Source organism: Microbacterium sp. CGR1, assembly GCF_051062835.1.
Lineage (GTDB): Bacteria > Actinomycetota > Actinomycetes > Actinomycetales > Microbacteriaceae > Microbacterium.
In genome coordinates this window covers 1,421,371-1,475,548 of sequence record NZ_JAOTPG010000001.1, presented here as the reverse complement: position 1 = coordinate 1,475,548, position 54,178 = coordinate 1,421,371, and the positions used below count along the sequence as shown (strand labels likewise).

General features: G+C 68.2%; 59 protein-coding genes, 2 tRNA genes and 1 riboswitch (2 of these 62 running past the window's edge). Of the genes, 30 read left to right on the top strand and 31 right to left on the bottom strand.

What is annotated here, in order from left to right:
- A protein-coding gene (gene groL, locus OD997_RS07260) for a chaperonin GroEL (RefSeq protein ID WP_042539806.1) crosses the window boundary here: on the top strand, positions 1–350 show its 3' portion. Its footprint begins 1,270 nt before the window's first position; the window shows 350 of its 1,620 coding nt (coding positions 1,271–1,620); the start codon falls outside the window, past its left edge; its stop codon occupies positions 348–350.
- A 71-nt stretch (positions 351–421) separates the two neighbouring features.
- Here the strand turns inward: groL and OD997_RS07255 are convergent, their stop codons facing one another.
- From OD997_RS07255 to OD997_RS07230, 6 genes are all read right to left on the bottom strand, one after another.
- On the bottom strand, positions 422–709 hold the full coding sequence (locus OD997_RS07255) for a WXG100 family type VII secretion target (RefSeq protein WP_056312559.1): 288 nt from the start codon (positions 707–709) through the stop codon (positions 422–424).
- A gap of 121 nt (positions 710–830) precedes the next feature.
- On the bottom strand, positions 831–2,525 hold the full coding sequence (locus tag OD997_RS07250) for a sensor histidine kinase (RefSeq protein WP_434331002.1): 1,695 nt from the start codon (positions 2,523–2,525) through the stop codon (positions 831–833).
- A 56-nt stretch (positions 2,526–2,581) separates the two neighbouring features.
- Complete coding sequence (locus OD997_RS07245) at positions 2,582–3,268, bottom strand: response regulator transcription factor (RefSeq protein ID WP_056420389.1); 687 nt, start codon at positions 3,266–3,268, stop codon at positions 2,582–2,584.
- A gap of 101 nt (positions 3,269–3,369) precedes the next feature.
- Positions 3,370–5,010 (bottom strand): DNA repair helicase XPB, encoded by a 1,641-nt coding sequence (locus tag OD997_RS07240; protein WP_434331001.1) that lies wholly within the window; start codon positions 5,008–5,010, stop codon positions 3,370–3,372.
- 11 nt (positions 5,011–5,021) lie between these two features.
- Positions 5,022–6,737, bottom strand: coding sequence for a helicase-associated domain-containing protein (locus OD997_RS07235; RefSeq protein ID WP_434331000.1), 1,716 nt, complete (start codon positions 6,735–6,737; stop codon positions 5,022–5,024).
- Positions 6,738–6,747: 10 nt separating this feature from the next.
- Entirely contained in the window at positions 6,748–7,023 is a 276-nt protein-coding gene (locus OD997_RS07230; protein WP_434330999.1) for a multidrug ABC transporter ATPase, read from the bottom strand.
- A gap of 139 nt (positions 7,024–7,162) precedes the next feature.
- Here OD997_RS07230 and OD997_RS07225 point away from each other — a divergent pair, with 139 nt between their 5' ends.
- A complete protein-coding gene (locus tag OD997_RS07225) occupies positions 7,163–7,543 on the top strand; it encodes a cold-shock protein (protein WP_434330998.1) in 381 nt (126 codons plus the stop codon).
- Entirely contained in the window at positions 7,527–8,201 is a 675-nt protein-coding gene (locus OD997_RS07220) for a DUF3027 domain-containing protein (protein WP_434330997.1), read from the top strand. The genes OD997_RS07225 and OD997_RS07220 overlap by 17 nt, the downstream gene beginning before the upstream one ends.
- A gap of 77 nt (positions 8,202–8,278) precedes the next feature.
- Here OD997_RS07220 and serC read toward each other — a convergent pair whose 3' ends face one another.
- Positions 8,279–9,391, bottom strand: coding sequence for a phosphoserine transaminase (gene serC, locus OD997_RS07215; RefSeq protein WP_434330996.1), 1,113 nt, complete (start codon positions 9,389–9,391; stop codon positions 8,279–8,281).
- Between the two features lie 99 nt (positions 9,392–9,490).
- Between serC and OD997_RS07210 the strand changes: the two genes are divergently transcribed.
- The 4 genes from OD997_RS07210 to OD997_RS07195 all read left to right on the top strand — a co-directional run bounded on the left by OD997_RS07210 (position 9,491) and on the right by OD997_RS07195 (position 12,221).
- Positions 9,491–10,192, top strand: a complete 702-nt coding sequence (locus OD997_RS07210) for a metal-dependent transcriptional regulator (RefSeq protein WP_434330995.1) — start codon at positions 9,491–9,493, stop codon at positions 10,190–10,192.
- Positions 10,193–10,469: 277 nt separating this feature from the next.
- On the top strand, positions 10,470–11,288 hold the full coding sequence (locus OD997_RS07205; RefSeq protein ID WP_434330994.1) for a M23 family metallopeptidase: 819 nt from the start codon (positions 10,470–10,472) through the stop codon (positions 11,286–11,288).
- Between the two features lie 326 nt (positions 11,289–11,614).
- The gene (locus OD997_RS07200) at positions 11,615–12,112 is read left to right on the top strand and encodes an HNH endonuclease (RefSeq protein ID WP_056514881.1); all 498 of its coding nucleotides are present in this window, start codon (positions 11,615–11,617) and stop codon (positions 12,110–12,112) included.
- 35 nt (positions 12,113–12,147) lie between these two features.
- Positions 12,148–12,221 (top strand) — tRNA-Arg (locus OD997_RS07195).
- 5 nt (positions 12,222–12,226) lie between these two features.
- On the opposite strand, the gene OD997_RS07190 is transcribed toward OD997_RS07195, so the two are convergent.
- From OD997_RS07190 to idi, 8 genes are read right to left on the bottom strand one after another with little or no spacing between them, the layout of a single operon-like run.
- The gene (locus OD997_RS07190; RefSeq protein WP_434330993.1) at positions 12,227–14,413 is read right to left on the bottom strand and encodes an MMPL family transporter; all 2,187 of its coding nucleotides are present in this window, start codon (positions 14,411–14,413) and stop codon (positions 12,227–12,229) included.
- A gap of 44 nt (positions 14,414–14,457) precedes the next feature.
- A complete protein-coding gene (locus tag OD997_RS07185) occupies positions 14,458–15,345 on the bottom strand; it encodes a prenyltransferase (protein WP_434330992.1) in 888 nt (295 codons plus the stop codon).
- On the bottom strand, positions 15,342–15,686 hold the full coding sequence (locus OD997_RS07180; RefSeq protein ID WP_434330991.1) for a lycopene cyclase domain-containing protein: 345 nt from the start codon (positions 15,684–15,686) through the stop codon (positions 15,342–15,344). The genes OD997_RS07185 and OD997_RS07180 overlap by 4 nt, the downstream gene beginning before the upstream one ends.
- Positions 15,683–16,027: a lycopene cyclase domain-containing protein gene (locus OD997_RS07175; protein ID WP_434332353.1), complete on the bottom strand. Its 345-nt coding sequence runs from the start codon at positions 16,025–16,027 to the stop codon at positions 15,683–15,685. The genes OD997_RS07180 and OD997_RS07175 overlap by 4 nt, the downstream gene beginning before the upstream one ends.
- Positions 16,027–17,637 carry a phytoene desaturase family protein gene (crtI, locus tag OD997_RS07170; protein ID WP_434330990.1) on the bottom strand — a complete coding sequence of 537 codons (1,611 nt, stop codon included), beginning with the start codon at positions 17,635–17,637 and terminating at the stop codon, positions 16,027–16,029. The genes OD997_RS07175 and crtI overlap by 1 nt, the downstream gene beginning before the upstream one ends.
- Positions 17,634–18,539: a phytoene/squalene synthase family protein gene (locus tag OD997_RS07165; protein WP_434330989.1), complete on the bottom strand. Its 906-nt coding sequence runs from the start codon at positions 18,537–18,539 to the stop codon at positions 17,634–17,636. Before OD997_RS07165 ends, crtI begins: the two co-directional genes overlap by 4 nt.
- Entirely contained in the window at positions 18,536–19,621 is a 1,086-nt protein-coding gene (locus OD997_RS07160; protein ID WP_434330988.1) for a polyprenyl synthetase family protein, read from the bottom strand. Before OD997_RS07160 ends, OD997_RS07165 begins: the two co-directional genes overlap by 4 nt.
- Complete coding sequence (idi, locus tag OD997_RS07155) at positions 19,618–20,139, bottom strand: isopentenyl-diphosphate Delta-isomerase (RefSeq protein WP_434330987.1); 522 nt, start codon at positions 20,137–20,139, stop codon at positions 19,618–19,620. Before idi ends, OD997_RS07160 begins: the two co-directional genes overlap by 4 nt.
- Positions 20,140–20,215: 76 nt before the next feature.
- On the opposite strand from idi, the gene OD997_RS07150 reads away from it, so the two are divergent.
- Positions 20,216–20,860 carry a MarR family winged helix-turn-helix transcriptional regulator gene (locus OD997_RS07150; protein WP_434330986.1) on the top strand — a complete coding sequence of 215 codons (645 nt, stop codon included), beginning with the start codon at positions 20,216–20,218 and terminating at the stop codon, positions 20,858–20,860.
- Between the two features lie 21 nt (positions 20,861–20,881).
- Here the strand turns inward: OD997_RS07150 and OD997_RS07145 are convergent, their stop codons facing one another.
- The 3 genes from OD997_RS07145 to OD997_RS07135 form a co-directional block, all read right to left on the bottom strand.
- The gene (locus tag OD997_RS07145; RefSeq protein WP_311244469.1) at positions 20,882–21,226 is read right to left on the bottom strand and encodes a histone-like nucleoid-structuring protein Lsr2; all 345 of its coding nucleotides are present in this window, start codon (positions 21,224–21,226) and stop codon (positions 20,882–20,884) included.
- Between the two features lie 61 nt (positions 21,227–21,287).
- Positions 21,288–21,614 (bottom strand): DMT family transporter, encoded by a 327-nt coding sequence (locus tag OD997_RS07140; protein ID WP_434330985.1) that lies wholly within the window; start codon positions 21,612–21,614, stop codon positions 21,288–21,290.
- A gap of 10 nt (positions 21,615–21,624) precedes the next feature.
- A riboswitch (guanidine-III (ykkC-III) riboswitch) is annotated at positions 21,625–21,692 on the bottom strand.
- Between the two features lie 70 nt (positions 21,693–21,762).
- Positions 21,763–22,620: a LuxR C-terminal-related transcriptional regulator gene (locus OD997_RS07135; protein ID WP_434330984.1), complete on the bottom strand. Its 858-nt coding sequence runs from the start codon at positions 22,618–22,620 to the stop codon at positions 21,763–21,765.
- Positions 22,621–22,729: 109 nt separating this feature from the next.
- Here OD997_RS07135 and OD997_RS07130 point away from each other — a divergent pair, with 109 nt between their 5' ends.
- Both OD997_RS07130 and OD997_RS07125 read left to right on the top strand, forming a co-directional pair.
- Positions 22,730–23,077, top strand: a complete 348-nt coding sequence (locus OD997_RS07130) for a DUF485 domain-containing protein (protein WP_056312521.1) — start codon at positions 22,730–22,732, stop codon at positions 23,075–23,077.
- The gene (locus OD997_RS07125; protein WP_434330983.1) at positions 23,074–24,711 is read left to right on the top strand and encodes a solute symporter family protein; all 1,638 of its coding nucleotides are present in this window, start codon (positions 23,074–23,076) and stop codon (positions 24,709–24,711) included. Before OD997_RS07130 ends, OD997_RS07125 begins: the two co-directional genes overlap by 4 nt.
- Before the next feature lie 90 nt (positions 24,712–24,801).
- On the opposite strand, the gene OD997_RS07120 is transcribed toward OD997_RS07125, so the two are convergent.
- Entirely contained in the window at positions 24,802–25,317 is a 516-nt protein-coding gene (locus tag OD997_RS07120; RefSeq protein ID WP_434330982.1) for a methylated-DNA--[protein]-cysteine S-methyltransferase, read from the bottom strand.
- 199 nt (positions 25,318–25,516) lie between these two features.
- Between OD997_RS07120 and OD997_RS07115 the strand changes: the two genes are divergently transcribed.
- On the top strand, positions 25,517–29,236 hold the full coding sequence (locus OD997_RS07115; RefSeq protein WP_434330981.1) for an AAA family ATPase: 3,720 nt from the start codon (positions 25,517–25,519) through the stop codon (positions 29,234–29,236).
- 269 nt (positions 29,237–29,505) lie between these two features.
- Here OD997_RS07115 and mscL read toward each other — a convergent pair whose 3' ends face one another.
- The 3 genes from mscL to OD997_RS07100 are packed head-to-tail and all read right to left on the bottom strand — an operon-like array spanning position 29,506 to position 30,841.
- Positions 29,506–29,928 (bottom strand): large conductance mechanosensitive channel protein MscL, encoded by a 423-nt coding sequence (mscL, locus tag OD997_RS07110; RefSeq protein WP_434330980.1) that lies wholly within the window; start codon positions 29,926–29,928, stop codon positions 29,506–29,508.
- A gap of 26 nt (positions 29,929–29,954) precedes the next feature.
- On the bottom strand, positions 29,955–30,227 hold the full coding sequence (locus tag OD997_RS07105; protein ID WP_210098555.1) for an FmdB family zinc ribbon protein: 273 nt from the start codon (positions 30,225–30,227) through the stop codon (positions 29,955–29,957).
- Positions 30,228–30,244: 17 nt separating this feature from the next.
- A complete protein-coding gene (locus OD997_RS07100; RefSeq protein ID WP_434330979.1) occupies positions 30,245–30,841 on the bottom strand; it encodes a 5-formyltetrahydrofolate cyclo-ligase in 597 nt (198 codons plus the stop codon).
- Positions 30,842–30,881: 40 nt separating this feature from the next.
- Here OD997_RS07100 and galU point away from each other — a divergent pair, with 40 nt between their 5' ends.
- The 4 genes from galU to OD997_RS07080 all read left to right on the top strand — a co-directional run bounded on the left by galU (position 30,882) and on the right by OD997_RS07080 (position 33,471).
- Positions 30,882–31,769 (top strand): UTP--glucose-1-phosphate uridylyltransferase GalU, encoded by an 888-nt coding sequence (galU, locus tag OD997_RS07095; protein WP_434330978.1) that lies wholly within the window; start codon positions 30,882–30,884, stop codon positions 31,767–31,769.
- Positions 31,770–31,811: 42 nt separating this feature from the next.
- Positions 31,812–32,423: a GNAT family N-acetyltransferase gene (locus tag OD997_RS07090; RefSeq protein ID WP_434332352.1), complete on the top strand. Its 612-nt coding sequence runs from the start codon at positions 31,812–31,814 to the stop codon at positions 32,421–32,423.
- A gap of 80 nt (positions 32,424–32,503) precedes the next feature.
- The gene (locus OD997_RS07085) at positions 32,504–33,349 is read left to right on the top strand and encodes a hypothetical protein (RefSeq protein WP_434330977.1); all 846 of its coding nucleotides are present in this window, start codon (positions 32,504–32,506) and stop codon (positions 33,347–33,349) included.
- Between the two features lie 49 nt (positions 33,350–33,398).
- Positions 33,399–33,471 (top strand) — tRNA-Ala (locus OD997_RS07080).
- 174 nt (positions 33,472–33,645) lie between these two features.
- Here the strand turns inward: OD997_RS07080 and pgi are convergent.
- On the bottom strand, positions 33,646–35,325 hold the full coding sequence (pgi, locus tag OD997_RS07075; protein WP_434330976.1) for a glucose-6-phosphate isomerase: 1,680 nt from the start codon (positions 35,323–35,325) through the stop codon (positions 33,646–33,648).
- 72 nt (positions 35,326–35,397) lie between these two features.
- Here pgi and OD997_RS07070 point away from each other — a divergent pair, with 72 nt between their 5' ends.
- On the top strand, positions 35,398–36,423 hold the full coding sequence (locus OD997_RS07070; RefSeq protein ID WP_434330975.1) for a hypothetical protein: 1,026 nt from the start codon (positions 35,398–35,400) through the stop codon (positions 36,421–36,423).
- A gap of 49 nt (positions 36,424–36,472) precedes the next feature.
- On the top strand, positions 36,473–36,805 hold the full coding sequence (locus OD997_RS07065) for a hypothetical protein (RefSeq protein WP_434330974.1): 333 nt from the start codon (positions 36,473–36,475) through the stop codon (positions 36,803–36,805).
- A 1-nt stretch (position 36,806) separates the two neighbouring features.
- Here OD997_RS07065 and OD997_RS07060 read toward each other — a convergent pair whose 3' ends face one another.
- Entirely contained in the window at positions 36,807–37,418 is a 612-nt protein-coding gene (locus tag OD997_RS07060; RefSeq protein WP_434330973.1) for a flavodoxin family protein, read from the bottom strand.
- 78 nt (positions 37,419–37,496) lie between these two features.
- On the opposite strand from OD997_RS07060, the gene OD997_RS07055 reads away from it, so the two are divergent.
- Positions 37,497–37,727, top strand: coding sequence for a hypothetical protein (locus OD997_RS07055; RefSeq protein ID WP_235560012.1), 231 nt, complete (start codon positions 37,497–37,499; stop codon positions 37,725–37,727).
- A 22-nt stretch (positions 37,728–37,749) separates the two neighbouring features.
- Here OD997_RS07055 and OD997_RS07050 read toward each other — a convergent pair whose 3' ends face one another.
- From OD997_RS07050 to OD997_RS07040, 3 genes are read right to left on the bottom strand one after another with little or no spacing between them, the layout of a single operon-like run.
- A complete protein-coding gene (locus OD997_RS07050; RefSeq protein WP_434330972.1) occupies positions 37,750–38,352 on the bottom strand; it encodes a GNAT family N-acetyltransferase in 603 nt (200 codons plus the stop codon).
- A 35-nt stretch (positions 38,353–38,387) separates the two neighbouring features.
- Positions 38,388–38,828, bottom strand: coding sequence for an ImmA/IrrE family metallo-endopeptidase (locus tag OD997_RS07045; RefSeq protein WP_434330971.1), 441 nt, complete (start codon positions 38,826–38,828; stop codon positions 38,388–38,390).
- A 23-nt stretch (positions 38,829–38,851) separates the two neighbouring features.
- Positions 38,852–39,229: a helix-turn-helix domain-containing protein gene (locus tag OD997_RS07040; RefSeq protein ID WP_434330970.1), complete on the bottom strand. Its 378-nt coding sequence runs from the start codon at positions 39,227–39,229 to the stop codon at positions 38,852–38,854.
- Between the two features lie 94 nt (positions 39,230–39,323).
- On the opposite strand from OD997_RS07040, the gene OD997_RS07035 reads away from it, so the two are divergent.
- The 3 genes from OD997_RS07035 to OD997_RS07025 are packed head-to-tail and all read left to right on the top strand — an operon-like array spanning position 39,324 to position 40,965.
- Positions 39,324–39,548 (top strand): hypothetical protein, encoded by a 225-nt coding sequence (locus OD997_RS07035; protein WP_434330969.1) that lies wholly within the window; start codon positions 39,324–39,326, stop codon positions 39,546–39,548.
- 50 nt (positions 39,549–39,598) lie between these two features.
- Entirely contained in the window at positions 39,599–40,528 is a 930-nt protein-coding gene (locus OD997_RS07030) for an aldo/keto reductase (RefSeq protein ID WP_434330968.1), read from the top strand.
- A gap of 38 nt (positions 40,529–40,566) precedes the next feature.
- Positions 40,567–40,965 (top strand): PLDc N-terminal domain-containing protein, encoded by a 399-nt coding sequence (locus OD997_RS07025; RefSeq protein WP_434330967.1) that lies wholly within the window; start codon positions 40,567–40,569, stop codon positions 40,963–40,965.
- Here OD997_RS07025 and OD997_RS07020 read toward each other — a convergent pair.
- Genes OD997_RS07020 through OD997_RS07010 form a run of 3 tightly spaced genes read right to left on the bottom strand, consistent with a single transcriptional unit; the run spans position 40,962 to position 43,213 of the window.
- Positions 40,962–41,948, bottom strand: a complete 987-nt coding sequence (locus tag OD997_RS07020) for an epimerase (RefSeq protein ID WP_434330966.1) — start codon at positions 41,946–41,948, stop codon at positions 40,962–40,964. The two genes, OD997_RS07025 and OD997_RS07020, sit on opposite strands and share 4 nt — an antisense overlap.
- Positions 41,945–42,574 carry a DUF4166 domain-containing protein gene (locus OD997_RS07015; RefSeq protein WP_434330965.1) on the bottom strand — a complete coding sequence of 210 codons (630 nt, stop codon included), beginning with the start codon at positions 42,572–42,574 and terminating at the stop codon, positions 41,945–41,947. The genes OD997_RS07020 and OD997_RS07015 overlap by 4 nt, the downstream gene beginning before the upstream one ends.
- Positions 42,575–42,583: 9 nt before the next feature.
- The gene (locus OD997_RS07010; protein WP_434330964.1) at positions 42,584–43,213 is read right to left on the bottom strand and encodes a TetR/AcrR family transcriptional regulator; all 630 of its coding nucleotides are present in this window, start codon (positions 43,211–43,213) and stop codon (positions 42,584–42,586) included.
- Between the two features lie 110 nt (positions 43,214–43,323).
- On the opposite strand from OD997_RS07010, the gene OD997_RS07005 reads away from it, so the two are divergent.
- Both OD997_RS07005 and OD997_RS07000 read left to right on the top strand, forming a co-directional pair.
- Positions 43,324–44,130, top strand: coding sequence for a sugar phosphate isomerase/epimerase family protein (locus tag OD997_RS07005; RefSeq protein WP_434330963.1), 807 nt, complete (start codon positions 43,324–43,326; stop codon positions 44,128–44,130).
- Positions 44,130–45,269 carry a Gfo/Idh/MocA family protein gene (locus OD997_RS07000; RefSeq protein ID WP_434330962.1) on the top strand — a complete coding sequence of 380 codons (1,140 nt, stop codon included), beginning with the start codon at positions 44,130–44,132 and terminating at the stop codon, positions 45,267–45,269. The genes OD997_RS07005 and OD997_RS07000 overlap by 1 nt, the downstream gene beginning before the upstream one ends.
- Before the next feature lie 31 nt (positions 45,270–45,300).
- Here the strand turns inward: OD997_RS07000 and OD997_RS06995 are convergent, their stop codons facing one another.
- Complete coding sequence (locus tag OD997_RS06995; RefSeq protein ID WP_259162023.1) at positions 45,301–46,497, bottom strand: ROK family transcriptional regulator; 1,197 nt, start codon at positions 46,495–46,497, stop codon at positions 45,301–45,303.
- A gap of 114 nt (positions 46,498–46,611) precedes the next feature.
- On the opposite strand from OD997_RS06995, the gene OD997_RS06990 reads away from it, so the two are divergent.
- From OD997_RS06990 to OD997_RS06960, 7 genes are all read left to right on the top strand, one after another.
- On the top strand, positions 46,612–47,721 hold the full coding sequence (locus tag OD997_RS06990) for a Gfo/Idh/MocA family protein (protein ID WP_434330961.1): 1,110 nt from the start codon (positions 46,612–46,614) through the stop codon (positions 47,719–47,721).
- The gene (locus OD997_RS06985) at positions 47,718–49,247 is read left to right on the top strand and encodes a sugar ABC transporter ATP-binding protein (protein WP_259162019.1); all 1,530 of its coding nucleotides are present in this window, start codon (positions 47,718–47,720) and stop codon (positions 49,245–49,247) included. The genes OD997_RS06990 and OD997_RS06985 overlap by 4 nt, the downstream gene beginning before the upstream one ends.
- A complete protein-coding gene (locus tag OD997_RS06980; RefSeq protein ID WP_434330960.1) occupies positions 49,244–50,326 on the top strand; it encodes an ABC transporter permease in 1,083 nt (360 codons plus the stop codon). Before OD997_RS06985 ends, OD997_RS06980 begins: the two co-directional genes overlap by 4 nt.
- Positions 50,323–51,372 (top strand): ABC transporter permease, encoded by a 1,050-nt coding sequence (locus tag OD997_RS06975; RefSeq protein ID WP_434330959.1) that lies wholly within the window; start codon positions 50,323–50,325, stop codon positions 51,370–51,372. Before OD997_RS06980 ends, OD997_RS06975 begins: the two co-directional genes overlap by 4 nt.
- 2 nt (positions 51,373–51,374) lie before the next feature.
- Positions 51,375–52,583: a substrate-binding domain-containing protein gene (locus OD997_RS06970; protein WP_259162013.1), complete on the top strand. Its 1,209-nt coding sequence runs from the start codon at positions 51,375–51,377 to the stop codon at positions 52,581–52,583.
- Positions 52,584–52,666: 83 nt separating this feature from the next.
- A complete protein-coding gene (locus OD997_RS06965; RefSeq protein WP_434330958.1) occupies positions 52,667–53,518 on the top strand; it encodes a sugar phosphate isomerase/epimerase family protein in 852 nt (283 codons plus the stop codon).
- Positions 53,519–53,546: 28 nt separating this feature from the next.
- Positions 53,547–54,178: the 5' portion of a sugar phosphate isomerase/epimerase family protein gene (locus tag OD997_RS06960; RefSeq protein ID WP_434330957.1), read on the top strand. It continues 394 nt past the right edge of the window; only the first 632 of its 1,026 coding nucleotides appear in the window; its start codon is at positions 53,547–53,549; its stop codon lies beyond the right edge, outside the window.

Below are 54,178 nucleotides of genomic sequence, written 5' to 3'. Positions count from 1 at the left end.
CTCTCGACGCTCTCTCGCTCACGGGCGACGAGGCGACCGGTGCGAACATCGTTCGCGTCGCGATCGAGGCTCCGCTCAAGCAGATCGCGCTCAACGCCGGTCTCGAGCCTGGTGTCGTCGCGAACAAGGTCTCCGAGCTCCCCTCGGGCCAGGGCCTGAACGCGGCAACGGGCGAGTACGTCGACATGTTCGCTGCAGGAATCATCGACCCGGCGAAGGTGACCCGCTCGGCGCTGCAGAACGCAGCCTCGATCGCGGCTCTCTTCCTCACCACCGAGGTCGTCGTGGCTGACAAGCCCGAGAAGGCTGCAGCTCCGATGGGTGACCCGTCGGGTGGCATGGACTTCTGATCCATCAGCACTGACAGAAACGCCCCGACCTCGGTCGGGGCGTTTCTGCGTTCACAGATGGACGAACGAGGTCAGCGGAACAGACTCGCAGAATACTGGTCGGCGTCCGCGTACTGGGTCGCTGCGCTCCCGAGCGAGTGCCCGATCGATTCGAGCACCTGCTCGACATGCAGCTGCGCTCCGCGCCACTCTTCGGCGCACGACTGGAACGCGGTGGATGCTGTGCCGACCCATGACCCCTGCAGCTGATTGAGCTGCGACATGAGGGTCGCCGACTCGGTCTGCAGACGCCCCATGGTTGCCAGCGCTGCGGCCTGAGCGGCACCTACGGCTTCGGTGTCTACGGTGATGACGGACATGGAACTCCTCTCGATTGGTGTTCCGACCATAGGAGGGTGCGCCCTGCGACCTGTGCGCCATTCCAGACGGTTACCGCCTGCTGTGCAAAACGCGCGAATGCGGGCTCTCGTGCAGTGGCTGTCAGAGGTCGAGAGGCTCGAGCGGCTGGGTGTCCTCGAGCAGGTGCGCCGGGGTCGCACGCGAAGGAGCGAGCGGGAAGGTCACAGTGAACGTCGCGCCGCCGCCGGGCGTCTCGGACACCGCGACGCTGCCGTGCAGCGCCTTGACGATCGATGACACGATGGCGAGTCCGAGGCCGGAGCCGCCCGTCTCACGTGCGCGTGAGGTGTCAGCTCGCCAGAACCGCTCGAAGATCTGCTCGCGGATCTGCGGAGGAATGCCTTCGCCGTGATCGACGATCGAGATGCTCCCCGTTCCTCGGACCCGGTCGGCGTCCACGACGAGCTCGAGCGGACTCTCTTCGGGTGAGAAGCGGCGAGCGTTGCCCAGCAGGTTCGTGACGACCTGGCGCACCTTGTTCTCTTCGCCGAGCACGATCGGAGGGGTGCGCACCGGGATGTCTGCGGCCTCGGTGAAGTCGATGGCGGGCACCTCGGCCGACGAGTTGCGGGGCCGCCTGCGCAGACGCGCGAGCGTGCCGCGGGAGAGCCCCCTCGGTACAGGAGCCTGCGGGGACGGAACGACGGGGTTCGAGCGCGTCGTCACATCGATCAGCGGTGCCTCGACGGTGCGGTCGATCACGGTCACGGTGCGCGCCGGCGCGGCCGCTCGCAGATCCAGGGCGGCGTCGCGGGCGATGGGGCGCAGGTCGAGAGCCTCGATCTCGGGCTCGCGCTCCTCGTCGAGTCGGGCGAGCGCCAGGAGATCCTCGACGAGAACGCCCATCCGAATCGCCTCCTTCTCGATGCGCTCCATGGCGCGGGCGGTGTCTTCCTCGCCCTTGATCGCGCCCATCCGATAGAGCTCGGCATAGCCGCGGACGCTGACGAGCGGTGTGCGCAGCTCGTGGCTGGCGTCGCCGATGAAGCGCCGCATGTGCTGCACGGTGCGATCGCGCTGGGCGAGCGACCCGTCGACGCGATCCAGCATGGTGTTGATCGCGCTGTTCAGTCTGCCGACCTCGGTGGTGGGCTCCAGATCTGTCAGACGCTGGGTGAAGTCGCCGGCGGCGATGGACATGGCGGTGGATTCGACCTGTCCGAGCCTGCGGAAGGTGAGAGTGACGAGCCCTCGGGTCAGCAGGGCCGCCAACAGGATCGTGACGAGCGCGACAGTGATGTAGATCCCGAAGTACTGGCCGATGATGCGGTCGGCGTACTCGAGCGGCATCGCGACTATCTGGATGCGCAGCGACCCGTCGCCCTCGCCGGGCACGCGCGCCACGGCCGCGCGGAAGCTCGTGCCCTTCGTGCCGTCGAGCGTGAACGGCGTATCCTCGTTGTTCTGCACCGCGAGCGGCGAATACGTCGAGGGGAACAGAGGCGCCCCGTTGGCGGAGTTGCCCGTCGTCGTCTGCAGCACACCCTCGGCGTCGTAGATCGCGACGAAGAAATCTCGAGGGGAGTCGGTGGGGGTGTAGACGGTCTTGCCGTCCTCCACGGTCACCTCGAAGTAGCGATTCGCGAGGTCGGCCGACACCAGCGCGGGCAGCTGAGAGTCGATGTTGCTGATCAGCGAATTTCGCAGGATCGGGACGGTGCCGATGCCGGCGGCCAGCAGCCCGAGGGCGAGGACGGCGACCGTGACGCCGGTCACCTTCGCGCGCAGGCTGATCGACCGCCACCAGCGGGTGATCGCGTCAGGCTTGTGCGCCATGCGGACCTCCCGGGATGCGGATGCTGTGCGGCGTCAGCGGACGGCGGTGAGCCGGACTACTTGCCGACCTTGAGCATGTAGCCGAAGCCGCGCTTCGTCTGGATCACGGACTCCTCGGTATACGGGTCGATCTTACGGCGGAGGTACGAGATGTAGCTCTCCACGATGCCGGCGTCGCCGTTGAAGTCGTACTCCCAGACGTGGTCGAGGATCTGCGCCTTCGACAGCACGCGGTTCGGATTGAGCATCAGATAGCGCAGCAGCTTGAACTCGGTCGGGCTCAGCTCGATCGATTCCTTGCCCACGTGCACGTCGTGGGTGTCCTGGTCCATCGAGAGCTCACCGGCGCGGATGATCGACTCCTCATCGGCCTGCATCGTGCGCCGCAGGATCGCCTGGGCACGTGCGACGATCTCGTCGAGGCTGAACGGCTTGGTGACGTAGTCATCGCCGCCCGCGTTGAGGCCCTCGATCTTGTCGTCGGTGCCGTCCTTCGCCGTGAGGAACAGGATCGGAGCGGTGAACCCGGCGCCACGCAGGCGCTTGGTCACGCTGAATCCGTTCATGTCGGGGAGCATGACATCGAGGATGATGAGGTCGGGCTCCTCCTCCAGCACCGCCGAGATCGTGGCGGCGCCGTTGGCGACCGTCTTCACCTGGAACCCGGCGAAGCTGAGACCTGTGGAGAGCAGGTCGCGGATGTTGGGTTCGTCATCGACGACCAGGATGCGCGCATCAGTCATGTCCCCATTATGGTGACTTCGGCCATGCGGATGCTGATTATCCTTCGGAGCGCCGGTTTCGCCCACCGCGTACCGGGCCGCCGGAAGTCCCGGCAGACCGGTCAGGCAGCGATGGCGTCGGCATCCATGATCGTGTAGCTGTAGCCCTGCTCGGCCAGGAACCGCTGGCGGTTCTGCGCGTAGTCCTGGTCGATCGTGTCGCGCGCGACCAGCGTGTAGAAGCTCGCGGTGCGGCCGGACTGCTTGGGGCGGAGGAGTCGGCCGAGTCGCTGCGCCTCCTCCTGGCGGGAGCCGAACGAGCCGGACACCTGGATCGCGACGGATGCCTCCGGGAGGTCGATCGAGAAGTTCGCGACCTTCGACACGACGAGCAGCGAGATCTCTCCCTCGCGGAAGGCGCGGTACAACTCCTCGCGCTCGTCGATGGGCGTGGCACCCGTGATCTGCGGCGCGTTCAACGACTGCGACAGCGAGTCGAGCTGGTCGAGGTACTGCCCGATGACGAGGATCCGCTCATCCTTGTGCTTCGCGATGAGCTCGCGCACGGCGTCGATCTTCGCGGGGGCCGATGCGGCGAGGCGGTAGCGCTCGTCGTCGGTCGCGGCGGCGTACTCGAGCCGGTCGTCCGGCGGCAGGTCGACCCGTACCTCGTAGCAGACGGCGGGGGAGATGAAGCCCTGAGCCTCGATCTGCTTCCAGGGCGCATCGAAGCGCTTGGGTCCGATCAGACTGAACACATCGCCCTCGCGGCCGTCCTCGCGGACGAGTGTGGCGGTGAGGCCGATCCGTCGTCGCGCCTGCAGATCAGCGGTCAGCTTGAACACGGGAGCGGGAAGCAGATGCACCTCGTCGTAGACGATGAGGCCCCAGTCGAGAGCATCCAGCAGAGCCAAGTGGGCGTATTCGCCCTTCCGCTTCGCCGTGAGGATCTGGTAGGTCGCGATCGTGACCGGCTTGACCTCCTTGGCCTGCCCGGAGTACTCCCCGATCTCCTCGGGGGTGAGGCTCGTGCGCTTGAGCAGCTCGTCGCGCCACTGGCGTGCCGAGACGGTATTGGTGACGAGGATGAGGGTGGTCGTCTTGGTGGCGGCCATCGCCGCTGCGCCGACGATCGTCTTGCCGGCACCACACGGCAGCACCACGACGCCCGATCCATCCTTCGCGAAGGCGTCGACGGCATCCTGCTGGTACGGGCGGATCGCCCAGCCGTCCTCGGCCAGCTCGATCTCGTGCGGGGTGCCTGGCGTGTAGCCGGCAAGATCCTCGGCCGGCCAGCCGATCTTGAGCAGCTCCTGCTTGATCTGACCGCGCGCCCACGCGTCGACTACGAACGTGTCGGGCGAGGGGTGGCCGATCAACAGCGGCTGGATGCGCTTGTTGTTCGCGACCTGAGCGAGCACTGCGGGATCGCTCGAGCGCAGGATCAGGGTGCCCTCGTCGTCGCGCTCGATCACGAGGCGCCCGTAGCGGTTCACGGTCTCGCGCAGGTCGACGGCGACGGAGGGTGGAACGGGGAAGCGCGACCAGCGGTCGAGCGTCTCGAGCATGTCCTCGGCGGTGTGCCCGGCGGCGCGTGCGTTCCACAGGCCGAGGCGGGTGATGCGGTACGTGTGGATGTGCTCGGGCGCGCGCTCGAGCTCGGCGAAGATCGCCAGCTCGTGGCGGGCGCTCTCGGCATCGGAGTGGGCGACTTCGAGCAGCACGGTGCGATCGCTCTGGACGATCAGAGGGCCATCAGACATAGCTGTCCAGTTTACTGCTCGATCACGGTGGCGGCGCGGATGCTCGACACCGGGAGCGTGCGCTCGACGTCGGCCGCGCGATCACGCCCGCGGAGGCGTCCGCCGCCGAGTCCCGTCGCCTCGAGGATCAGCTCCCGCGTCGATCCGTCCGGCATGCCCACGCTCACACGCAGCACCGCCTTCGCTCGCACGGCGGCCTCGAGCTCGCGGTCCAACCATGCGGCATCGGCGTCAGGGCCCTGATGCGATCGCAGAGCGGCGATGAGTGACGCGTAGTCGGTCGTGTTCTCGGGCGCCGTCTCGACCACGGGGTTGCGCTCGCCGGTGATCGCGGTGCCGTCCTCGGAGACGAGCGTCGCCGGATAGCGCGCATCCGTCAGCGCCCAGTACACGGTGTCGCGTCCGACGCGCGTCGAGAGCGCGGCGACGTGCTTCGTCAGGGCGAGCGGGCGCAGCCCCTGGTCGACCGCCATCGCTTCGATCAGGTGCGGATCGCTGCTCTCGATGCGCGTGCGTCCGGTCTCGGAATCGGTGGACACCCGAACCAGTCCGTGTCGCAGCGACGTCTGCGTGACGAGATACCGCAGCGGCTGGGGGATGCCGGTGAGCGACAGGGACTCGAGGAATTCGAGGATCGACTCTTCGGTCTCTCCGGCGACGAGGGCATGGGCGATCGACTCGGGCGTGAAGCGGTAGGTGGAGGCCTGAGCCGCGGATTCGCGGGCCGCGATCGTGCGCAGCCGGACATCGAGCGCAGGGGCGAGCGGGCCGGGGGAGATCGCGCTCAGATCGTTCTGCAGGAAGATCCGATCGACCTCGCTCGGGAGCAGGTCCGTGAGGGGGGCGGACTCGATGCTCCCACCCTGCCGCAGCGACGCGGCCCATGCGGGTTCGCTGCCGTCGTCGGTGATCAGACCGAGCAGGCGCGCGCGTTCGAGGAGTGCCTCGCCGTGTTCGGCCCAGGTCGGATCCCAGGGGTGTGCCTGCGACCAGGCGGTTGCGGGGAGCCACCCGCCGTCGTCCGTGCGCACCCCGCGGGGAAGAGCGTCGCGGAACCCGGTCACCAGAGTGCTCCATCGATCGGCCACGGACGACTTCAGCCACTCCTCTGCGCGTGCCGTCGTGCGAAGACGCCGGCCGTCGGGCGCGACCAGATCGGAGTCGTCGGCGATGGCGATGAGGGCATCGACGGATTCGGCCGCGACACCGGATTCAGCCAACAGGCGCTTCTCACCGGCGCTGACAGTGCCACCGGTGAGCAGAGCGAAGGGCTTCTCGCGTGCGAGCAGCAGCAGGTCGGCGAGCGCCGCCACGGTCGTGAACGCACGCTCGGCCGCGTGAGCTGTGTCGGCTTCGCTCGACTCGCGCGGTGGGGAGATATCGAGCGGGGCTGGCGCGGCACGGTCGGCGAGCGCCGCGATCACGGGAGCGAAGGGCGCGCCGTCGGGCCGGAGAAGCGCGAGGTTCTTGAGGGCCTCCCGCTGCGGCGTCGTCTCGACAGCGGGTTCGCCGACGGCAGCGGCCGCGGCCAGGGTCGTCGCTTCATCATGCGTGAGCGAGGGAAGGACGCGGGCGAGGGAACCGGGGTCGAGCAGCGCTTCGGCCGCGTCGAAGAAGTCGTTCCACCCGGCATCCGGGCGTACGCGCCGAGCGGAGAAGAGCGAGGCCAGCTGCTCGTCGCTCGCCTCGGACAGCCATTCGGCCAACGGTCGGGCGTGCGTGCTCATACCGGATGCCTCAGGACCGCGATGCCGCGCGACCCTTGCGGATGAAGCTCATGATCAGGAGCGCGATGATCATCACGAAGGCCACGGGCAGGCCCCAGTAGGGGATCGCGGCGATGAAAGGCCAGACGCCCGCACCGAAATCCTTCTGCTCCATGCCTACGGCGGTGCCGATGATGATCGCGAAGAAGCAGATGATGGATGCCGCGGCGAGTCCGAGTGCCGAGAACGCCAGGATGCGATCGATACGGCGAACGGGAACCTCAGGTTCGGGACTCTTGGTACTCATCGGTCTCAGCCTACTCGCTGCGGCGTCCCGTGGTTCCGCACGCTGACCTACGGATTCCACGCCCTGCGACCGGTAGGCTGGAGGTGGGCGCACACGTGCGTCCGATCCAGCTCCACACCGACTCAGCGAGGTTTCTCCCATGCCCACCGGCAAGGTCAGGTTCTACGACGAAGACAAGGGTTTCGGCTTCATCGCCACAGATGACGGCCAGGACGTCTTCCTGCACGCCTCAGCGATGCCGGCAGGCGCGGCTGTGAAGGCGGGGGCACGCGTGGAGTTCGGTGTCGCCGACGGCAAGCGCGGCCTGCAGGCCCTGTCGGTGCGCGTACTCGATGCCCCCCCGAGCCTCGCGAAGGCGAAGCGAAAGCCCGCCGACGACATGGCGATCATCGTCGAGGATCTCGTGAAGCTCCTCGACGGTATGGGCGGCGACCTCCGTCGCGGCCGTTACCCCTCTTCCGCTCAGGGCGGCAAGATCGCGGCAGTCCTGCGCAAGGTAGCCGATGACCTCGAAGCCTGAGGTGGACCAGCGTCTGATCGACGCTCATGATCTCGCACTCGCCGCGCTGCACGAGATCACTCCGGCGTCGACCGTCGGACCTGCTGCCGACTACCTCCCCGAGGAGGACGGGTCGCTGTCGCTGCGCTTCGAGAACCGACTTCCCGGATACCCGGGGTGGTTCTGGACCGTCACGGTCGCGCGCGTCGACGACGAGGAGCCGACGGTGCTGGAGGTCGAGCTGATTCCCGGCGACGGAGCGCTGCTCGCCCCCGAGTGGGTGCCGTGGGCCGAGCGCCTCGCCGAGTACCGCGCGCACCAGGTGGAGCTCGCGGAGCAGGCCGCCGCGGCTGCCGCGGACGATGCGGTCGTGAGCGACGCCGACGACGCGGAGTCCGATGACGATGACGACCTCGACGAAGAACTCGAAGAGGACGAGGATCTCGACGACGACGACGACGACGACGACGACGATGACGATGACGACGACGAGGAGCTCGATGAGGAGGACCTCGCCGCGGAGCCGCGCGTGCTGCACGCGGGCGACCTCGACGGCGTCGACATCGACGAGCTCGACGACTCCGTCGTGGACGACTCCGAGGACGACGAGGACGACGACTCCGAGGACGACGAGGACGACGACTCCGACGAGGACGACGACTCCGACGACGAGGAATGACTCGCGACCGATAGGGACGAGAAGCAGAAGAGGGGCCGCGTGCGAACGCGGCCCCTCTTCTCGTCGATGTCCCGGTGTCAGGCGCCGGTGTGAGCGAGCACGTAGTCGAGCGAACGCGTCAGCTGACGGACGTCCTCGGGCTCGATCGAGACGAAGGTCGCGACGCGGAGCTGGTTGCGGCCGAGCTTGCGGTAGGGCTCGGTGTCGACGATGCCGTTGGCGCGCAGTGTCTTGGCGACGGCTGCGGCGTCGACGCTGTCGTCGAAATCGATCGTGACGACGACGGGGGAGCGGTGCGCGGCATCCGTCACGAACGGGGTGGCGACGGCGGATGCCGCAGCCCAGTCGTAGAGAACGCCGGAGGACTCCGCCGTGCGAGCTGCCGCCCAGGCGAGGCCGCCGTTCGACAGGATCCAGCTGAGCTGGCTGTCGAGCAGGTGGAGGGTCGTGAGCGCCGGCGTGTTCAGTGTCTGGTTGAGACGCGAGTTGTCGACGGCGTTCTTCAGGCTGAGGAACTCGGGGATGTACCGGTCGGAGGCGGCGATGCGCTCGATGCGGTCGATCGCAGCAGGAGACACGGCCGCGAACCAGAGGCCCCCGTCGGATCCGAGGTTCTTCTGGGGCGCGAAGTAGTAGACGTCGGCCTGCGTGGCGTCGAAGTCGATGCCGCCTGCGGCGCTGGTCGCGTCGATGACCGTCAGCGCGCCATCGGCGACGACGCGCTCGATGGGAGCCGCGACACCGGTGGACGTCTCATTGTGCGGCCAGGCGTAGACGTCGACGCCGTCGACGATCTCGGCCGCGGTGCGGGAGCCCGGCTCGGACTTGCGCACGTCGGGTGCCTCGAGCCACGGAGCGGCGGCAGCGGCGGCGAACTTGCCGCCGAACTCGCCGAACACGAGGTTCTGGCTGCGTCGTTCGATCAGCCCGAATGCCGCGGCGTCCCAGAACGCCGTGGATCCGCCGTTGCCGACGATGATCTCGTAGCCCTCGGGAAGGCGGAAGAGGGCGGCCAGCTGCTCGCGGACGCTGCCGACCAGGTTCTTGACCGGAGCCTGTCGGTGCGAAGTGCCGAGCAGAGTCGGCCCTGCGGCGAGCAGCGCATCGAGCTGCTCGGTGCGCACCTTCGAGGGACCGCAGCCGAAGCGGCCGTCAGCGGGCAGGAGGTCACGGGGAATCTCGATCGCCATGCGTCGATTCTACGGCGTGGCCCTCCGCTCGCTTCACCGCGTGACGCCCTGATGTCCGCGCGGGAATGTAGGCTTGCCTAAGAAGACCCGGAGGGCCACATGACGGACTTGATCGACACCACGGAGATGTACCTCCGCACCATCCTCGAACTCGAGGAGGAGAACATCGTGCCGCTGCGTGCACGCATCTCCGAGCGCCTCGGCCACTCGGGCCCCACGGTCTCGCAGACCGTCGGGCGCATGGAGCGCGACGGTCTCGTCGTCGTCTCCGAAGACCGCACGCTCGAACTGACCGACGCCGGTCGGCGCAAGGCCGTCGACGTCATGCGCAAGCACCGACTCGCCGAGCGCCTGCTCTCCGACGTCATCGGTCTCGACTGGGCCTACGTGCACGAAGAGGCCTGCCGCTGGGAGCACGTCATGAGCGAGCAGGTCGAGCGTCGACTCGTCGAACTGCTCGGCCACCCGACCGAGTCGCCGTACGGCAACCCGATCCCCGGGCTCGACCAGCTGGGCGACACCCCTGCCCGGACGTTCGATGAGGGCGTCATCGGTCTCGTGCAGAAGCTGAACGCCGCCGGCGCTCCGATCGAGGGCATGGTCCGCCGCCTCGCCGAGCCCGCCCAGGTCGATCCTGAACTTCTCGAACAGCTTCGTGATGCGGGAGTCGTTCCCGGCGCCAAGGGCGACTACCGCTTCAACGAGGGCTACGTGCTGATCCAGATGGAAGGCAAGGAAGACGGGCTCGAACTTCCCGTCGAACTCGCCTCGCACATCTTCCTCGTGGGCGAGCCGGCCTGACCTCGAGCCAGGATTCCGGGGCGAAGCGACCCCGAGAACCGCGCGATTCCGCCTCTCCGAGGATTGCCAGGTTCACAGGGTGACAGGATCGTTATCTTCCGGTAACCTCGGACAGGTCGTCGAAGAAGCCCGCTGACGACACCCGAGAGGATTCGCCTTCCAGGCTCGTCGCCCTCCCGGTCAGACCGCACAACGTACCCGAGCTACATGGTGCCCCGAGAGCAGAGTGCCGACGAGCCAGCGCTACCCGAGCGTGCAGGCGCAGGAGGATCAGGTTTTGGCAAAAGACATCGAATCGCCCGCGAAGACAACTGAAGATCGAGCAGTCGCCCGCCGCTCCCGCGGCAGGGTCGACGCACGCAAGGTCGTGAAGCCCCTGCGTTCGGTCGCCATCTTCGGGGCCGTCGGTGCTCTCGTCGCCGCCGTCGCTCTTCCTGCATACGCCGCGACGAAGCCCTCCGACGCGACCGCGACCGTCCAGCAGCTCGCCGCCGTCGATGCGCAGTCCCTCGTCGTCGCCTCCGATGCGACGGCCGCTTCGCTCAGCCGTGGCACGTTCACTGCCACGACCCCTGACGAGATCGAGAAGAAGAAGGCAGAAGAGGCCGCCGCCGCGCGTGCCGCCGCTGCCGCCTCCGCGACGACGGCGTCGTCGTCCGGCAGCTTCAACATCGGCAACTACGCTCTCGTGTCGCCGGGTTCGGGCGAGGTCCGCTACCCGCTGCCTCAGGGTTCCTACAGCGTCAGCCGCACGGTCGGCGGAGCGCACCAGGGCGCCGACATGCTGGCCCCGGCCGGAACCCCGATCTATGCGGCAGCCGCGGGTGTCGTCCGCGCCTCTGCCGAGAGCATCGGCGGGTACGGCGTGTGCGTCATGCTCGACAGCGTCGTCGGTGGTCAGCGCGTGCAGACCACTTACGGTCACATGATCTACGGCTCGCGTCAGGTCCAGGCCGGCGAGACCGTCGCCGCAGGCCAGCTCATCGGCTTCGTCGGCAGCACCGGGCGCTCGACCGCGAACCACCTCCACTTCGAGGTTCACGTCAACGGCGGGCTCATGGAGCCGATCGCCTGGCTCGCCGCCAACGCCGGCTGAATCCTCCACTCGTCACCACTTTTCGGACACGCCTTCGGGCGTTCATCCGCCGTTTGGCCTTCGCGCGCTCCCGATGGGTTAGCCTGAACCCGTTGTCGCATAGTCGGGAGAAGCTGATGGAGCGAATACCGAACATCCGAACCATGGATGCCCTCGGCCGTCACGTCCTTCTGCATCGTCTGCAGGGAGGCCACGGTCCTGCCGTGCGCATGAGGCGCTGTCTGTAGACAGCGCCTTTTTGCATCCCCGCGAACGCCTCCGTCCTGTGCGGCTTCGTGTGAGTCGAGAGTGCCGGGAAGCCGTCCCGGCGGATCGAGAGGATGACGATGCGCACACTTGTACTGAACGCAGGATACGAACCGCTCGCGATCGTGTCGTTCAAGAGAGCCCTGGTCCTGGTCATGAACGACAAGGCGACCGTGGTCGAACACATCGAGGACGACCCCGTCTGGGGCAGCCACGGAGTCTACGATCGCCCCGCCGTCATCGTCCTCTCACGCTACGTCCGCATTCCCATCAGCCGACGCGTGCCGGTGACCCGGCGGGGGGTCCTGCGCCGCGACAACCATCGCTGCGGGTACTGCGGCAAGGCGGCCTCGACCATCGACCACGTGATGCCGCGGTCGCGCGGGGGAGCGGACTCCTGGGAGAACCTGGTCGCCTGCTGCCTGCGCTGCAACAACACCAAGAGCGACCGCACGCCGCAGGAGATGCGGTGGGAGCTGCGGTTCGCGCCGCGCCCACCCCACGGAACCGCGTGGACGGTTCGCGGCATCGAACGCAGTGATCCTCGGTGGGAGCCGTACCTGGCACTCGCCGCATGAGCGGGAGGCGAGGGTTCCTCTAGAATGGAAGCCTCGCCCCCGTAGCTCAGCAGGATAGAGCAGCCCTCTCCTAAAGGGCAGGTCGCTGGTTCGAATCCAGTCGAGGGCACACCATCAGTCGCGACCGCGACGCCACAGCTTCGACGGCCACCAGATGACTCGGCCGAGGTCGTAGGCGAGAGCCGGCACCAGCAGCGAGCGCACCACGAACGTGTCGAGAAGCACGCCGAACGCGACGATGAATGCGAGCTGCACCAGGAACAGGATCGGGATCACCGAGAGCGCCGCGAAGGTCGCCGCGAGCACCAGCCCGGCCGACGTGATGACACCACCCGTGATCGACAGTCCGCGCAGCACACCCTCGCGGGTTCCGTGCTCGAGCGATTCCTCCCGCACCCTGGTCATCAGGAAGATGTTGTAGTCGATGCCCAGTGCCACCAGGAACACGAATCCGTAGAGCGGAACCGCCGGGTCGGCGCCCGGGAAGTCGAACACCCCGTTGAAGACCAGTGCCGAGACGCCCATCGCCGTGCCGAACGACAGCACCGTGGTGAGGATCAGCAGCACCGGCGCGAGGATCGAGCGCAGCAGCAGCATCAGGATGAGCATGATGACGACCAGGATCACCGGGATGATCAGGTTGCGGTCATGGATCGAGGCGTCGTTCGTGTCGATCGCCGTCGCCGTGACACCACCGACGAGCGCGTCGAGGTCGTCGAGCTGAGTGCGCAGCTCGCGAACAGTCGCGGCTGCGGCATCGGAGTCGGCGGCATCCGTCAGCGTTCCCTGCAGCAGCACCTCGCCGCCGACGACGGTGGGCTCGGGGGCAGCTGTTCCGGGAGGGCCGACCGCTTTCAGTCCGTCGGCGGTGACAGTCGCCGAACCGCTCGGAGAATCTGCTGCCGTGACCGACACCCCGTCGATGCCGTCGTCGGCGAGCAGCACATCGGCCGCATCCTGCAGCCTGTCCTCCGCGACCACCACGTACACCGGGCTGCCGGAGCCGCCGGGGAAGTGCTCACCGAGCGCGACCTGACCGTCGCGGGCCTCGGACGCGCCGAGCACAAGATCGGACTGCGGCACGCCGACGGCGTTGAGCTGCAGCGCACCCGCGGCTCCCGCGAGCAGCACCAGCGTCGTGACGACCCAGATGAGGCGAGGGCGCTTCGTGATGAGATGAGCGAGCCGTGCCCACAGACCGGTCTTGCGCATGCCGTGCTCTTCGGCCACGACCTCCGGCTCGAACTTCGGCCGCCGGGGCCAGAAGACCGCGCGTCCGAACAGCAGCAGCAGCGCCGGCAGCAGGGTGAGTGCGGCGAGCATCGCGAACACGATGCCGATCGCGGCCACCGGGCCGAGGGTGCTGTTCGACTTGAGGTCGCTGAGCAGCAGGCACAGGAGCCCTGCGATCACGGTTCCGCCGGACGCCACGATCGGCTCGAACGAGCCCTTCCATGCCGCCAGGACGGCGGTTCCCTTGTCTTGGGCGACGCGCAGCTCCTCTCGGAACCTCGCGACGAACAGCAGGGCGTAGTCGGTCGCGGCTCCGATCACGAGGATGAACAGGATGCCCTGCGTCTGGCCGCTGAGCAGCAGCACCTCGAACTTCGCGAGCCACCACACGACCAGCAGCGCCACGCACAGGGCGAACAGGCTGGTCGAGAGCACGACGAGGGGTAGCAGGAACGAGCGGTACACCAGCACCAGGATGACGAGGACGGCCAGGAGGGCGACGCCGAGCAGCAGGCCGTCGATACCCGCGAAGCCGGCGACGAGGTCGGCGCTGAAGCCGGCCGGTCCCGTGATGTACACGGTGACGCCCTCGGGCGCGGCGTCGCGGAGCTGAGTGCCCAACGCGTCGATGGCGTCTGCGAGTTCGGCGTCTCCCTCGATCGGGATGAACGCCTGGATCGCCTTTCCGTCGTCCGAGGTGAGCGCGGGTGACACGTCCTCGCTCACACCCTCCACGGAGGGGGCATCCTCGACGGCATCCGAGATGGTGTCGATGTCGGACGCCGAGAGCTCGCCATCGGCGACGAACACGGCGATGGCAGGGATCGCGTCGCTGTCGTTGAACTCCCCGAGGAGCTTCTGCACCTGCGTCGCGTCGGCCGACTCGGGCAGGTAGCTGGTCTGGTCGTTCGACGACACCTCGTCGACCTTGCCGAACAGGGGGCCGCCGAGTCCTGCGCCCACCAACCACACGAGGATCAGGACCACGGGGATGAGCACACGGACCCAGGAGTGTCGACGCGTACGTTCGCGGGTCGGCGGAATGGGCGCGTGCTCAGGGCTGGACATCAGGTTCCTCTCGGGGCGTGCAGATGGGGATCGAAGCGGGGTGATCAGGAGAACCAGGCGAGGATGAGGATCATCGTCGCGAGGAATCCGGCGAAGTAGTTCAGGGCGATGAAACGTCGCCATGCGCGGTTCGTGCCGCCGGACGTCTCATCGGTGACGTTCCACCAGGGGGCGGCGTTCACGATGTAGGGCACGGCGAGCAGGGCGCCCAGCGGCCCCGGCCAGGTGGTGAACAGCATGGCCGCCCCGGCGAGGGTCCAGAGCGCGATCGACAGTCGCACCGTGGCTCGTGCGCCGATCACCGTGGCGATCGAGCCGATGCCGCCCTCGCGGTCGGGGCCGATGTCCTGCACCGCGCCGAACGCGTGCGCAGCCATTCCCCACAGGAAGAAGGCGATGAGGACGATGACCGCGGTGGGGGTGACGGTCCCGGTGGCGAGAGTGAGACCGACGATCGCCGGCGTCACGAAATGCAGGCTCGAGGTCGTCGAGTCCAGGAACGGACGCTCCTTGAACCGAAGCCCGGGCGCCGAGTACGCGATCACGGCGAACACGCTGATCGCCAGCCAGACCCACGACGCCGGGTTGCCGACGACGACGAGATAGACGAGGAACGGGAGGTTGGTCGCCGCGGCTGCCCACAGGGTGGCTCGGTGGATGCGGGGCGAGAGGAGCGCGCCCTCGATGCCGCCCTTGCGTGGATTCGCGAGGTCGGAGGCATAGTCGAAGACGTCGTTGATGCCGTACATCGCGAGGTTGTACGGAACGAGGAAGTAGAGGGTCCCGACGATCAGAGTGAGGTCGATCTCGCGTGTGCTGAGCAGGTAGGCGGCCGCGAAAGGGAAGGCCGTGTTGATCCAGCTGATGGGGCGCGACGACAGGACGATCTGAGCGATATCCCGGCCGACGGATCCCCGGGCGGGCGCGGTCACGAGGCAGCCTCCGCATCTGTTCCACCGTCGATCTGCGCGCGGCGGCGGGTACGCAGCGCGGCCCACAAGGCCGGCAGCAGGATGGCGCCGGCGATCGGGTAGGCGAAGTCCTCGAGCGGGGCGAGACCGATGTGCACGCCCAGCAGGTGCTCGGGGGAGTAGTGGAAGAGGCCTGTCGCGATCATCACGGTGTCGAAGATGGCGGTGAGGATGACGAGCGCGACGACGGTCGCTGCGACCCCGCCGGCGTGGGCACGATGCCGACCGGCGAGGAGCGAGAGCACGATCGCGCTCACGACCGCCGCAGCGACGAACCACGCCGAGAGCTGCAGGTACGTCATGAGGGCTCCTCCGCGGCGGAGCGGCGGCGGATGCTCGACAGGATGCGCACTGCGCCCGTGTAGACGACCATGGTGCACACGACGAGGAAGAGCAGGAATACCGGCTCCTCGATCGGCAGCTCGGGTGCGAGCACGATACCCGTCGCCACGGCGGCCTCACCGCGGAAGAAGATCCCCCCGGCGATGCCTGCGACATCCCAGATCAGGAAGAAGGCGAGTCCCGTCACCGTCACGATGGATGCCGAGACGGCGTCACGCCAGAAGAACAGACGGAAGCGCCGGTCGAGCAGCAGCATGCATCCCAGGGTCACGAGAAGGAGCGCCAGATACACGAACCCCATCACGCGGGTCCGCTCTTCGTGGGGGCGACGGGGGTGGCGGTCGAGACGTCGAGCGGTCCGGCCGAGTGATCGCCGCGGATCCGCTTGAGCACGATCTCGGCGCTGATGAGGCACATCGGCACACCGACGCCCGGCGCGGTGGTGGCGCCCGCATAGTAGAGACCCGAGACCCGACGTGAGGCGTTCTGTGCGCGGAACATCGCGCTCTGCGACAGGATGTGCGCGGGTCCCAGCATGCCGCCCCGCCAGGAGTTGTAGTCGTCGCGGAAGTCCGCAGGGCCCTTCGTCTCGCGGACGACGATGCGCTCGCGCAGGTCGGGGATGCCCGCCCACTGCGAGATCTGGTCGATCGCGTCGTCCGCCGCCTGCTCGATCCGGGCCGAGCCTGCGCCGTCGGATCCGCCGCCGCCGAGCTCGGTGTCGGCCGGGATGGGGACCAGCACGAAGAGATTCTCATGCCCCTCCGGCGCGACAGTGTCATCGGTCGCGCTCGGACGGCAGACGTAGGTCGACGCGGGCGAGGGGATCGCGGGCCGCTCGCCGAAGATGGCGTCGAAGTTGGCATCCCAGTCCTCGGTGAAGAACAGGGAGTGGTGCGGGAGCTCGGGGAGGGAGCCGCGGACGCCGAGCATCACGAGCACGGCACCGGGCCCGCTCGTGCGTCGCTGCCACCACGAATCGGGGTAGGTGCGCAGGTGCGGCGGGAGCAGTGCCGTCTCGGTGTGGTGAAGGTCTGCGCCGGAGACCACGATGTCGGCGTCCGCGCGGTGCGCGGCTCCGTCGGCATCACGCCACTCCACGCCCGTCACGGTCGGCGTGCCGGAGCGGATGCCGGTGCTGATCGCGGTGACGTCGGCTTCGAGCACGATCCTGACGCCCGCGCCCTCCGCCAGCTCGGCGATGCGCTCGACGACCCGCCAGAAGCCGCCCTGCGGGTAGCTGACGCCCTCGTCGAGATCGAGCGCGCTCATGAGGTGGTACATCGCGGGCGCCGTGCGCGGGTCGGTGCCGAGGAAGACGGCCGGGTATCCCAGCAGCTGCCGGATCACAGGATCGCGGAAACGCCGGGCGGCGAACGACTGCAGGCGTGTGCCGAGCAGTGTGAACAGGCGGGGGAGGGCTCGCAGCACCTCGGGCGTCATCAGCCCGCGCAACCGGGTGAACGGGTTGTAGAGGAAGTACCGCTCGGCCATGACGCGGGCATCGTGCGCCGAGTCGAGGTACGCGTCCAGCGCCTTCGCGGCGCCGGGCTCTCGCGACTCGAACAGGCGCGACACCTCCGCGCGCCCCGAGGGCACGGTGACGGACGGCGCCGGGCGGCCGTCGGCGGCCGGCGCCTGGAAGACGCGGTACCCGGGGTCGAGGAGCGTCAGGTCGAGCTGCTCCTCGGTCGAGGAGCCCATCATCGCGAAGAAGTGGTCGAAGACCTCTGGCATCAGGTACCACGACGGCCCGGAGTCGAATCGGAAGCCGTCGCGCTCGATCGTGCCCGCGCGCCCTCCGACTCTGCTGTTCTTCTCATACACGGTCACGTCGTGGCCGTCCCTGGCGAGCAGCCCGGCTGCGGCGAGACCTGCGACTCCGGCGCCGACCACGGCGACCCGGCTCATCGGTCGCGCTCCACGGCCGTCACCAGCACGGATCGCGCGGCGAGCAGGGCTTTGACGGGATCAGGCACGCGGACCCTCTGCTCGTACAGGGTGGCAGCGGGCGTTCTGGCCACTCGTCGCGTCAGCGACTCGAAGAGTGCCTGCGCGCTGCGCACAGCCGCACGCGCATCCTTGGGTAGAAGCGGGATGGAGCGCCGGGCGTCGTCGAGCTGCGCCGATATCGTGCGCACCCAGGCATCTCGGTCGGCGTCGGTGAGTCGGCCCGACTCTCCGAGGTACCCGCGCTGGAGCCGCTCGGTGTCGTCGGCGAGATCGCGCAGGAAGTTGACGTTCTGAAAGGCCGCGCCGAGCTGGCGGGCTCCGTGCTCGAGGATCTCGTGCTCCTTGTCGGTGCGGGTCTCGTCGCGCAGGAACACGCGGAGGCACATCAGCCCCACCACTTCGGCAGAGCCGTAGACGTAGCGTTCATGCGCCTCGGCGTCGTAGGCGGTGAAGTCCGTGGCATCCGCGATGTCGGCGCCCATCGAGTCGAAGAACGGCTGCGTGAGGTCCTCGCCGATGCCGCACTCCCGGGCTGTCCGTGCGAATGCGTGGAGCACGAGGTCCGTGCTGTAGCCGACGCGCATCGAGCGATGGGTCTCGGCGACGTAGGAGGCGAGTGCCTCGGTCTGTGCCGAGGCGTCGAGACCGGCCTGCGCGGCCACGCCGTCGACGATCTCGTCGGCGATGCGGACCATGGCATAGATGTTCCGCACGTGCTGCCGGTGCCGCTCGCCGAGCAGACGGGTCGCGAGCCCGAACGACGTGGAATAGGTGCGGATCACCTCGGTGGATGCCGTGTCGGCGGCCCGATTGAAGCGCCCCAGACTCTCGCGCGGACTATCGTCAGACGGCGGGGTCACGACTGTCGGCCTTCGAGACGGGATGCGGAGACCAGGATCGACCGCGCGGCATCCGCGCTGATCTCGCCGGCCAGCTCCGCTTCGGAGAGCAGCGCGTAGACGGCATCCAGCTGGTCGCCGATCAGGCCGACCACGAATCGCTCCGCACCGCTCTCGCGGAGGATATCCCGGATCTCCGTGGCGTCGTTCAGGCTCAGGTCTGCCGACCCGAAGCGCCGCTCGATGCGAGGCCAGGCACTCGTCGACCGGGCGAACGCGATGATCGCGGTCTCTTTGCCCTCGCGCAGGTCGGAGAAGGCATCTTTACCGTGTGTGCGGTGGTCGCCGAACACGCAGAGGAGGTCGTCCTGCAGTTGATAGGCCAGGCCCAGGTGGCGTCCGACGGTGTGCAGCGTCTCCTCCGCCGACACCGAGCTCCCTGCGAGCAGCGCGGCCGCCCGCAGCGGCAGGGAGAACGAGTAGGTCGCCGTCTTGTACACGCTCATGGTGAGCACCGTGTCGACGTCCGAGGCGATGATGCCGTGGCTCAGAGCGACATCGGTGTGCTCGCCGGCGACGGTTTCGAGGATCGTCCGCTCGACCAGATCGAGAAGGCGTCCGCGGGCGTGCACAGGCACATCCGCGCGGGCGAACCCCATGATCGCCGCCGAGAGCAGCAGGTCGCCCATGAGGATCGCGCTGGATCTTGCCCAGTGCAGCGAGCCCTCCTCGGTCGACCCCGGGCTTGCCGCCGCGAGTTCGCCGATCAGGTTGGGGCGCTTGCGTCGGGTCAGGTCTCCGTCGATCACGTCGTCGTGCAGAAGGAAGGCGTAGTGCAGCAGCTCGATGTGCGTCGCGATGTCCACAGCGGCGATGCTCGGTTCGTCGCCCATGTCGGGGGCGAGGGCCCGGTGGATGTCCAGGAGCAGCCGAGGCCGCACGAGCTTGCCGCCGAGCGCATGGTCGGCCGTCGCCCGCCAGAGGGCGGCGAACTCCGCGCCGTACGTCTCCGCGTTCTCGCAGTGGAGGGCGAAGCGCTGCCGCAGAACCTCTTCGACCCGCGTGCTCATCTCTTCTCGGATCGCCGTGGGTGCCACGGTCATACCGCCCCGAGCTCGCGCAGCCGGGGAAGCTGCTCCACCAGCCAGGGGCTGAATGCGAAGGGGGCGGCGGTGACGGCATCCGCGAACGCGGCCGGGTCGACCCACGCCCACTCGGCCACCTCATCGGGGTCGGGGGAGAGCGGTCCGTCGGCGACGGCGACGTGCACCGGACAGATCTCGTTCTCGACGATCCCGCTGGCGTCCACGGCCCGGTACCGGTAGTCCGGAAGCACGAGGGAGAGGTCCGTGATACGGAGGCCGAGCTCATCGAGGGCTCGGCGGCGCACAGCTTCCGTCATGTCCTCGCCGGGGCGCGGATGCCCGCAGAAGCTGTTCGTCCAGACGCCGGGCCATGTGCGCTTCGCGAGGGCTCGACGCGTCACCAGGAGGAGACCTTCTCTGTTGAACACGTGGCAGGAGAACGCCAGGTGCAGGGGGGTGTCGGTCGTGTGCACCGCGTCTTTCGCGATCACGCCGATCGCCACGCCATCCGGGGAAAGGAGGGTGACCTCATCCAACGGGGAACCTCCTTGATTTCGCTAGCTTAGCTAATAATCAACATAACATGAATCCAATGGTGTGTAGCATGATGGCATGGACAACGGATCTGGCGCCAGTCCCCGGGGGATCGGGGCGTCGGACGTGCTCGCGAACCGGGGCTCGCATTCTCCCGACGGTCTGGCTCATGCGGCGATCTATGACGTCGAATCGAGCGATCCGCGCGGCATGCTGGTCGATCGATCAGGTGTCGCCGCGGAGGACCTGCGTCAGATCGCGCTCGTGATGGGTGCGCTCGGCGATCTGAGGGATGCCGAGCAGAGGCTGTCCCTCGCGTCGAGGCGTTACATGCAGCTCAATGAGACCGACATGCGCGCGCTGCACTATCTCATCGTGTGCGCGAACAAGGGTGCGACGGCGACGCCCGGCGGAATCGCCACGCACCTGGGCATCTCGACGGCGTCGACAACCAAGCTCCTCGACCGTCTCGAGAAGGGTGGGCACATCCGTCGTGCACCGCATCCGACCGACCGACGCGCGCTCGCCATCACGATCACGCCGGAGACGCGTCAGGCGGCGATGGAGACCGTCGGTCGTCAGCAGGCCAAGCGCTTCTATTCAGCGGCGCGGCTCACCCCGGAGGAGCGCGACGTGGTCATCCGATTCCTGTCGGACATGGCGCAGGAGATCACCCTCCGGGATGAGCCGTGGGCCCAAGCCGGAGTCGTGGCCTCCGAGTGAGTCAGTGCGCGGCCGGGTGAGTCAGTGCGCGGCGTTGTACGCCTCGACGACGGGCGCCGGAATGCGGCCCCGCTCCGACAGCGTGTAACCGTTGTCGTTCGCCCAGGCGCGGATGGCGGCGACCTCGGGATTGCGTCCTGGACGCTTTCTCGGAGCCGCAGAGCGCACCGCACCCGACGAGCCCGCTCGGCGCCCGGCCGAGATGTAGGGCTCGAATGCCTTGCGCAATTCCTCTGCGTGAGCGGTATTCAGATCGATCTCATACGATGCGCCGTTGAGCGAGAAATGAACGGTCTCGCCTTCGCCGACCTCGAGTACGGATCCGTCGATGTCATCGACCAGCTGGTGCACAATTCTTCTCGCCATGGAAATGACATTACCGTGGCGAGAAGAAATGCGACACGTTATCCGAGATCGCGTTGCACCTTTATTCGTGACCGGGGTCGATCAGTTTCAGTCCGACGATGCATCCGACCAGTCCGAGCAGCAGCAGAATCCGGGGCCAGGAGATATCACTGTCACCGGTGACCATCGCCCACACGACGGTGAGCGTCGCGCCGATACCGACCCAGACCGCGTACGCGGTTCCGGTGGATATCTCGCGCATCGCGAAAGCGAGTCCGATCATCGAGAGGATCAGTCCGCCGACGAAGATGATGCTCGGCCAGAGCTTGGTGAGTCCCTCGGACTTGCCCAAGGCTGTGGCCCAGACTGCCTCGAGGACTCCGGATGCGATCAGCACGATCCATGACATGACGGTCCTTTCGGACCAGTCTTTTCGCTCACCGGGTACTGGTCTGCCTCGTCCGGGGCCGGGGTTCACCGACCAGTATCCATGCTAGCCACCCGGTCTGGGCAGTGACTGTGCAGCGGTCGCCGCTCTCGGTGACCGGGCGAGCCGCTCAGGGGAGGAGGCCGGCACGGCGGGCCTTCGTCACAGCAGCATGGCGGGTCGATGCGTCGAGCTTCGACATCGCCGTACCCAGATAGGCCTTGATCGTTCCCTCGCGCAGGCCGAGCTGGCCGGCGATCTCGGCGTTGGTCGCTCCCAGAGCTGCGCAGGCGAGCACATCGGTCTCCCGTCGGGAGAGGTGGACGGTGGGGATCGGTCCGGTCGACGGGGCCACGGCATCCTCCGCGAGCAGTACCAGTCGACGCTCGACCTGGGCGATGCGCGCCCGAAGCTCTGCGTCGTCGACCGAGGCTGCGATGCTGCGGAGCTCGGCGAAGCTCTCGCGCAGCTCCTCGCGCTGGCGGGGGGCGACGGATTCGGGCCCGGGGGAGACCGAGCGCAGACGCCTGTCCACCTCGTCACGGATGCGGAGCTCCTCCGCGACCGACTGCGCGACCTGCATCGCGGGGGCGGTGGTGACGCCGCCGACGGGCGTCTTCTCCCACGCCCCGGCGTAGAGCACGCCGCGAGGGCGACCACTCACCACGATGGGAAGCGCCAGCAGGGTTCGGAGACCTTCGCCGAGGACGAAGACGTCGTAGTCGTGGGTGATCTGCTGCGAAGAGCCGTAGTCGTTGGTCATCCGGGGGCGGAGCTCCATCATCGCCCGCCCGCCGAGCCCGCGCTCCGGCCGCACCCTGAGGCCGTCGAGGCTGTGGGTGCGATTGCCGACGATGCTCGTGACGCTGACCACGCCCTCGTCGATCAGGCCCCCGAAGGCGACGGGGAATCGGGTGCGCTGAGCGAGCTCGCGCACCGCTCTGGCGACGAGCTCGGTCTCGGATTCCATCCCTGTCGTCGTGCTCACGACTACCTACTTTCGGGGGTGACGGCCCTGTTCCCCGTTTCGTAGCGTCGACCCTACCATTCGCCCTGCACACGAGGGCGAGCCGTAGACCATGAGGCAAGGAGGCCCCATGACCGACCATTCACCTGCCGATCGGGCAGGAGCGATCGACTACATCGCCGTCGAGGAATCGCCACGATTCCGAGAGCTGAAGAAGACCCAGCGTTCGTTCATCTTCCCGCTCGCGGCATTCTTCCTCATCTGGTATTTCGTCTACGTCCTGCTCGCGGCATTCGCGACGGATTTCATGTCGCAGCGGGTGTGGGGCGATATCACCGTCGGGCTCCTGATGGGACTCGGACAATTCGTCACGACCTTCGCGATCACGATGGGATACGTCGCTTTCGCCAATCGGAAGCTCGACCCGATAGCCACAGAGATCCGTGAAGAACTCGAGAAGGCGCAGGCTGACGCATGAACGTCATCCATTTCGCCGCAGAGGAACTCGCGGTGGAGAGCAATCCGGTGCTCAACATCTCGATCTTCGTCGCATTCGTCGCGGTGACGCTCTTCATCGTGATCCGCGCCAGCCGCAACAACAAGACCGCAGCCGACTACTACGCGGCCGGTCGTTCTTTCACCGGCCCGCAGAACGGCTTCGCCATCGCCGGCGACTATCTGTCCGCCGCGTCGTTCCTCGGCATCTGCGGGGCGATCGCCATCAACGGCTACGACGGCTTCCTCTACTCGATCGGGTTCCTCGTCGCCTGGCTGGTCGCGCTGCTGCTCGTCGCCGAGATGATGCGCAACACGGGAAAGTTCACGATGGCCGACGTGCTGTCGTTCCGGCTCAAGCAGCGACCCGTGCGGATGGCTGCGGCGATCACCACACTGGCCGTGTGCTTCTTCTATCTGCTCGCGCAGATGGCGGGCGCGGGGGGCCTGGTGTCGCTGCTGCTCGGCATCGACGGCCGAATCGGCCAGTCGATCGTGATCGCGGTGGTCGGCGTGCTCATGATCGTCTACGTGCTCATCGGCGGCATGAAGGGCACGACCTGGGTGCAGATCGTGAAAGCGTTCCTGCTCATCGGCGGCGCCGTCGCGATGACGATCTGGGTGCTCGCGATCAACGGATTCAGCCTGAACACGCTGCTCGAGGCCGCCGTCGCCAACTCCGACAAGGGCGATGCGATCCTGGGGCCGGGCCTGCAGTACGGTGCGAACCCCTGGGACTTCCTGTCGCTGGGCATGGCGCTCGTGCTCGGAACCGCCGGACTCCCGCACGTGCTGATGCGCTTCTACACGGTTCCCACAGCCAAGGAGGCCCGCCGCTCGGTGGTCTGGGCCATCTGGCTCATCGGTGGCTTCTACCTGCTGACCCTCGTACTCGGCTACGGTGCCGGCGCACTCGTCGGCGCCGATGTCATCGCGGCGGCTCCCGGTGGTCCGAACTCCGCAGCTCCCCTTCTCGCGCTGTACCTCGGCGGCCCCGTGCTGCTGGGGTTCATCTCGGCCGTCGCGTTCGCGACGATCCTCGCGGTCGTCGCAGGCCTCACGATCACCGCCGCGGCGTCGTTCGCGCACGACATCTACGCGAACGTGATCCAGAAGGGCCGGAAGGATGCGGCAGGCAACGCCGTCGAGCCCGACCCGAACGGCGAGGTGCGGGTCGCACGACGCACGGTGGTCGTCATCGGCATCCTGGCGATCGTCGGCGGCATCGGCGCGCAGGGGCAGAACATCGCCTTCCTCGTCGCACTGGCGTTCGCGGTAGCCGCGTCGGCGAACCTGCCGACCATCCTCTACTCGCTGTTCTGGCGTCGCTTCAACACCCGGGGTGCGGTATGGAGCATGTACGGCGGGCTCGCTGCGGCGATCATCCTGATCGTGCTGTCGCCGGTGTTCTCGGGCTCGCCCACGTCGATGATCCCCGGGATCGACATCGTGCTCTGGCCGATGAACAACCCCGGCATCGTCTCGATACCTCTCGGGTTCTTCCTCGGCTGGCTCGGCACGATGACGAGCCGGCAGAAGGAGTCCCCGACACTCGCGGCGGAGATGCAGGTGCGCTCGCTGACCGGATTCGGTGCCGAGAAGGCGACGGATCACTGATCGGCGCCGAGCGCCCGGGCCGCCATCGGCGGTGAACAGCACGTGGACCCCGACGGCCTACTCGTCGGGGCCCACGTCGTCTGTCGGTGCTCAGCCGTCGGACTCGAGGTCGAGCAAGAACCTCTTCCGCTCGGGATGAGCACCGTACTGCCCGGGGCTTCCGTCGGACCTCACCACGCGGTGCACCGGAACGATGACGGAGAACGGCGTGAGTCTGCAGGCCGTGCCGACTGCGCGCGCGGCTCCGGGACGACCAGCGAGCACCGCGACCTCCCCGTAGCTGAGCGTCTGCCCCCATTCGATCGTGCTGATCGTCTCCAGTGCGGCGCGGGCGAAGCCGGTGCTGAGGCGCCAGTCGAACCGCAGGTGCTCGTCGAAGCGCACCGGACTGCCGTCGAAGTAGTCGTCGAGGAGATGTGCGAGCTCGTCGGCGGCGCCCGGGTCGGGCTCGGGGACGGAGTGCAGCTGGCCGGAGACGTTCTCGAGGAGCCAAGGGACGGACGGGTCGTCGGATTCCGAGAGGTCGAATCGGACGATCCCCTCATCGGAGAACACGGCGAGGGCGTCTCCGAAGGGGGTCGGTGCGAAGTCGTAGCGGAAGGTCATGCCTCCATATTGACCTCCGTGGCCAGCCCTCGAGGCGCGCGATCGCGGAGCCGGGGGAGAGCTCGTCGCCGCGTCTTGACCGTGCAGGAGCAGTCCGCCGAGCATCCGCGGGACTCAGACACCCCTCTGACGGCCGGAAATACGGTGAAACCCGCCCGGGATACCGCTGTCACGGCGAGGCGCGCTTAGTGTGTGAGGTGTGTGGCGACGTGAAGGCAAGGCTGCGGATGATGCAGCGACCGATGCCTCAGCGACCCTGAGTGCGTCGCCCGAGCCCGTCGTCGGCTTCGGGATCGCCCACGCCGCAGAGGCCGAGCGCACACGTCTGCGCGCTGAAGCCGCCGATCTCGGCGGATCCTCGCCTCTCGTGACGTTCCGAGACACGGTCGAGTCGGGCATCGACATCTCCAAGGCGCACCCCGGCAGCCTTCCCCAGTTCATCACCGGAAAATCCACACTCCTGTCGAACCTCTTCCGCGATGAGGTCGGTCTTCGGACGGCTCGGCTCGCGGCGGAGCGGATCACGGCGAAGAACACGGAGCTCCGCACGGTCCGCGGCATCGAGGCGGTGCATCTCGCCGTAGGCGTCGCGGGATGGCGCATCGGCGGCGCTGACTTCGCGGCGCCCGTCCTGCTTCGCCCGCTCGCGATCCGTCGCCACCACACCGACTTCGAGCTCAAGCTCCAGGGGGCCTTCGAGGTAAACCCCGAGCTGGTGCGCATCGCCCGTGAGCACTTCGGCATCACGATCGACGCCGCAGCGCTCGCCTCGCTCGCGTACGACGGCGGGATCTTCAAGCCGCAGCCCGTGATCGACAGCCTCCGAGCGACCACGCGATCGATCGACACCTTCACCGTGCTGCCGAGGCTCGTGGTCTCGACGTTCGCGGACGTGGGCGGTGCGATGGCGCGCGACGGCGGCAGCCTCGACCACATCGTGCTCAATGCGCTCGCCGGGCACGTCGGCGACCGCGAGCAGGTCTCGGCGCGCCGGCCCGAACCGCACCATACCGGCCCGGACGACCGTGCGCCGGCATCCGACAACCTCCTGCTCGACGCGGATGCCGAGCAGGAGGCGCTGCTCGCCAAGATCGCCGCCGGCCACTCCCTCACGATCGCGACGCTCCCCGGCACCGGTGGCACGCAGACCGTGATCAACGCGCTCGGCGAACTGGTGCGCAACGGCAAGCGCGTTCTCGTCGTGTCGGCGAGGCGGTCGACGCTCGACGGAGTGCGGCATCGTCTGGCCGGCATCGGACTCGACAGCCTGGCCGTGTCGCCCGCGAGCGTCCGCCGCGACCTCGTGCGCGCGATCGGACGCAACGAGAAGGCCACGGCACCGAAGGTGAGCGACGTCGACGACGCCCTGGTGCGGCTGCGCACCGTGCTGCGCGACTATCGTCAGGCGCTCACCACTCCCGTCGCGGGAACCGCCTCGTCCGTCCTCGACGCCACGCGTCATCTCACCCGGCTCGCGTCGCTGCCCACGCCGCCGTCGACCACTGCGCGGCTGAGCATCGAGACCCTGCGCCGTCTCGCCGACGACCGGTCCTCGGCAGCGGCCGCCCTCGCGTACGCGGCTCGTCTCGGCGAGTTCCGCTTCGGGCCGAACGACTCGCCCTGGTACGGGGTCACGTTCTCGAGCACCGAGGCCGCCAAGTCCGCTCATCAGCTCGCGGGACGACTGCACTCCGACAGCGTCCCGGCACTGCTCGAGCGCGGCTACGCTCTCATCGCGCAGACGCACATGCGTCCGTTCTCGACCATCGACGAGCTCGGCGAGTACCTGCGACTGCTGCAGGGCATCCGCGACTCCCTCGATCGCTTCAGCCCGACCGTGTTCGAGCGTCCCCTGGGCGAGCTGATCCAGGCGCACGGCTCCCGACGCGACGCACCCAACATGTCGGGTGCGAACAGGCGACGTCTCCGTCGTCTCGCCAAGGAGTACGTACGCCCGGGCGTGCACGTCACCGAGATGCACGAGTCGCTGCTCCGCATCCAGGCGCAGCGCACCCAGTGGCAGCGCTGCGTGGAGGCGGGCATGGCCCCCGAGGTCCCGCTCGGGCTCGCCGACGTCTACTCCTTCTGGCAGCGGGTGACGGCGGAGCTCGCCGAGCTCGATGTCGCTCTCGGTCGCAGGGAGCCGCTCTCGACCCTGCCCGTCGAGCGACTCGTGCGCACTCTGGCGGGACTCGCCGCCAAGTCCGACGTCTTCGACAACCTCGTCGAGCGCGCGCAGCTGCGCGATCGCCTCGCGGACCTGGGGCTCGAACCGCTGCTCGCGGAGCTCTCCGTGCGCCATGTCTCCGAAGCCCGCGTGGGCGACGAGCTGGAGTTCGCGTGGTGGCAGACGCTGCTCGAGCGCGCCCTGCAGGACGACCGTGCCCTCCTGGGAGCGAACACGGCCGTGGTCGACCGCCTCGAGCGCGACTTCCGTCTCGTCGACGAGGCGCACGCGGCGATGGCGGGCCCGCTGCTCGCCTGGCAGCTCGCGAACCAGTGGAAGATCGCGATCGTCGACGAGCCGCAGGAGTCGCAGAACCTGCGCCGCGCGCTGAAGCAGCCGGCCACGACGACCGCCGAGATCGTGAGCGCCGCGCCCACCCTCGTCGATGTGCTGGCGCCGGTGTGGATCTCGTCGCCCTATCTCGTGCCGCACATCCCCGATTCGGTCGAATTCGATACGGTGCTCCTCGTCGACGCGGCCGCGATCAACCTCGCGGAGGCCGCGCCGGCCATCCGTCGTGCGCGTCAGATCGTGGCGTTCGGCGACCCGGTCACGCAGCTCCCCACCCCGTTCCACGTCGCAGTCGACCCCGGTGCCGAGTGGGAGCACGAGGTCCCGTTCGACACGGTATCGGTGTTCGAGCGCCTGTCGGAGCTGCTCCCGGTGATGACGCTCACGCGCAGCTATCGGGCCGGCGGCGAGGATCTCGCCGAGCTCATCAATGACGCGTTCTACGGCGGCGAGATCGTCTCCCTGCCCTGGGCCGGCTCGTACCTGGGGCGCGGCAGCCTCACCGTCGACTACGTCGAAGGCGGGACAGGCGCCCCCGATCCCGTCTCGGGGGCCGTGGAGAGCCCCGATGCCGAGGTCGCCCGTGTGGTCACCCTGGTCGTCGAGCACGCCGTGCACCGTCCCGACGAGTCGCTCATGGTCGTCACCGCCAGCAGGCGTCACGCCGAGCGTGTGCGCGCCGCGGTCACCTCGGCGTTCGCCGGCCGTTCCGACGTCGCCGACTTCGTCGGACGCGACACCGCCGAACCCTTCGCGGTACTGACTCTCGAGGAGTCCGTCGCCGAGAGCCGTGACCGCGTGATCTTCTCGCTCGGGTTCGGTCTCACCAAGCACGGTCGCGTCCTCAGCGATTTCGGCGACCTCTCGACGCCCGACGGCGAGCGACTGCTCACGGTCGGCATGACCAGGGCGCGCCGCTCGATGGTCATCGTCTCGTCGATCAGGCCGTCCTCGTTCGACGACGGCCGCCTCGAGTTCGGTGCCGCCACGCTGATGTCGATCCTCGGCGGCCTGGCCTCCCGTGGGCGCGAGGCACGACTCGAGGATCTCGCCGATCCGCTCACTCTCGCGCTCGCGCGGGAGCTGCGCCGCCTGGGCGCTGCCGTGGACGTCGACTACCGCGGTCTGCTGCCGCTCGTCGCCCAGCACAAGGGCAAGGCGGTCGTGATCGAGTCCGACCCCGAGTCGCGGGGAGAATCCCTGCGCGAGACCCTTCGTCTGCGTCCGCACGTGCTCCGTCGCCTCGGCTGGCACTACGTCCGCGTGCACGCTTTCGATCTCTACAGCGATCCGGTGACCGCGGCTGCGCGCATCGCCGAGGTCCTCGGTATCTCGGCATCCGCCGTCCGCGCCGAGAACGACACGCAGCCGATCGATCTCATCGATCCGCAGAATGACTGATCATCCCGACCCCAGTGCTCCGCGGCAGAAGGTCGTGCGGGTCGTAGGCTCTCGTCGCGCGCGGCTGACCGCCGTGCCCGGAACCGATACCGACCCGGAGACGGCAGCGACTCAGAAGCCGATCACATCGGCCCCTCGCGCGCCGAAGGGACCGAAGGGGCCCAACGACGACCGGCTGATGCAGGACGTCCCGCCCCACTACTGAGGCGGATATGACGAAGCGCACGGCCCCGACGGGACCGTGCGCTTCGTGTGGAATGCGGTGAGCGTCAGCTACGGGAGTTCCGGGCGAGCAGGTCGCGGATCTCGACGAGCAGCTCAGCCTCGGTCGCGGCGGCCGGCTCTTCGGCGGGCTCTTCTGCGGCGGTGCCCTTGCGAGCCTCGACCCGCGCCTTGAACGTGTTCATCGGCAGGACGAAGACGAAGTAGACGACGGCGGCGACGGCGAGGAAGCTGATGATCGCCGAGATCAGATCGCCGATCGGGAACGTGACGTCGTCGCCGTAGATGTTCGTGACGGTCCAGCCGAACTCGCCGGTGGCGTCGGCCCGGAAGAACAGAGCGACGAGGGGGGTGATGATGCTGTTCACGACGGCGGTGACGATGGCCGTGAACGCGGTGCCGATGACGACCGCGACAGCCAGGTCGATGATGTTGCCGCGGAGGATGAAGTCCTTGAAACCTTTGAGCATGGGAACCTCCGGAGGTCCGTTGTGTGTCAGGAAGAGGTGGTGCTCGACGCGGGTGCCGGGGTGGCGCTCTTCGTCGGCTCCGACTTCGATGATGCCGGGGCGGATGCCGAAGAGCCAGAACCCGACCGCGAGTCGGTGCGATAGAAGCCGGATCCGTTGAACGTCACGCCGATCGATCCGTACTGCTTGCGCAGTTCGCCGCCGCACTCGGGGCAGACGGTCAGAGCGTCGTCGGAGAAGCTCTGCACGGCGTCGAAGGCGTGGCCGCAGGAACGGCAGGCATAGGCATAGGTGGGCATTGCGGTCCTCGCGGGGGTCAGCGTCGCGACTGCGACAGGAGAAGGGTCTGCGTGGGGGTCACGACGCCGGTGACCGGCTGGTCGTGGACCTCCCGCGGCAGGAAGTCGAGTACCTCGGAATCATAGATGACCGCGTAGACGGGCGGGCACTTCTCCATCGATCCGATGGTCTTGTCGAAGTAGCCGCGGCCCCAACCCATGCGCATTCCCGTGCGGTCGACGGCCGCGGCGGGGATCACCATCAGGTCGACGTCGTTGACGGCGATCGGACCCAGCACCTCGCCCGTCGGCTCGGGCAGCCCGAACAGCCCCTCGGTGACGTCGTCATCGTCGGTCGCGACGGCCCAGTCGAGCAGGCCGTCCGCGCGCGTCACGGGAAGGAGGACCCGGATGCCGCGGCGCACGGCGCCCGTCACGAACTCGCGTGTGCCCGGTTCTGTCGTCGTGGAGAGGAAGCACGAGATCGACTGCGCGCCGAGCGTCTCGACGAGCTCGTCGAGACGCTGCGTGATGGCGGATGCCGCGCTCTCGCGCTGCGAGTCGCTGAGCAGCTGGCGGCGTTCGCGGAGCTCGGCACGCAGCGCGCGCTTCTCATGCTCGATGTCGTGGGACATGCCTCCGAGTCTACGGCGGCATCCCGACTAGGCTGTGAGGATGGGTTCCAAGAAGATGAAGGCCGTCATTCCCGCCGCAGGACTGGGGACGCGATTCCTGCCCGCGACGAAGGCGATGCCGAAGGAGATGCTGCCGGTCGTCGACAAGCCGGCCATCCAGTACGTCGTCGAAGAGGCCGCGAGTGCGGGGATCGAGGACATCCTCGTCATCATCGGCCGCAACAAGAACGCCATCTCGAACCACTTCGACTCGGTGCCGGAGCTCGAGGTCAAGCTCATGGAGAAGGGTGACACCGGTCGTCTCGAGCGCGTCATCCATTCGAGCGACCTCGCCGACATCCACTTCGTCCGCCAGGGCGAGCCCAAGGGCCTCGGCCACGCCGTGCTGCGGGCACGCACCCACGTCGGTGACAGCTCGTTCGCCGTGCTCCTCGGTGACGACCTCATCGACGAGCGCGATCCGCTGCTGACCGACATGATCGCCGAGCACGAGCGCAGCGGTGCCGCGGTCATCGCCCTCATGGAGGTCGATCCTGCGAACATCCACATGTACGGCGCCGCCGCCGTCGAGGAGATCGAGGGCTCGGACTCGGTGCGCGTGACAGGTCTCGTCGAGAAGCCGGCCCAGGAGGACGCGCCCTCGAACCTCGCGATCATCGGCCGCTACGTCCTGCCGGCATCGATCTTCGACGTGCTCGAGCACACCGAACCGGGCAAGGGTGGCGAGATCCAGCTCACGGATGCCCTGCAGGAGCTGGCGACCAGGCCCGAGGGCCCGGGCGTCGTCGGCGTGATCTTCCGCGGACGTCGATATGACACCGGCGACCGCGTCGACTACATCAAGGCGATCGTCCAGCTGGCCTCCGACCGCGACGACCTCGGCCCCGAGCTGCGGCCGTGGCTGAAGGAGTTCGCGGAACGCCTCTAGGCGTCATCGCGTGGGAGCGCTCGGATGGATCAGGCGACGGGGATGAGGCACGGTCCGATCGAGCTGCGTCTGGTGCGCTCTCGTGATGCCAGGCCGCTGCAGCACGAGCTGCTGAGCAACCGCTCGTGGCTGCAGCCGTGGGAGGCCACCGTCCCGTACGGATCGGTCTCGTTCGACATGCGACTCAGCATCCGCCGTCTTCTTCAGCAGTACCGCGACGGCCAGGGCTACCCGTTCGTCATGGAGTACGACGGAGAGGTCGCCGGGCAGCTCAACGTCTGGGGTGTCTCCCGGGGGTCGCTCTGCTCGGCGACGATCGGCTACTGGGTGAGCGAGCGGTTCGCCGGCAAGGGCATCACTCCTACGGCGGTGGCGCTGGCCACGGACGCATGCTTCGCCGAGTACGCGTTGCATCGGATGGAGATCTGCATCCGACCCGAGAACGCGGCGAGTCTGCGAGTGGTGCAGAAGCTCGGCTTCCGCTATGAAGGGCTCCGTCGGCGCTACATCCACATCGACGGGGACTGGCGCGACCACTATGCGTTCGCTCTCACGCGTGAGGATGTTCCTCAGGGCGTGCTGGCGCGGTGGCTCAGCGGTCAGGTGCCACCGGATGCTGCGACCATCCCACCGTCGGACCGGCTCTCGATCTGAGGCCGCGACACGCCGAACTCGTCGCGACACACGCCCGGACTGAGCCTCGTGAACAGCGATGTTCCCGTACCGTTGTCGACATGGACGGGCCGGTGCTGAGCGGGGGAGTGATAGTCCTCGTCGCTGTGCTCCTGTGGATGCTCTATCTGCTGCCCTCGTGGCGCGGCCGTTTTCAATATGACGCCGCCGAGCGCAACGCCGTGCGTCTGAACCAGGCTCTTCGGGTGCTGGCCGAGACCAGCGAGACTCCCGGCGAGGTGCGCCTCGAGCTGAACGCTCGCACGGCCCTCGCGCAGCAGAAGCTCGCGAAGCGGGTGCAGTCCGAGAAAGAGGCCGCCGAGCTCACGCTTCTCCGCGAGGAGCTCGCGGCCGCCAAGGCGGACCCGGTCGTCCGGCAGGCGCGTGCGCGCCGACGGGTGCGCATCGTCTCGACCTCCGGGCTTCTCCTGGGATTGGCTCTCACCGGACTCGGTGTGTGGCAGGTCATCGCGACCCAGGCCCAGCTTCTTCTCTGGATCGGTGCCGCGACTGTCGTGGCCGCCGGATTCGCACTTCAGCGTATGGCGTCGGTCGCTGCGCGTGCCGCTCGCAGACGGGTCGCTCCCGTCGAGCAGCCGGTCGCCCGCGTCGAACCGAAGCTGCACGATCAGGGCCGCGCCACCTGGACGCCGCGTCCGCTTCCTGAGCCTTTGGTCTCGGTCGCGGGGTCGCGCGCGCAGGTCGCGCGGGCCGAGATGGATGCGCAGGAGGAGCGTCGTACCGCCGCTCGCCTCGCCGAACTGCGCGAGCGCGCCGAGCGGATGGCGCCGGCGACGCCCGTGCAGATCCCGGCAGCCGCATCGCCGTTCTCGAAGATGGGCTATGTCGACGACGCCGAGATCGAGGCGCATGTGCGCGACCTGCTCGCGAAGCGCGCGGCAGGCTGATCTCCGCGACACGGACACCTCGTCCGGCGTGATAGCGTAGAAGACGTCAGGGCCTATGGCGCAGTTGGTAGCGCGCCTCGTTCGCATCGAGGAGGTCAGGGGTTCGAATCCCCTTAGGTCCACAGACGAAGAAGCCCCTCCGAGCGCACGCACGGAGGGGCTTCCTTCGTCTATACGGCTGAGCGATTCGGGGAGCCACCGCAGCGGAGCGAGGATGGCGGAGTCCCCTTAGGTCCACAGACGAAGAAGCCCCTCCGAGCGCACGCACGGAGGGGCTTTCTCTGTCTGCTTCTCGCCTACGTGCGGTTCGCTCGGTAATACGCGAGCAGAGCCTTGGTCGAGGCGTCCTGCGCGTCGATCGCCGACTCGTCGCCGCCGATCGCGGGGGCGATCTGCATCGCGAGCTGCTTGCCGAGCTCGACACCCCACTGGTCGAACGAGTTGATGCCCCAGATCGTGCCCTGGGTGAACGTGATGTGCTCGTAGAGGGCGATGAGCTGACCGAGCACCTGCGGTGTCAGGGCGGGCGCGAAGATCGATGTCGTCGGTCGGTTGCCCGCGAACGTGCGGGCCGCGACGAGAGCACCCGTGGTGCCCTCGGCCTCGACCTCCTCGGCGGTCTTGCCGAACGCGAGCGCCTTCGTCTGGGCGAGGAAGTTCGCGAGGAACAGCTCGTGCACATCCTGGCCGCCGTCGGCGAGCGGATACGCCGGGTTCACGAAGGCGATGAAGTCGGCGGGGATCAGCCGGGTGCCCTGGTGGATGAGCTGGTAGAACGCGTGCTGTCCGTTGGTGCCGGGCTCGCCCCAGAAGACTTCTCCGGTGTCGGTCGTGACCGGCGTGCCGTCCCAGCGGACGGACTTGCCGTTCGACTCCATCGTGAGCTGCTGCAGATACGCGGGGAAGCGGCTCAGCTGCTGCGCATAGGGCAGCACGGCGTGCGACTGGGCGCCGTGGAAGTTCACGTACCAGACGTTGAGAAGGCCCATCAGCACGGGCACGTTGCGCTCGAGAGGAGTCGTGCGCACATGCTCGTCGACGGAGTGGAAACCGGCCAGGAGGTCGCGGAAGGTGTCGGGGCCGAGGGCGACCGCGAGCGACAGGCCGATCGCGGAGTCGACCGAGTAGCGACCGCCCACCCAGTCCCAGAACCCGAACGCGTTGGCGGGGTCGATGCCGAAGGCGGCGACCTTGTCGAGCGCGGTCGACACGGCCACGAAGTGGTGCGCGACGGCGTCCGTGCGGGCGTCGTCGTCGTCGGAGATGGCACCGGACGCCGCGAGGCCCTCCCACAGCCAGTCACGCGCCAGGCGGGCGTTGGTGAGCGTCTCGAGAGTGGTGAAAGTCTTCGACGCGACGATGAAGAGCGTGGTCTCGGGGTCGAGGTCTGCGGTCTTCTGGGCGAGGTCCGTGGGGTCGATGTTCGATACGAACCGCGCCTCGATGCCGGCATCCGCGTAGGGCTTCAGCGCCTCGTAGACCATCACGGGACCGAGGTCCGAGCCGCCGATGCCGATGTTGACGACGTGCGTGACCTTCTTGCCGGTGATCCCGAGCCACTCGCCCGCGCGGACCCGCGTCGCGAACGCGCTCAGCGCGTCGAGCACCGACTGCACGTCGGCATCCACGTCCTGGCCGTCGACGACCAGCGCGGGGGAGACCCCTGCCGGGCGGCGGAGCGCCGTATGCAGCACGGCGCGGTCCTCGGACGTGTTGAGGTGGGTGCCCTCGATCATCGCCGTGTAGCGCTCGGCCACGCCGGTCTGCTCGGCGAGGCGCAGCAGCGCTGCGAGGACCTCGTCGGTGACGAGGTTCTTCGACAGATCGACGTGGAGGTCGGCGAGCGGGAACGAGAAGCGCTCGGCGCGGTCGGCGTCGGCGGCGAACCAGCCGCGCAGATCGGCGCTGATCGACTCGCGCAGGGCGGTGAGGTCGGACCAGGCGGGAGTGAGTGTCGGATCAACAGGAGCGGTCATGGATCCACGGTACTGCGGCGGGCGACCCGATGAGCCCGTGATGACGCGAGAGCTCGCTCTAGGATTGCTGCGATGACCGACACGGACCCCGAGACGACCGCAGACCGGCGGATCAGGGCGTCCGTCACCCGCCGATTCGTGCGGGATCCGCTGATCGTCGGGCTCATCCTGCTGGCCGCTGCGATCGTCTGGACGCTCGCGGGCGATGATCTGGGCTTCTTCTCCTTCCTCCTGATGCTGATCGGAGGGTGGTGCCTCGCCTTCTCCTTCGTGAACGCCACGATGGAGATGCGACCCGCGCGCAACGGCGTCGTGCTGGAGCTCGGTGTGGCAGCGGTGCTGACCGCGCTCATGATCTTCGTCATCGAGTTCGGCGGCGACGACCTTCTCGACGGCCTTCCCGAAGGTGCACGGGCGGTGATCGTGGTGCTGCAGATCGCGGCGGCCCCTGCCACCGCATGGATCTGGCTCGGGCTGCTCTCACGGATCACCGATCTGTTCCGGCGTCGGGACAGGATGGCGCGGCCGACGCCCGCGCCACCCGAATGGCAGCGGGAGGACGGCGGCGACGGATCACGCGTCGAGTTCCCCGCCCTCGACCTGCGGATGCGCTCGCTCACCCTCGGGATCATCGGAGTCGTCGTGCTCGTCGGCCTTGCGGGAACCGCATTGCTGATCGCATTCGACGATGCGATGATGAACATGGGCCCCCGAGTCGTGATCCTCGTGATGGGCGTGGTCATCGGGCTTCCGGGGTACCTCCTGCTCAGGGCGGGCATGCGTCGACGGACGCTCCGGTGCACACTCGCTTTCGGCAACGACGAGCTCCGGATCCGCGCCGGCACGTCGAGTCATCGCATCCCCTTCCCGGAACTCCAGACCCTCGTCTGGCGGATGCGCAGCGATTACGCCCGGGTGGAGGTGCGAGGTGCCGGCGCCGACCTCTCGCTCATCGTCGGCCTCGCGAAGCCGCCCTCAGGCCGCACTGCGGAGCTCCCCCCGCTGCCTCGACGCGTGTTCCGCCGTCTCGAGCTCGCGGGACTCACCGTGGAGCGCTCTCGTCGTGACGAGGTCGTAACGTTCCGCCGCGCCGTCTGAACGCACGTGCGTGCACGGGCGAGCGCGCGCACGAGGTACGGTTTCCTTCATGGGAAGACTGCGGTATGACGGCACATCGGAGCCGATACTGATCGACGACGAGACGCTCGCACACCTCAAGGTCATCGTGGGGACGAAGCTGCGCCGCCAGGAGAGCTTCATGATGACCTGGCACCCGCGCGAGGGAGGCGACACCGGTCGGCTGACCGTGTGGATCCACCCGGCCATCCCGCTGCAGTTCCTCTTCACCTCGGCGGAGTCGCTGCCCGTCGAGAAGCATCGCATCGAGGACATGATGCGCTCCCTCAATGCGACCGGTGAGCTCGTGATCGACGACTACGTCGAACCGCCCGCCGCGGGCGGAGACAAGCCGCGCGCCTGAGCTACTCGGCCGGATACCCGTCGGCCGTGAGCAGCCGGGCGAGCTGCGCCGCATTGCGGGCGGCGGTGGACGTGGCCCGAGCGACCTTCTCGGGTGTCTCGTCGAGGTCCTTGTAGTCGACGGTGTGCATAGCCTCGCCGTTCCAGTACACGGATCCCTGCGCGGGCACCGAGTAGCCGATGTCGTTCAGCGACTGGAACAGGATCGCGGCGATGTGGTGCGCGCCGTCCTCGTTGCCGACGATGCCGGCGATCGCGACCTTGTCGAACAGGATCGGCCTGCCCGCGTCATCCGTCTCGCTCAGCTCGGCGTCGAGCCGTTCGAGCACGCGCTGGGCGACGCTCGAGTGCTGCCCCATCCAGGTCGGGGTGAGGAAGACGAGGATGTCGGCGGCGTGGACCTTCTCGCGCAGCGCCGGCCACTGGTCGTCGCCGCCCATGTCGGCCTCGACGCCCGGTCTGATCACGTGATCCACCGCTCGTACGATCTCTCCCGAGACTCCGTGCTCGCTGAGGGCTGCGAGGATCTGCGACCCGAGCAGGTCGGTGCTCGAGTCCGCGGGGGAGGGCTTCAGTGTGCAGGAGATGGCAAGGGCGGTCAGTTGTGCGGTCATGTCTGTACGAAACCACCTTCGATGGGGATGCCCCAGGGGGTTCCGTCACCGGGGCGTCTGCGCTAGACGGTATCCTGGATGACGGCCGTTACGACAGGAGACACCGTGATCCTCAGCTTCATCTTCTTCATGATCCTCTTCCTCGGAGGCATCTGGCTCATGGGGTTCGCTCAGTCGCTGGAGGACTTCCAGGCGATCGTCTTCGTCGCCGGCCTCCTCATCACCAGCCTGTCGCTGGCTTTCATGATGCGTCAGCGCGGATCGGCCACCCGCCGCAAGGACAACTGGTCGGGCAACCCCACCGAGTAGTCGGCGGCGCCCGCCAGGGCATTCAGCCCCGTTTGGCGAGTCTCATCTCGAGATTCGCCTTCACGGCGGGCCATTCGGGCTCGATGATCGAGAACTCGACGCTGTCGCGCAGTGCGCCGTTGCGGTACCGGCTCATCGCGCGCATGACGCCGTCCTGCTTCGCGCCGAGCCGCTCGATCGCGGCTCGCGACTGGAAGTTCACCCACTGGGTGGTCAGCCCGACGCGGAACACCCCGAGATCCTCGAACGCATGGCGGAGCAGCAGCAGCTTGGATTCCGCATTCGTCCCGGTGCCGTGCGCGGAGGGGCGGTTCCAGGTGTACCCGATGTGCAGCCGCGGAGAGTCCTCATCGATGTCGTAGTACGACGTCAGACCGAGGATGCGGCCGGACGAGTCGAACGCGGTGAAGGGGATCATCCCTCCGCTGTCGATGAGGCCGATCCGGCGATCGATCTCGGCGGCGAGTCCCTCGGGTGAGGGGACGGAGGTGTACCAGGCGTTCTTCCACAGGTCGCCTTCGAGAAGGGCGTCGAGGAGCCCGTCGTGGTGGGAGACCTCGAGCGGGCGGAGCTCGACGAGGCGTCCGGTGAGGGTGATCGGGGCCGGAGCGGTGCGGAACGTCATACTGCCATTCAACCAGCGGCGAGACCAGGGGAGCGTCAGGGGCTCGGCAGACGATGCTCCCACTGGCCTGTGCCCATCCTCGCGCCGACGTAGGTGGTCTCTCCCACCCGCCGGAGCAGGCGCTGGTAGGCGATCACGATCTCGATCGTCACGCCCAGGTCGAAGGCGAGGCTCGCGGGATGCGGCCCTCGTGCCCGCTCGGCCGCGGCATACGCTGCGGGGGTGATCAGCAGCCGCGCAGCCCATTCGTCGGCGCGGCGCTCCTGGCGCTCGCGTTCCACGGCATCCGCTGTCGGGGTATGGCCGAGCATCGCGTGCGCGAGCTCATGCGCCAGCACGCTGCAGGTCGTCCGCGCGCTCAGCCCGGGAGTCACTCGGATCGTGGCGGTGCGAGGCTCGTAGCCGCCGAACGTGCGGCCGGAGCGCTCGATGAGATGCAGCCCGTTGTCCTCGAGCAGCCGGAGGAGGCGCTCCATGAGGCCTCCTCGTCGCGTGGGCGTCAGTCGTAGAGATCGTCGGTGTCGTCGTCGTGCGCGAGGGGCGACTCGAACGCCACCTCGGCTTCATCTTCGTGTCGGCCGCGGACATCGGTGCGGGGGCGCAGAGGGGTGACCGTCGCGGTGTGCACACCGCCCTCGGCGCGCAGCCGTTCCTCGGCGCGGTTGAGCACGATATGCGGCTCGAGATCGAGTGAGGCGCTGACGGCGTAGAGGACCGGGATCGGGATCGCCCGCTTGCCGGTGACGTAGTTGTCGAGGGCGCTGCGCGCGATGCCGATCTCGCGCGCCATCGCCGCGATGCTGCTGCTTGCGGCGCCGATCTCACCCCGGAGCTGGCGCCCGACGGCCGCATTGAACTGCTCGCCCGGTGTCTTCACGTGAGTCACGATAGCACCGGGATGAAGCCAGGATGCCGTCATATTGGCGCGTACGAGGCTTGTCGTGCGCCATGTGCGGCGATACCGTCTTCATGTGAAGACAGATCTGCGACGAGCGGTGGCATTGACGGTGAGATCCGAACTCGTGAGTGCAGGCCGAACCGTTCCGTGGCTCGCCGAGCAGACGGGGATCGCTCTGCACGTGCTGCAGAAGCAGCTGGCGATGCAGCTCGACTTCACGGTCACGGACCTGGCCGAGATCGCGGGTGCCCTGTCGATCGACGTCGCGCGGCTCGTGCCGCGGCTCTCCGGTCGATGAAGGGCCGCTCATGCCTCGCGCCCCGAGGACGGTCGCACTAGCGTGGGGGTATGAAGACCGTCCCGTTCGGATCCGCCACCGCCCCTGCCGTCGTCGCCGGAATGATGCGCATCGACGACAAGGATCCCGCGCAGATCCGCGAGCTGTACGACACCGCCCGCACCGCGGGCATCGACTTCTTCGACCATGCCGACATCTACGGCGGGAGCATGCACTTCTGCGAGGCGCGCTTCGCAGACGCGCTCGAGCTGAGTGCGGCCGAGCGCGACGAGATCGTGCTGCAGACCAAGTGCGGCATCAATCCCGCGGAGGGGTCGTTCGACTTCTCGTACGAGCACATCGTGCGCCAGGTCGAGGGCTCACTGAAGGCGCTGCGCACCGATCACATCGACGTCCTGCTGCTGCACCGTCCTGATGCCCTCGTCGAGCCGGAGGAGGTCGCGAGGGCCTTCGACGAGCTCGAAGCCGCGGGCAAGGTGCGCGCGTTCGGTGTCTCGAACCACACCCCTCGCCAGATCGATCTGCTCCGCACGGCCGTGACACAGCCGCTGATCGCGAATCAGCTGCAGCTGTCGATCACCCATGCGCCGATCATCGCCCAGCCCGTCGCAGCCAACATGGTGGGTGAGGATCAGAGCGTCGTCCGCGACGGCGGCGGCATCGTCGAGTACTGCCGCATCAACGGCATCACGATCCAGGCATGGTCGCCGTTCCAGGGCGGATTCTTCACCGGCGTCTTCCTCGGCAACCCCGAGTACGCCGAGCTCAACGCGGTGCTCGATCGTCTCGCTGCGTCATACGGGGTCACGCCGATCGCGATCGCGACGGCCTGGATCACGAGGCACCCCGCCAAGATGCAGGTCGTGCTGGGTACGACGACGCCCGATCGGGTGCGGGATGCCGCGGCGGGAGCCGAGATCGAGCTCACGCGCGCCGAATGGTACGAGCTGTTCCGCGCGGCAGGGCACCTCCTCCCGTAGTCCGGGCCCGATGAACGCTCGTCGTCTACCCTGAACTCATGCCGTTCCTGTTCTCGATCCTCGTCATCGCGCTGATGGTCGGCGCGCTCGTGGACATCATCAAGCGCGACGACGCGCAGGTGAGGTTCCTGCCGAAGATGGTGTGGATCATCATCGTCATCCTGCTGCCGCTGATCGGCAGTCTGCTGTGGTTCGCGATCGGCCGGGAGTACTCCGAGGCGGGCCTGCGCATTCCGCGCATGCGTCCGGCCGCCCGACCCGCGAGGCGTCAGCCGGACCCGCGGCCCGCTGCGGCGCCGGTCGACACTCGGAGCACCGAGCAGCAGATCGCCGACCTCGACCGTGAGATCGAGGAGTGGCGTCTGCGTCAGGAGATCGAGAAGCGCCGTCGCGAGGGCGGAGACTCGCCCGCGGGGCCGGAGCCTGCGGCAGGCTAAGCGACCGCAGCGACGTCGAAGGACTCCCGAATGGCATCCTCGAGCTTCGGGTAGGCGAACTCGAATCCGGCCAGAGTCAGCTTCTCGGGGATCACCCACCGGCTCTTCAGGATCAGCTCGGTCTCGGTGCGGATGCCGATGGCGCCGATCTCCAGCATCCACCGGGGCATCGGCGGTCCGAAGCCCACGCCGAGCACTCGGCGCACCGTGGCCATGAACTCCGCGTTGTCCGACGGGTTCGGCGAGGCGGCATTGACCGGCCCCTCGAGAGACGGAGTCGCCTCGAGGAAGTCGATGATGCGTGCGACGTCTTCGACATGCACCCAGCTGAACCGCTGCGCTCCCCGCCTGGCGCCGGGGAGGTGCCCCGTGCCGGCGGCTCGACGCGCGCGGCTCACGGGCCACGGGCCGTCGTGCTGGGCGCCGCCGAGGCCGAGGCGGGCGAGGTTCTTCAGGGGGCCGAGCACGCCTCCGTGCCCGAGAACGATCGCACTGCGCAGTGCGACCCGGCGGGTCTGCGGCAGGTCATCGGCGAACAGAGCGCGTTCCCAGGCCTTCGCGACCTCGACAGAGAAACCGGTGCCGAGGCCGCCGGACGACTCGGTCATCGGGCGGTCCTCGGCGTGGCGGTAGATCGTCGCGGTCGAGGAGTTCACCCACAGCGGCGGCGGGTTCGATGCCTTCGCGATCGCGGAGCTCAGCGACGACGTGGTGTCGAGCCGCGAGCGGAAGATGGCTGCGCGGTTGTCGGGGGTGTACCGGCAGTTCACGCTCTTGCCGGCGAGGCCGATGACGAGCGAAGAGCCGTCGACGGCGCGGTCGATCGCATCCTGGTCGCCCCACGCGATGTCGGCGCCCGACCGTGAGATCGTGATCACCTCGCGCCCTGTCGCGCGCAGACGCGGGATCAGGTACCGGCCCATGAACCCGGTGGATCCGCCGATCACGACGGGGCCTTCGGGAGAGGGGATGGCGTCCGTCACGGGGTCTCGCTCTCGATCGCGTACTCGAAGAATCCGGTGTACTCGTAGACGCGACCGAGCAGGGGTGCGTCGATCGTCATGTTCACGTGGTGTCGCTCGCGCTCTTCGTCCCAGCGCTCGACGAGACCGATGCGCGGACGCAGGAAACCCGGGGCGGCGATGCGGAGACGCCCGAACCTCATCCCCACCCGACGGATGGTGAGCACGACCGCTCCGTCGCGGACATCGATGTCGAAGGTCGTGACGACCGTGCGGTGCGGGCCGATCTCGTTGCGCAGGATCCGGTTCGCGCCGAGCGAGACGATGTCGGGCATCACCCACGTGCGACCGGGGAGCTCGAAGTGCCGGACGGCCACGGCGGTCCCGTCGATCGTGCGGTTCTCGATCCGGAACGGGACGTCCTGCTCCCATCCGGCGAACGCGACGCCGAGCGCCTCCGCGATGCGGAACACTGGCCACAGCCATCGATGCCGCGAACCCGCAGTCGTGAACACGCCGGTGCCGACGCCGACGTGACCGTCGGGGATGGTGCGGAAGTACCAGGCCGTCTTCGGGTGGAGTTCGGAGATGCGCTCGCCGAGAGCCCGCTCGTAGGGCGACCCCTGTGCGGTGTCCGCTGCTGTCACCCCCTCACCCTACCGAGCGGCGGGGCGCAGCAGGCGATCGAGCAGGGCGAGCGACTCCTGCTGGGGCGTCGATTCGTCGAGCAGCCACTGGGTCTGCAGACCGTCGGACGCCGCGACGATCAGGGCGGCGACGGCACCGGCATCCACATCGTCACGCATGAGCCCGCCGTCCTGCTGGTGACGGATGACGTCGGCCATGTCCGTGCGCAGGCGGGCGAAGCGGGTCGTGGCGAACTCCCGCGCGGCGGGGTGCCCCTCTTCGAGTGCGGCGGCGACCAGCGTCGAGTAGAGCTGCACGAGGCCCGGGATCTCGCGGTTGGTGCGTGCGGACTCGAGCATCCGCTCCACGGGGGTGGCGTGGTCGGGGAGCGCGTCCGGCTGCTGTCGCCCTGGTGCCGTGCTCTCCTTGTAGACCGCCACCAGCAGCTCCTCGAGGGAGCCGAAGTAGTGGGTGAGGGCGGAGTGCGTGACGCCGACGGCGCTCGCGATCGCGCGCAGGCTCGTGCGGTCGGCACCCCGTGCGGCGAAGACCTCGATCGCCCTGTCCAGGATCTCCTGACGGCGGGCGATCCCCTTCGCGTATGCGCCGCGCGGACGGAGGCGGTCCTCGTCGGCGGAGGCGGGGAGGTCGTCGGTCATGGGACGAGTGTAGCGAAATGAAAACTTCCATGCGGAGGTATTTGGTGATAGCGTGCTCGGACAGACGGGCCGTCGAGCCCGCACGTCGCCGAAGACTGAAGGAGAGACCAGTGACGATCCAGACTTCCATCCAGCTGTTCACGATCAAGGACCAGCTGGAGGCCGACCTCGAAGGCTCACTGAAAGAGGTAGCCGCTCGGGGATTCACCGCCGTCGAGCCCTACGACTTCGTGCGCCGAGCGCAGCCGATGGCGGATGCGCTGCAGAGCGCGGGCCTCACCGCGCCCTCGGGGCACGCTTTTCTCGCCTCGCAGTCGTTCGTGAACCCCGACGGCAGTGGCACCACGCTTCCGGTCCCGTCTCCGGCCGAGGTGTTCGCCGCGGCCAAGGTACTCGGCATGGGCACGGTCATCGATCCGTACACCGAACCCGCGCGCTGGGAGTCGATCGAGCAGATCGAGGAGACGGCCCGCCTGCTGAACGAGGCTGCCGCCGTCGGCGCGAGCGTCGGCGTGCGCGTCGGCTACCACAACCACGCGCATGAACTCGAGGCCCTGTTCGACGGTGTGACCGGACTCGAAGTGCTCGCAGGCCTGCTCGACGAGCGCGTCGTGCTCGAGGTCGACCTGTACTGGGTCGCCCGCGGGGGTGTCGACCCTGTCGCACTGCTGCAGCGCCTCGGCGACCGCGTGATCGCGGTGCACGCCAAGGACGGGACACTCGAACCCGCGCTGGGGAACGTGTACCCGCCCGCCGATCAGGTTCCCGCGGGTGAGGGCACGGTCCCGCTCGTCGAGGCCATCGCCGCCGCTCCCGCCCTCGAGCTCGCGATCGTCGAGTTCGACCACTACGAGGGCGACCTGTGGGCCGCCGTCGAGAGCAGCCGCGTCTACCTCGACGAGAAGGTGGCCGGCTGATGGCCATCGGCAACGGACCCGTCGGCGTCGGCATCATCGGCGCGGGCAACATCAGCGACCAGTACCTGTCGAACCTCACGACGTTCCCCGACGTGCGGGTCATCGCCGTCGGCGACCTGCTCGAGGACCGTGCGAAGGCTCAGGCCGAGAAGTACGGTGTCCCGCGCTCCGGTGGCGTCGATGCGGTGCTGAACGACCCCGAGATCGACATCGTCGTGAACCTGACGATCCCGGCCGTCCACGTCGAGGTGTCCGAGGCGATCATCGCCGCGGGCAAGCACGTCTGGACCGAGAAGCCGATCGGCGTGAGCCGCGATGAGTCGCTGCGTCTGCTGCAGAAGGCGGATGCGGCGGGGCTCCGCGTCGGCGTCGCGCCCGACACCGTCCTCGGACCCGGCGTGCAGACCGCGAAGCGCGCGATCGCACGCGGCGACATCGGGCGGCCGCTGTTCGCCCAGACCACCTTCCAGTGGCAGGGACCGGAGATCTTCCACCCGAACCCCGCATTCCTCTACGCCAAGGGTGCCGGCCCTCTGCTCGACATGGGGCCGTACTACGTGTCGGCGCTCGTGCACGTGTTCGGTCCCGTCGCGGCCGTCGCTGCCCTCGGGCTGCAGGGCACCCCGACACGCACGGTGCAGGTCGGCGAGCTCGCGGGTCAGGAGTTCCCGGTCGAGATCCCGTCGACGCTCAGCGTGCTGATGGACTTCGAGCAGGGCGGACAGGCTCAGAGCCTGTACAGCACCGACTCGCCGCTGCTGCGTCAGGGCATCGTCGAGATCACCGGCACCGAGGGGACGATCGTGATCCCCGACCCGAACACGTTCGGCGGTCCCATCACCATCACGCGTCCGCTCTCGCGGGTCTTCGTGCCGCCGGAGCCGACCGTGCAGGATGTCGTCGACGTCGAGCAGGAGGGTGTGCTCTCGGGTCGTGGCGTCGGGCTGCTCGACATGGCGCGCTCGATCGCGGCCGGCCGCCCGCACGTCGCCACCGGCGAGTTCGGGTACCACGTGCTCGACACCCTGCTGTCGATCGAGGAGGCGGCGGAGTCCCGCAGCTTCGTGAAGGTCGAGAGCACGCTCGACGAGGTCGGCGCGATCGACGCCGGCTTCGACCCGTTCGAGTCGACTCTCTGAGACACGCCGGTGTGGCGGTGGGGAGGCGCGATCAGCGCGTCCTCGCCGCCACATGGCGGTCGACGTTCGCCGGGGAGAGCACCTCGCGGGCGACCATGATCGCTGCGCCGAGGACGGCCGCGCGGTCACCGGCCTGCGACTGCACTATGGCGAGATGCTGCGTCGCGAGGGGGATCGAGCGTCGGTAGACGACCTCGCGCACACCGGCGAGCAGGTGCTCGCCCGCCCGGGCGATGCTGCCGCCCAGCACGATGATCGACGGGTTGAGCAGGTTGACGACCGTGGCGAGGACTTCACCCACGTCGCGCCCCGCCTGCCGTGTCGCCTCGATGGCTGCGGCGTTGCCGGAGCGCACGAGGTCGACGACGTCGGCAGGGCTGCTCGCCTCGTGCCCGCCCGCCCGGAGAGCCGTCGCGAGTGCCGCGCCGCTGGCGAGGGCCTCGAGGTCGCGCTCGTCGCCGGGTTCCCTGGTCGAACCCGATCCGCTCGGAACCTGCACGTGCCCCATGTCGCCCGCCGACCCCTGAGCGCCGCGCTGCAGCTGACCGCCCGCGATGATCCCCGCGCCGATGCCCGTCGAGACCTTGACGAAGATCAGGTCGTCGACGTGCGGCCAGGTGGTGGCGTGCTCGCCGAGCGCGAGGATGTTGACGTCGTTGTCGACGAGCACCGGCACGTCGAAGGTGCGCTGCACGTAGCCGGGGACGTCGAAGCGGTCCCACCCCGGCATGATCGGCGGATTGGTCGGCCGGCCCGTCGAGTGCTCGACAGGACCAGGAACCCCGATCCCGACGCCGAGCAGCGCGATCCCGGCGGATGCGGGGGTGTCGAGGAGGGCCGCACCGTCGGCGAGGATCACGTCGAGCAGGCTCTCGGGTCCGTCGCCGATGTCGATCGTGCGTGTCCGCGAATCGAGGATCAGGCCGGCGAGGTCGGCGACGGCGACCGTCGCGTGCGTGGCGCCGAGATCGACGGCCAGCACGACCCCGGCGCGGGCGTTGAAGGCCAATCGCGCGGGTGGACGTCCGCCGGTCGAGACCGCCTCTCCTGCGGGGCGCAGCAGACCGGCGGCCAGGAGCGCGTCTACGCGCAGCGCCACCGTCGAGCGGGCGAGGCCGGTGAGGGCTGCGAGCTCGGCCTTGGTGCGGGCGGTGCCGTCGCGGAGGATCTGGAAGATCTCGCCGGCACCGGGATTCGCCGCCGCGGCGGGGCGAAGTGCGTCAACCATTGCGTCAGTAAACCACAGCACTTACGCGGGGCCCCGATTGACTTCCGATTCGTTACAAAGAACTTTTGACAGAGGTCTAGCAAAAGTCGGGGACGCTGTGGCAGACTCACCGGCATGACAACGGATGTCACAGACACCGGTCTCGGAACGATCCGAGTCGGCATCCTCGGCGGAGGATTCATGGCCCGCGTGCATCGCACCGCGGCCCGCGATGCAGGCGGCGAGCTCCGCGCCGTCGCCACACGCTCTGCCTCGGGAAGCAGGCAGGCGGCCGACGAGCTCGGAGCCGGTCGCGCCGAGATCGACGTGGCGACGCTGCTGGATGCCGAGGACATCGATGTCGTGCACATCTGCACTCCCAACGCCACCCATGCAGACCTCGCCCTCCGTGCGCTCGAGGCGGGCAAGCACGTCATCTGCGAGAAGCCGCTGGCGACGAACGCCGACGACGCGAAGCGCCTCGTCGACCTCGCGGCGGAGCGTGGTCGGGTCGCCGCCGTGCCCTTCGTCTACCGCTACCACCCGATGGTGCGCGAGGCGAGGGCCCGCGTCGCCCAGGGCGACGTCGGAGAACTTCTCACGCTCGACTGCTCGTACCTGCAGGACTGGATGCTGCTCCCCACGGACGACGACTGGCGGGTGCGATCGGCGACCGGCGGCGCCTCCAGGGCCTTCGCCGACATCGGCTCGCACCTGTGCGATCTGATCGAGTTCGTGATCGGAGAGCGCATCCGCTCTCTGAGCGCACGGACCCGTCGCGTCTTCGACGAGCGGGCAGGGCAGACGGTCGACACCGAGGACATCGTCGCGATCCTCGTCGAGACGGAATCGGGCGCGCTCGGCACGCTGCTCATCTCGCAGATGGCCGCAGGGCGCAAGAACGCGCTGACCCTCGAACTGCACGGATCTCTGCAGAGCCTGCGCTTCGAACAGGAGCGCCCGGAGGAGCTGTGGGTCGGGATGCGGCGGGAATCGCACATCCTGCTGCGCGACCCCGCCACGGCCGCACCCGATTCGGCCCGTCTGCAGCGGGTCCCCGCAGGCCACGCGATGGGCTATCAGGACGCGTTCAACGGGTTCATCGCCGACGTGTACGCGGCGATCGGAGGCGCGGATCCGATGGGGCTTCCGACATTCGAAGACGGATATCGATCCGCCGTGCTGACCGAGGCCGTTCTTGCCTCCGCGGCCACGGACGGTCGCTGGACGGAGGTGGCGGCATGACCGCAGCAGTCGACACGCAGGCGGTGCTCGAGGTCTCGGGGATCCGCAAGTCGTTCTTCGGGGTCGAGGTGCTGAAGGGCATCGACTTCGACGTGCGTCCCGGCGAGGTGCACGGTCTCGTGGGTGAGAACGGAGCGGGAAAGTCCACGCTCATGAAGATCATCGCCGGAGTGCAGCCGGCCGACGAGGGCGTCGTGCGATATCGCGGCGACGAGGTGCACCACACGCACCCGCGCCAGGCGATGGACGACGGCATCGTGACGGTCTTCCAGGAGTTCACGCTGCTTCCCGAGCGCACGGTCGCGCAGAACGTGTACCTCGGCCGCGAGCCGCGTCGTGGCGGGTTCGTCGACCGCAAGGCCATGGTCACCCGGACGGCGGAGCTCCTCGCCGATCTCGGCGTCTCGTTCATCGACCCGCAGGCGCGCGTCGGCTCGTTGACGGTCGCCGAGCAGCAGATCGTCGAGATCGTGAAGGCGCTGTCGTTCGACGCCCGGGTCATCTCGATGGACGAGCCGACAGCCGCGCTCAGCGACCGCGAGGTCGAGCTGCTCTACGCGATCATCCGTCGTCTCACCTCTCGAGGCGTCGCGGTGATCTACGTCTCGCACCGGTTGAAGGAGATCTTCGACCTCTGCGACCGCATCACGATCCTCAAGGACGGCGCACTCGTGTCGACCGATGCGACGGCGGACCTCACCACCGACGAGCTCGTGCGCCGCATGGTGGGGCGCTCGATCCAGTCGTACTTCCCGGATGTCGTCGACGGCACCGTCGTCGGTGAGCCGCGGCTCGAGCTCGACGGCTGCGGCAATGCCTTCGTCGACGAGGTCTCGCTCACGCTCCGCGCGGGGGAGATCGTCGGGATCGCCGGCCTGCAGGGCTCCGGACGCACCGAGCTCGTGGAGGGCATCTTCGGGATCGACCCGTTCGCCCGGGGGAGCATGCGCGTCGACGGCGCTTCCGTGCGCATCACGAGTGCGCGAGCGGCGGTGCGGGCGGGGCTCGCACTCGTCTCCGAGGACCGCAAGGCGCAGGGGCTCGCGCTGGGCCAGTCGGTGCTCGACAATTCGCTGCTCGTCATCCGGAGCGTGTTCTCCGCTCGTACGTCCTCCTCTCGACGAGAGGTCCCCGGGGTGCTCAGCTCGCTCGAGATCAGCTCACGCGGACTCGACCAGGAGGCGCGCTTCCTCTCGGGTGGCAACCAGCAGAAGGTCGTGCTCGCGAAATGGCTGCTCACGCAACCGCAGATCGTGCTCTTCGACGAGCCGACCCGCGGTATCGACGTCGGCGCGAAGTACGCCGTCTACCAGCTCATGCGAGATCTCGCGGCACAGGGCAAGGCGGTGCTCATGGTCTCCAGCGAACTCCCCGAGGTGATCGGCATGAGCGATCGGATCCTCGTCATGCACGACGGCGAGCTCGTCGCCGAGCTGCCTGCGGGCTCCGCCGAGCACGAGATCCTCGGCGCCGCGACCGGGGCGATCCATCCGCATGATGAGACCACCGGCGGAGGTGCACGATGAAGCGCGTGCGGATCGACTCGACGGTCATCGTCCTCGGCATCCTCGTCCTCGCCCTGATCGTCGGCGCGATCCTCGTCGCGACCGTCGGGCGCAGCTTCTTCAGTGCGGGCAACATCCGCGACATCCTCACCGGGATGAGCGTGCTCGGGCTCGTCGCGATCGGTCAGACGCTCGTGGTGCTCGGCGCCTCGCTCGACCTCTCGGTGACCTACGTCATCAGCCTCTCGAGCCTGTTGGCCGCCACGATCATGAACGGGCGTCCTGGCAACATCCCCGCCGCGGTCGCGGTCACCCTGCTCGTCTGCGCCGGTATCGGCCTCGTCAACGGACTCATCGTCACGGTGCTCAAGGTGAACGGCTTCATCGCCACCCTCGGCGTCGGCCTCATCCTGCAGGGCATCCTCAACACGAACTTCGAGGGGTCTGCCGGGAACGTGCCGTGGGAGTTCCAGCTCATCGGCGCTACGGGCGTCGGTCCGATCCCCGTCTCGACCATCATCATGATCGCGCTCGCCGTGGTCGTGTGGTTCCTGCTGAACCGCACCCGCACCGGAGCGCACCTGTACGCCGTCGGCGGAGATCCTGACATCGCCCGTCTGTCGGGGGTGCGCACCCGGCCGCCACTGATCGCGGCGCACGTGCTGTGCTCGGTCTTCGCCGGACTCGCAGGATTGCTGCTCGCCAGCAGGCTCGGTGTCGGCAGCCCGACCGTCGGCCAGCAGGGCGGCTACGCGCTCCTGTCGATCGCGGCTGTCGTGCTCGGCGGCACGCTGCTGCTGGGCGGCAGAGGATCGATCTGGGGTGCGATAGGCGGTGTCGCGATCCTCGCGGTGGTCGACAGCGTGATGAGCGTCATGCAGGTGAACCCGTTCCTCAAGGACGTGGTGCGCGGCGTCGTGATCGTCGCAGCCGTGGCGGTCTACAGCCGACGAGCGATCGTGCGTCGCCGCCCGCGCTTCGGTCCAGGGGGCACGAGGACCGGGGGAGACGACGCCGCCAAGGCGGCCGAGCCCGAGATGGCGGCCGCCGCCTCAGAGCTCGCCGATACGAGCACCGCCGCGGAAGGAGGACGCTCGTGAACGCGCTGCGCACACTCGTGAGTCCCCGGGGAGCGGTGTTCCTGCTGCTCGTGATCCTGCTCGTCGCCGTCACGATCCTCAACCCGAGCTTCGCGGAGCCCGGCCAGTTCATGCGGTTCATCCAGCGGGTGGCTCCGATCGCGATCGTCGCCATCGGCCAGTACTTCGTCATCATCGCCGGAGAGTTCGACCTGTCGCAGGGCTCGCTGATCACCGCGCAGGTGATCGTCGCGGGCAACCTCGTCGGGCAGGACGACTCGCGCACCATTCCCGTGCTGCTGCTCATGGTCGTCTTCGGAGCCGTGGTGGGACTCGTCAACGGCGTGATCACGACGCTGCTCAAGGTGCCGTCCTTCATCGTCACACTCGGCATGATGCTCGCCCTCCTGGGCGGCGTCATGTGGTGGACGGGTGGGGCTGCCACCGGCAACCCCGCCGACAGCTTCCGCGAGATCGGCCGCGGCGGAATCCGTGACGTGCCCGTCCTCGAGTTCATCCCCTGGGCGGTGTTCATCCTGATCGGCTGGCTCGCCCTCGGCATCTGGATCACGAAGCGACCGCTCGGCAAGCTGCTCATCGCGGTCGGCGACAACTCCACGGCGGTCGACTTCGCCGGCGCCCGCAGCGCCTGGGTCACGACTCGCGCGTTCATGATCTCGTCGCTCTCCGCCACGCTCTCGGCCGTGCTGCTGGTCGGCTACGCGGGGGTCCACCCATCGGTCGGTCGCGGCTACGAGTTCGTCGCGATCACGGCCGTCGTCCTCGGAGGCGTCGTGCTCGGCGGTGGGCGGGGCTGGATCGTCGCCGCTGCTGCGGGAGCCTTCGCGCTCGAAGCCCTGTTCATGCTGCTGAACATCGCCGGCGTGCCCTCGACGCTGCGCGACGCCGTGCAGGGCGTCATCATCATCGCCGCCGTCGCCTACTCCGCCGTCGCGTTCCGCGCGCGGCGCCGGCGCGGTCCGCGGACCTCGCCCGAGCCCACGACCGCAGAACCCGTATCCACCGCAACAACCCGCACCATCCACACAGAAACCAGAGGAGATTAGCAATGCGACGATCAATGAGGATCGCCACCGCAGGGGTGGCTCTCTTCGGCCTCATCGCGCTCGCCGGGTGTACGACAGACCCGTCCGTGGCGCCGGCCGAATCCGACAGTCCGGATGAATCGGCCGAGACCACCGAATGGTTCGACCAGGAGCTCTTCGACAAGCAGATGGAGGAGCGCGGCGTCGAGCCGCAGGGCCCGGCCGATGAGCCGTACCTCCAGCACATCAACGCCGAGATGGTCGACACGTCCGAGTTCGCGAGCGAGGGGGCCAAGAAGGCCTGCTTCGCGAACGCGTCGATCTCGAACCCGTGGCGCCAGACCGGCTGGATCACGATGAACGAGCAGCTCAAGTCGCTGCAGGAGGCCGGAGCGATCAGCGAGATGGAGACCCGCGACGCGCAGGACTCCGATGACACGCAGATCGCCGACATCGACTACTTCATCGCGGAGGGCGGCTGCGACGTCTTCCTCATCTCGCCGAACAGCACGGCGGCGATGACTCCGGCGGTCGAGCGGGCCTGCGAGACCGGCAAACCGGTCATCGTGTTCGACCGCGGCGTGAACACCGACTGCCCCGTCACGTTCATCCACCCGATCGGTGGATTCGCGTGGGGCATCGACACGGCCGAGTTCCTCATCGACAACCTCGAAGAGGGCGACAAGGTCGTGGCCCTGCGCATCCTCCCGGGTGTCGACGTGCTCGAGCATCGGTGGGCTGCCGCCGAGAAGCTCTTCGACGAGGCGGGGATCGAGGCCGTGGACTACTTCACGGGTGCCGACCCCGCCGAGATCAAGAGCATCATCAGCGACGAGCTCGCCAAGGGCGACGTGCAGGGCATCTGGATGGATGCCGGTGACGGTGCGGTCGCGGCGATCGAGGCATTCGAGGATGCCGGTGCCGACTACCCGGTGATGACCGGCGAGGACGAGATGAGCTTCCTGCGCAAGTGGAAGGAGACGGGTCTCACGGGTCTCGCGCCGGTGTACTCGAACTTCCAGTGGCGCACGCCTCTGCTCGCCGCGCAGATGGTCTTCGCGGGTGAAGAGGTGCCGAAGGAGTGGGTGCTGCCGCAGAAGCCGATCACCGAGGCGGAGCTCGACGACTACCTCGAGGCGAATGACGGGATGCCCGACGGGCACTACGCCAAGTTCGGCGGGGAGAACCTTCCCGGTTACCCGACGGTCTGGCAGGAACGTCAGATCCCGTAACCCGCAGTGACGCTCCCACCCTTCCCTCCGCCCACCTGCGGATGGGAGGGTGGGAGCACACGCGTCATCCCCGAAGGAGCAGGATGCCTCGCACGATCGCCGTCAACACGTGGGTGTGGACGTCTCCACTCACCGATGCGACGCTCGAGCCGCTCGCGCGGAAGGCCGCCGAGATGGGCTATCAGGCGCTGGAGCTGCCGCTCGAGAGCATCGGCGACTGGGACCCAGGGCGCACGCGCGAGGTTCTCGACGGGCTCGGCCTCGGCGCGATCGTCGTCGGAGCGATGGGTCCCGGCAGGTCGTTGCTCTCGAGAGCGGGCGACGTGACCGCCACACAGGACTACCTGCGATCGTGTCTCGACGCGGCGGTCACACTCGGGTCCGATGTCGTCGCAGGCCCCTTCTACGCTCCGACCGGCGTGACCTGGCGGATGACGGCGGAGGAGCGTGCGGAGATCGTGCACGAGTTGCGCGAGAACCTCCGCCCCCCGGCTGAGGAGGCCGCATCCAGGGGCATCGCGCTGGCGATCGAGCCGCTCAACCGGTATGAGACCAGCGTTCTGAACACCGTGGAGCAGAGCCTGGATGCGCTCGAGCCGCTGCTCGGTGCGGGTGTCGGTCTCGCGCTCGACACGTACCACCTCAACATCGAGGAGAAGAGGCCCGCCGACGCCGTCCGGGCCGCCGGGTCGTCGATCGCTCACGTCCAGGTGTGCGGCAGCGATCGCGGAGCGGTCGGAGACGATCACACCGACTGGCCCGAGCTGCTGCGGGCACTCGACGATGCGGGGTACCGCGGACCGCTCGGACTCGAGAGCTTCACCGGCGATAACGCGACGATCGCGGTCGCCGCATCCGTCTGGCGTCCTCTCGCACCGAGCCAGGACGAACTCGCCCGCCGCAGCATCCACGCGCTCAGGGCGCTCGGCGCCTGACACCGTCACGCGATACGAAGGAGCGTCCATGAGCACCCACCCCGTCACGCTGTTCACCGGCCAGTGGGCCGACCTGCCGTTCGAGGAGGTGGCCCGGCTCGCGGCCGAATGGGGGTACGACGGCCTCGAGGTCGCGGCCTCGGGCGATCATCTCGATCTGCGGCGGGCCGACGAGGACGACGCCTACGCCGCCTCCCGACTCGAGATCCTCGACAGGCACGGGCTGAAGATCTTCGCGATCTCCAACCACCTCGCCGGTCAAGCCGTCTGCGATGCGCCGATCGACTTCCGTCATCAGGCGATCCTGCGCGACTACGTGTGGGGCGACGGAGATGCCGAGGGCGTGCGGCAGCGGGCGGCCGACGACATGACGCGCGCCGCGCGGGTGGCGCGCAAGCTCGGCATCGACACGGTCGTCGGGTTCACCGGTTCATCGATCTGGCCCTATGTGGCGATGTTCCCGCCCGTGCCGGCATCGGTCATCGAGGGCGGCTTCGAGGACTTCGCCGCTCGCTGGAACCCGATCCTCGACGTGTTCGACGGCGAGGGTGTGCGCTTCGCCCACGAGGTGCATCCGGGTGAGATCGCCTACGACTACTGGTCATCGGTGCGTGCGCTGGAAGCGATCGATCACCGGAAGGCGTTCGGCTTCAACTGGGA

Excerpts from the sequence above, each read along its gene's own strand:
- OD997_RS07050 (WP_434330972.1), bottom strand. The coding sequence starts at position 38,352 with ATGACGTTCCGCACCGCTCCGGCCCCGATCACCCTCACCGGACGCCTC.
- OD997_RS07180 (WP_434330991.1), bottom strand. The coding sequence starts at position 15,686 with ATGACGTACCTGCAGCTCTCGGCGTGGTTCGTCGCTGCGGCGGTCGTG.
- galU (WP_434330978.1), top strand. The coding sequence starts at position 30,882 with ATGGGTTCCAAGAAGATGAAGGCCGTCATTCCCGCCGCAGGACTGGGG.
- OD997_RS07055 (WP_235560012.1), top strand. The coding sequence starts at position 37,497 with ATGACGGCCGTTACGACAGGAGACACCGTGATCCTCAGCTTCATCTTC.
- OD997_RS07030 (WP_434330968.1), top strand. The coding sequence starts at position 39,599 with ATGAAGACCGTCCCGTTCGGATCCGCCACCGCCCCTGCCGTCGTCGCC.
- OD997_RS07105 (WP_210098555.1), bottom strand. The coding sequence starts at position 30,227 with ATGCCCACCTATGCCTATGCCTGCCGTTCCTGCGGCCACGCCTTCGAC.
- OD997_RS07125 (WP_434330983.1), top strand. The coding sequence starts at position 23,074 with ATGAACGTCATCCATTTCGCCGCAGAGGAACTCGCGGTGGAGAGCAAT.
- OD997_RS07100 (WP_434330979.1), bottom strand. The coding sequence starts at position 30,841 with ATGTCCCACGACATCGAGCATGAGAAGCGCGCGCTGCGTGCCGAGCTC.
- OD997_RS07210 (WP_434330995.1), top strand. The coding sequence starts at position 9,491 with ATGACGGACTTGATCGACACCACGGAGATGTACCTCCGCACCATCCTC.
- OD997_RS06995 (WP_259162023.1), bottom strand. The coding sequence starts at position 46,497 with ATGGTTGACGCACTTCGCCCCGCCGCGGCGGCGAATCCCGGTGCCGGC.
- OD997_RS07200 (WP_056514881.1), top strand. The coding sequence starts at position 11,615 with ATGCGCACACTTGTACTGAACGCAGGATACGAACCGCTCGCGATCGTG.
- OD997_RS07060 (WP_434330973.1), bottom strand. The coding sequence starts at position 37,418 with ATGACCGCACAACTGACCGCCCTTGCCATCTCCTGCACACTGAAGCCC.
- OD997_RS07230 (WP_434330999.1), bottom strand. The coding sequence starts at position 7,023 with ATGAGTACCAAGAGTCCCGAACCTGAGGTTCCCGTTCGCCGTATCGAT.
- OD997_RS06985 (WP_259162019.1), top strand. The coding sequence starts at position 47,718 with ATGACCGCAGCAGTCGACACGCAGGCGGTGCTCGAGGTCTCGGGGATC.
- OD997_RS07025 (WP_434330967.1), top strand. The coding sequence starts at position 40,567 with ATGCCGTTCCTGTTCTCGATCCTCGTCATCGCGCTGATGGTCGGCGCG.
- mscL (WP_434330980.1), bottom strand. The coding sequence starts at position 29,928 with ATGCTCAAAGGTTTCAAGGACTTCATCCTCCGCGGCAACATCATCGAC.
- OD997_RS06980 (WP_434330960.1), top strand. The coding sequence starts at position 49,244 with ATGAAGCGCGTGCGGATCGACTCGACGGTCATCGTCCTCGGCATCCTC.
- OD997_RS07240 (WP_434331001.1), bottom strand. The coding sequence starts at position 5,010 with ATGTCTGATGGCCCTCTGATCGTCCAGAGCGATCGCACCGTGCTGCTC.
- OD997_RS07160 (WP_434330988.1), bottom strand. The coding sequence starts at position 19,621 with ATGACCGTGGCACCCACGGCGATCCGAGAAGAGATGAGCACGCGGGTC.
- OD997_RS07070 (WP_434330975.1), top strand. The coding sequence starts at position 35,398 with ATGACCGACACGGACCCCGAGACGACCGCAGACCGGCGGATCAGGGCG.
- OD997_RS06965 (WP_434330958.1), top strand. The coding sequence starts at position 52,667 with ATGCCTCGCACGATCGCCGTCAACACGTGGGTGTGGACGTCTCCACTC.
- OD997_RS07000 (WP_434330962.1), top strand. The coding sequence starts at position 44,130 with ATGGCCATCGGCAACGGACCCGTCGGCGTCGGCATCATCGGCGCGGGC.
- OD997_RS07085 (WP_434330977.1), top strand. The coding sequence starts at position 32,504 with ATGGACGGGCCGGTGCTGAGCGGGGGAGTGATAGTCCTCGTCGCTGTG.
- OD997_RS07220 (WP_434330997.1), top strand. The coding sequence starts at position 7,527 with ATGACCTCGAAGCCTGAGGTGGACCAGCGTCTGATCGACGCTCATGAT.
- OD997_RS07175 (WP_434332353.1), bottom strand. The coding sequence starts at position 16,027 with ATGGGGTTCGTGTATCTGGCGCTCCTTCTCGTGACCCTGGGATGCATG.
- OD997_RS07225 (WP_434330998.1), top strand. The coding sequence starts at position 7,163 with ATGCCCACCGGCAAGGTCAGGTTCTACGACGAAGACAAGGGTTTCGGC.
- OD997_RS07140 (WP_434330985.1), bottom strand. The coding sequence starts at position 21,614 with ATGTCATGGATCGTGCTGATCGCATCCGGAGTCCTCGAGGCAGTCTGG.
- serC (WP_434330996.1), bottom strand. The coding sequence starts at position 9,391 with ATGGCGATCGAGATTCCCCGTGACCTCCTGCCCGCTGACGGCCGCTTC.
- OD997_RS07090 (WP_434332352.1), top strand. The coding sequence starts at position 31,812 with ATGAGGCACGGTCCGATCGAGCTGCGTCTGGTGCGCTCTCGTGATGCC.
- OD997_RS07235 (WP_434331000.1), bottom strand. The coding sequence starts at position 6,737 with ATGAGCACGCACGCCCGACCGTTGGCCGAATGGCTGTCCGAGGCGAGC.
- OD997_RS07010 (WP_434330964.1), bottom strand. The coding sequence starts at position 43,213 with ATGACCGACGACCTCCCCGCCTCCGCCGACGAGGACCGCCTCCGTCCG.
- OD997_RS07145 (WP_311244469.1), bottom strand. The coding sequence starts at position 21,226 with ATGGCGAGAAGAATTGTGCACCAGCTGGTCGATGACATCGACGGATCC.
- OD997_RS07255 (WP_056312559.1), bottom strand. The coding sequence starts at position 709 with ATGTCCGTCATCACCGTAGACACCGAAGCCGTAGGTGCCGCTCAGGCC.
- OD997_RS06970 (WP_259162013.1), top strand. The coding sequence starts at position 51,375 with ATGCGACGATCAATGAGGATCGCCACCGCAGGGGTGGCTCTCTTCGGC.
- OD997_RS07245 (WP_056420389.1), bottom strand. The coding sequence starts at position 3,268 with ATGACTGATGCGCGCATCCTGGTCGTCGATGACGAACCCAACATCCGC.
- OD997_RS06990 (WP_434330961.1), top strand. The coding sequence starts at position 46,612 with ATGACAACGGATGTCACAGACACCGGTCTCGGAACGATCCGAGTCGGC.
- OD997_RS07065 (WP_434330974.1), top strand. The coding sequence starts at position 36,473 with ATGGGAAGACTGCGGTATGACGGCACATCGGAGCCGATACTGATCGAC.
- OD997_RS07190 (WP_434330993.1), bottom strand. The coding sequence starts at position 14,413 with ATGTCCAGCCCTGAGCACGCGCCCATTCCGCCGACCCGCGAACGTACG.
- OD997_RS07250 (WP_434331002.1), bottom strand. The coding sequence starts at position 2,525 with ATGGCGCACAAGCCTGACGCGATCACCCGCTGGTGGCGGTCGATCAGC.
- crtI (WP_434330990.1), bottom strand. The coding sequence starts at position 17,637 with ATGAGCCGGGTCGCCGTGGTCGGCGCCGGAGTCGCAGGTCTCGCCGCA.
- pgi (WP_434330976.1), bottom strand. The coding sequence starts at position 35,325 with ATGACCGCTCCTGTTGATCCGACACTCACTCCCGCCTGGTCCGACCTC.
- OD997_RS07150 (WP_434330986.1), top strand. The coding sequence starts at position 20,216 with ATGGACAACGGATCTGGCGCCAGTCCCCGGGGGATCGGGGCGTCGGAC.
- OD997_RS07130 (WP_056312521.1), top strand. The coding sequence starts at position 22,730 with ATGACCGACCATTCACCTGCCGATCGGGCAGGAGCGATCGACTACATC.
- OD997_RS07120 (WP_434330982.1), bottom strand. The coding sequence starts at position 25,317 with ATGACCTTCCGCTACGACTTCGCACCGACCCCCTTCGGAGACGCCCTC.
- OD997_RS07045 (WP_434330971.1), bottom strand. The coding sequence starts at position 38,828 with ATGGAGCGCCTCCTCCGGCTGCTCGAGGACAACGGGCTGCATCTCATC.